General features: G+C 47.2%; 45 protein-coding genes and 2 pseudogenes (1 of these 47 running past the window's edge). 18 read left to right on the top strand and 29 right to left on the bottom strand.

Annotated features, from left to right (window positions below):
* Window positions 1-204: hypothetical protein (locus tag QUB30_RS17130; RefSeq protein ID WP_333335402.1), on the top strand; the 204-nt coding region annotated here is incomplete at its 5' end.
* On the opposite strand, the gene QUB30_RS17125 is transcribed toward QUB30_RS17130, so the two are convergent.
* From QUB30_RS17125 to QUB30_RS17115, 3 genes are all read right to left on the bottom strand, one after another.
* Window positions 157-1,836 (bottom strand): AarF/ABC1/UbiB kinase family protein, encoded by a 1,680-nt coding sequence (locus QUB30_RS17125; protein ID WP_333335429.1) that lies wholly within the window; start codon window positions 1,834-1,836, stop codon window positions 157-159. The two genes, QUB30_RS17130 and QUB30_RS17125, sit on opposite strands and share 48 nt — an antisense overlap.
* 545 nt (window positions 1,837-2,381) lie before the next feature.
* Complete coding sequence (locus QUB30_RS17120; protein ID WP_333335399.1) at window positions 2,382-4,487, bottom strand: ATP-binding protein; 2,106 nt, start codon at window positions 4,485-4,487, stop codon at window positions 2,382-2,384.
* A 653-nt stretch (window positions 4,488-5,140) separates the two neighbouring features.
* The gene (locus QUB30_RS17115) at window positions 5,141-6,016 is read right to left on the bottom strand and encodes a hypothetical protein (protein WP_333335397.1); all 876 of its coding nucleotides are present in this window, start codon (window positions 6,014-6,016) and stop codon (window positions 5,141-5,143) included.
* Between the two features lie 178 nt (window positions 6,017-6,194).
* Between QUB30_RS17115 and QUB30_RS17110 the strand changes: the two genes are divergently transcribed.
* Window positions 6,195-6,740: a LeuD/DmdB family oxidoreductase small subunit gene (locus QUB30_RS17110; RefSeq protein WP_333335394.1), complete on the top strand. Its 546-nt coding sequence runs from the start codon at window positions 6,195-6,197 to the stop codon at window positions 6,738-6,740.
* A gap of 396 nt (window positions 6,741-7,136) precedes the next feature.
* On the opposite strand, the gene QUB30_RS17105 is transcribed toward QUB30_RS17110, so the two are convergent.
* From QUB30_RS17105 to QUB30_RS17080, 6 genes are all read right to left on the bottom strand, one after another.
* A complete protein-coding gene (locus QUB30_RS17105) occupies window positions 7,137-8,543 on the bottom strand; it encodes a family 2B encapsulin nanocompartment shell protein (RefSeq protein ID WP_333335391.1) in 1,407 nt (468 codons plus the stop codon).
* Between the two features lie 148 nt (window positions 8,544-8,691).
* A complete protein-coding gene (locus tag QUB30_RS17100; protein WP_333335388.1) occupies window positions 8,692-10,101 on the bottom strand; it encodes a family 2B encapsulin nanocompartment shell protein in 1,410 nt (469 codons plus the stop codon).
* Between the two features lie 117 nt (window positions 10,102-10,218).
* Window positions 10,219-12,492, bottom strand: coding sequence for a family 2 encapsulin nanocompartment cargo protein terpene cyclase (locus QUB30_RS17095; protein ID WP_333335386.1), 2,274 nt, complete (start codon window positions 12,490-12,492; stop codon window positions 10,219-10,221).
* Window positions 12,493-12,523: 31 nt separating this feature from the next.
* The gene (locus QUB30_RS17090; protein ID WP_333335383.1) at window positions 12,524-14,785 is read right to left on the bottom strand and encodes a terpene synthase family protein; all 2,262 of its coding nucleotides are present in this window, start codon (window positions 14,783-14,785) and stop codon (window positions 12,524-12,526) included.
* A gap of 133 nt (window positions 14,786-14,918) precedes the next feature.
* Window positions 14,919-15,359, bottom strand: a complete 441-nt coding sequence (locus tag QUB30_RS17085) for an NUDIX hydrolase (RefSeq protein ID WP_333335380.1) — start codon at window positions 15,357-15,359, stop codon at window positions 14,919-14,921.
* 94 nt (window positions 15,360-15,453) lie between these two features.
* Window positions 15,454-15,885 (bottom strand): DNA-binding protein, encoded by a 432-nt coding sequence (locus tag QUB30_RS17080; protein ID WP_333335377.1) that lies wholly within the window; start codon window positions 15,883-15,885, stop codon window positions 15,454-15,456.
* A 155-nt stretch (window positions 15,886-16,040) separates the two neighbouring features.
* Here QUB30_RS17080 and folD point away from each other — a divergent pair, with 155 nt between their 5' ends.
* Window positions 16,041-16,919, top strand: coding sequence for a bifunctional methylenetetrahydrofolate dehydrogenase/methenyltetrahydrofolate cyclohydrolase FolD (gene folD, locus QUB30_RS17075; RefSeq protein WP_333335374.1), 879 nt, complete (start codon window positions 16,041-16,043; stop codon window positions 16,917-16,919).
* 73 nt (window positions 16,920-16,992) lie between these two features.
* Complete coding sequence (locus QUB30_RS17070; protein WP_333335371.1) at window positions 16,993-17,796, top strand: calcium-binding protein; 804 nt, start codon at window positions 16,993-16,995, stop codon at window positions 17,794-17,796.
* A 256-nt stretch (window positions 17,797-18,052) separates the two neighbouring features.
* Here the strand turns inward: QUB30_RS17070 and QUB30_RS17065 are convergent, their stop codons facing one another.
* Together QUB30_RS17065 and QUB30_RS17060 are read right to left on the bottom strand one after the other, a co-directional pair.
* Entirely contained in the window at window positions 18,053-18,826 is a 774-nt protein-coding gene (locus QUB30_RS17065; protein ID WP_333335367.1) for a methyltransferase domain-containing protein, read from the bottom strand.
* 83 nt (window positions 18,827-18,909) lie between these two features.
* Entirely contained in the window at window positions 18,910-19,398 is a 489-nt protein-coding gene (locus tag QUB30_RS17060; protein WP_333335364.1) for a GNAT family N-acetyltransferase, read from the bottom strand.
* Between the two features lie 110 nt (window positions 19,399-19,508).
* On the opposite strand from QUB30_RS17060, the gene QUB30_RS17055 reads away from it, so the two are divergent.
* The 3 genes from QUB30_RS17055 (at window position 19,509) to QUB30_RS17045 (ending at window position 21,992) form a co-directional block, all read left to right on the top strand.
* Window positions 19,509-20,396 carry a LysR family transcriptional regulator gene (locus QUB30_RS17055; protein WP_333335361.1) on the top strand — a complete coding sequence of 296 codons (888 nt, stop codon included), beginning with the start codon at window positions 19,509-19,511 and terminating at the stop codon, window positions 20,394-20,396.
* 196 nt (window positions 20,397-20,592) lie between these two features.
* Window positions 20,593-21,519 (top strand): geranylgeranyl diphosphate synthase CrtE, encoded by a 927-nt coding sequence (gene crtE, locus QUB30_RS17050; protein ID WP_333335357.1) that lies wholly within the window; start codon window positions 20,593-20,595, stop codon window positions 21,517-21,519.
* A 14-nt stretch (window positions 21,520-21,533) separates the two neighbouring features.
* On the top strand, window positions 21,534-21,992 hold the full coding sequence (locus QUB30_RS17045) for a divergent PAP2 family protein (RefSeq protein ID WP_333064375.1): 459 nt from the start codon (window positions 21,534-21,536) through the stop codon (window positions 21,990-21,992).
* 60 nt (window positions 21,993-22,052) lie between these two features.
* Here QUB30_RS17045 and QUB30_RS17040 read toward each other — a convergent pair whose 3' ends face one another.
* The 4 genes from QUB30_RS17040 to QUB30_RS17025 form a co-directional block, all read right to left on the bottom strand.
* On the bottom strand, window positions 22,053-22,556 hold the full coding sequence (locus tag QUB30_RS17040; protein WP_333335353.1) for a YbjN domain-containing protein: 504 nt from the start codon (window positions 22,554-22,556) through the stop codon (window positions 22,053-22,055).
* Window positions 22,557-22,732: 176 nt separating this feature from the next.
* Window positions 22,733-23,638 carry a ferritin-like domain-containing protein gene (locus QUB30_RS17035; protein ID WP_333335350.1) on the bottom strand — a complete coding sequence of 302 codons (906 nt, stop codon included), beginning with the start codon at window positions 23,636-23,638 and terminating at the stop codon, window positions 22,733-22,735.
* Window positions 23,639-23,948: 310 nt separating this feature from the next.
* A complete protein-coding gene (locus tag QUB30_RS17030; protein ID WP_333335348.1) occupies window positions 23,949-24,182 on the bottom strand; it encodes a hypothetical protein in 234 nt (77 codons plus the stop codon).
* Window positions 24,179-24,505, bottom strand: coding sequence for a hypothetical protein (locus tag QUB30_RS17025; RefSeq protein WP_333335346.1), 327 nt, complete (start codon window positions 24,503-24,505; stop codon window positions 24,179-24,181). The genes QUB30_RS17030 and QUB30_RS17025 overlap by 4 nt, the downstream gene beginning before the upstream one ends.
* Window positions 24,506-24,581: 76 nt before the next feature.
* Here QUB30_RS17025 and QUB30_RS17020 point away from each other — a divergent pair, with 76 nt between their 5' ends.
* On the top strand, window positions 24,582-25,022 hold the full coding sequence (locus tag QUB30_RS17020; RefSeq protein WP_333335343.1) for a hypothetical protein: 441 nt from the start codon (window positions 24,582-24,584) through the stop codon (window positions 25,020-25,022).
* Window positions 25,023-25,131: 109 nt separating this feature from the next.
* Here the strand turns inward: QUB30_RS17020 and glnA are convergent, their stop codons facing one another.
* Window positions 25,132-26,553 carry a type I glutamate--ammonia ligase gene (gene glnA, locus QUB30_RS17015; RefSeq protein WP_333297292.1) on the bottom strand — a complete coding sequence of 474 codons (1,422 nt, stop codon included), beginning with the start codon at window positions 26,551-26,553 and terminating at the stop codon, window positions 25,132-25,134.
* A 336-nt stretch (window positions 26,554-26,889) separates the two neighbouring features.
* Here glnA and apcB point away from each other — a divergent pair, with 336 nt between their 5' ends.
* Window positions 26,890-27,399 (top strand): allophycocyanin subunit beta, encoded by a 510-nt coding sequence (gene apcB, locus QUB30_RS17010; protein WP_333242076.1) that lies wholly within the window; start codon window positions 26,890-26,892, stop codon window positions 27,397-27,399.
* 252 nt (window positions 27,400-27,651) lie between these two features.
* Here apcB and QUB30_RS17005 read toward each other — a convergent pair whose 3' ends face one another.
* Window positions 27,652-27,891, bottom strand: coding sequence for a hypothetical protein (locus QUB30_RS17005; protein ID WP_333335338.1), 240 nt, complete (start codon window positions 27,889-27,891; stop codon window positions 27,652-27,654).
* A gap of 221 nt (window positions 27,892-28,112) precedes the next feature.
* Between QUB30_RS17005 and QUB30_RS17000 the strand changes: the two genes are divergently transcribed.
* Both QUB30_RS17000 and QUB30_RS16995 read left to right on the top strand, forming a co-directional pair.
* Window positions 28,113-29,009 carry a TlyA family RNA methyltransferase gene (locus QUB30_RS17000; protein WP_333335335.1) on the top strand — a complete coding sequence of 299 codons (897 nt, stop codon included), beginning with the start codon at window positions 28,113-28,115 and terminating at the stop codon, window positions 29,007-29,009.
* A gap of 143 nt (window positions 29,010-29,152) precedes the next feature.
* Window positions 29,153-29,842: a hypothetical protein gene (locus QUB30_RS16995; protein ID WP_333335332.1), complete on the top strand. Its 690-nt coding sequence runs from the start codon at window positions 29,153-29,155 to the stop codon at window positions 29,840-29,842.
* A gap of 206 nt (window positions 29,843-30,048) precedes the next feature.
* On the opposite strand, the gene QUB30_RS16990 is transcribed toward QUB30_RS16995, so the two are convergent.
* The 4 genes from QUB30_RS16990 to QUB30_RS16975 all read right to left on the bottom strand — a co-directional run bounded on the left by QUB30_RS16990 (window position 30,049) and on the right by QUB30_RS16975 (window position 34,677).
* The gene (locus tag QUB30_RS16990) at window positions 30,049-31,569 is read right to left on the bottom strand and encodes a DUF697 domain-containing protein (protein WP_333335329.1); all 1,521 of its coding nucleotides are present in this window, start codon (window positions 31,567-31,569) and stop codon (window positions 30,049-30,051) included.
* A 337-nt stretch (window positions 31,570-31,906) separates the two neighbouring features.
* Window positions 31,907-33,355, bottom strand: coding sequence for a slr1306 family protein (locus QUB30_RS16985; protein ID WP_333335426.1), 1,449 nt, complete (start codon window positions 33,353-33,355; stop codon window positions 31,907-31,909).
* A 372-nt stretch (window positions 33,356-33,727) separates the two neighbouring features.
* A complete protein-coding gene (locus tag QUB30_RS16980; RefSeq protein WP_333335326.1) occupies window positions 33,728-34,162 on the bottom strand; it encodes a thioesterase family protein in 435 nt (144 codons plus the stop codon).
* 272 nt (window positions 34,163-34,434) lie between these two features.
* On the bottom strand, window positions 34,435-34,677 hold the full coding sequence (locus QUB30_RS16975) for a hypothetical protein (RefSeq protein WP_333335423.1): 243 nt from the start codon (window positions 34,675-34,677) through the stop codon (window positions 34,435-34,437).
* Window positions 34,678-34,813: 136 nt separating this feature from the next.
* Between QUB30_RS16975 and QUB30_RS16970 the strand changes: the two genes are divergently transcribed.
* The gene (locus tag QUB30_RS16970; RefSeq protein ID WP_006634121.1) at window positions 34,814-35,320 is read left to right on the top strand and encodes a hypothetical protein; all 507 of its coding nucleotides are present in this window, start codon (window positions 34,814-34,816) and stop codon (window positions 35,318-35,320) included.
* Window positions 35,321-35,424: 104 nt separating this feature from the next.
* On the top strand, window positions 35,425-36,243 hold the full coding sequence (locus QUB30_RS16965) for an FkbM family methyltransferase (RefSeq protein WP_333335323.1): 819 nt from the start codon (window positions 35,425-35,427) through the stop codon (window positions 36,241-36,243).
* Window positions 36,244-36,706: 463 nt separating this feature from the next.
* Here the strand turns inward: QUB30_RS16965 and QUB30_RS16960 are convergent, their stop codons facing one another.
* From QUB30_RS16960 to QUB30_RS16935, 6 genes and pseudogenes are all read right to left on the bottom strand, one after another.
* Entirely contained in the window at window positions 36,707-38,287 is a 1,581-nt protein-coding gene (locus QUB30_RS16960) for a glycosyltransferase (protein ID WP_333335320.1), read from the bottom strand.
* 121 nt (window positions 38,288-38,408) lie between these two features.
* Complete coding sequence (xylB, locus tag QUB30_RS16955; RefSeq protein WP_333335317.1) at window positions 38,409-39,851, bottom strand: xylulokinase; 1,443 nt, start codon at window positions 39,849-39,851, stop codon at window positions 38,409-38,411.
* A gap of 20 nt (window positions 39,852-39,871) precedes the next feature.
* Window positions 39,872-45,805: a PAS domain S-box protein gene (locus tag QUB30_RS16950; RefSeq protein ID WP_333335315.1), complete on the bottom strand. Its 5,934-nt coding sequence runs from the start codon at window positions 45,803-45,805 to the stop codon at window positions 39,872-39,874.
* Window positions 45,806-46,064: 259 nt separating this feature from the next.
* Window positions 46,065-47,561: a mannitol dehydrogenase family protein gene (locus QUB30_RS16945; RefSeq protein ID WP_333335311.1), complete on the bottom strand. Its 1,497-nt coding sequence runs from the start codon at window positions 47,559-47,561 to the stop codon at window positions 46,065-46,067.
* Window positions 47,562-47,612: 51 nt separating this feature from the next.
* Window positions 47,613-47,909, bottom strand: a complete 297-nt coding sequence (locus QUB30_RS16940) for a TOBE domain-containing protein (RefSeq protein WP_333335419.1) — start codon at window positions 47,907-47,909, stop codon at window positions 47,613-47,615.
* A gap of 21 nt (window positions 47,910-47,930) precedes the next feature.
* Window positions 47,931-48,782, bottom strand: a pseudogene (locus tag QUB30_RS16935) (ABC transporter substrate-binding protein); the annotation flags it as partial.
* Between the two features lie 302 nt (window positions 48,783-49,084).
* Between QUB30_RS16935 and QUB30_RS16930 the strand changes: the two are divergent.
* From QUB30_RS16930 to QUB30_RS16915, 4 genes and pseudogenes are all read left to right on the top strand, one after another.
* Complete coding sequence (locus QUB30_RS16930; RefSeq protein WP_333335308.1) at window positions 49,085-49,888, top strand: SDR family NAD(P)-dependent oxidoreductase; 804 nt, start codon at window positions 49,085-49,087, stop codon at window positions 49,886-49,888.
* Between the two features lie 291 nt (window positions 49,889-50,179).
* Window positions 50,180-50,506 carry a hypothetical protein gene (locus QUB30_RS16925; protein ID WP_333335306.1) on the top strand — a complete coding sequence of 109 codons (327 nt, stop codon included), beginning with the start codon at window positions 50,180-50,182 and terminating at the stop codon, window positions 50,504-50,506.
* Between the two features lie 15 nt (window positions 50,507-50,521).
* Window positions 50,522-51,181 (top strand): annotated as a pseudogene (locus QUB30_RS16920) (sugar-binding domain-containing protein); the annotation flags it as partial.
* A 130-nt stretch (window positions 51,182-51,311) separates the two neighbouring features.
* Entirely contained in the window at window positions 51,312-52,601 is a 1,290-nt protein-coding gene (locus QUB30_RS16915; protein WP_333335304.1) for an NAD(P)/FAD-dependent oxidoreductase, read from the top strand.
* A 68-nt stretch (window positions 52,602-52,669) separates the two neighbouring features.
* Here QUB30_RS16915 and QUB30_RS16910 read toward each other — a convergent pair whose 3' ends face one another.
* Both QUB30_RS16910 and QUB30_RS16905 read right to left on the bottom strand, forming a co-directional pair.
* Window positions 52,670-53,416: an HAD family phosphatase gene (locus tag QUB30_RS16910; RefSeq protein WP_333335301.1), complete on the bottom strand. Its 747-nt coding sequence runs from the start codon at window positions 53,414-53,416 to the stop codon at window positions 52,670-52,672.
* Window positions 53,391-54,902: a mannitol dehydrogenase family protein gene (locus tag QUB30_RS16905; RefSeq protein ID WP_333335298.1), complete on the bottom strand. Its 1,512-nt coding sequence runs from the start codon at window positions 54,900-54,902 to the stop codon at window positions 53,391-53,393. Before QUB30_RS16905 ends, QUB30_RS16910 begins: the two co-directional genes overlap by 26 nt.
* A gap of 1,305 nt (window positions 54,903-56,207) precedes the next feature.
* Here QUB30_RS16905 and QUB30_RS16900 point away from each other — a divergent pair.
* On the top strand, window positions 56,208-56,326 hold the start of the coding sequence (locus tag QUB30_RS16900; protein WP_333335295.1) for a hypothetical protein. 127 nt of this gene lie beyond the right edge of the window; 119 of the gene's 246 nt are visible here — the first part of the coding sequence; its start codon is at window positions 56,208-56,210; its stop codon lies beyond the right edge, outside the window.

The following is a 56,326-nucleotide window of genomic DNA, read 5'->3' as shown; positions in this document are numbered from 1 at the left end:
TGGTACCCGCCACGTGATTTATCCGTGGAATCAATCCAAAATCGAAAATCGAAAATCCTCAAGCCCCCGCATTTATCCGTGGGGTCAATCGAAAATCTCAAATCTCAAATCTCAAATCGATTGACTGCGATCGCAATTCCGAATTACCAAGTATATTTATCGATCGACCATTCGATCGAGCTTTTCCCTAACCAACAAATCTAACAGCGATCGCAACACAAACAAGCCGCCGAATCCCGAAACCGCAAAAGCTGCGATCGCCCCCGTTTGATATCCGCCCGCCAGCAGCACAGCACCCGACAGAAACACAAAACCAGTCAGACAAGCAAAAATTAAAGTTTTCAGAGCTAAATTAATCCGTTTCAAGGCTCTTTCGCTCTCGATATTTCGCACTCTAATTTGCAACTCGCCATCTTCTATCCGCTTCTCTAAACGTTTGAAAAAAACTTCCGCTTTACTTGGCTGCTGCAACTTATATGTAATAAAACTTCGCGCTTGCCTTGCCAATTCTCCGATCGCATTTCCCCGCCCCTTGCTCACCGCAATACTCTTGACAAAAGGCTGAGCGGATGCTATGAAATTGTAGTGAGGGTCGAGAGTTCTAGCAATGCCGTCGAGAGTCGTCACCGACTTGACAATAAACATCATTTCTGCTGGCAAGCGAAACGGTTGCTGCTCGAACATAATGTAAAGTTCGTTCTTAATTTCATTAAAAGCTTGAAAGTCGATCGGCTTATCAATAAACTTATCCAACAAAAAAGCAATCAGCCTGCGCACCGGCATCATATCCGGCATTGGCTCAACCAAGCCCATAGTAATTAAAGTATTGAGTACCTCGTCAGTATCCTTTCTCAGGACAGCAAAAAAAGTCTTGACCATTTGGTCTTTAGCCAGAGACTTAACCTCAGCCATCATCCCAAAATCGTAAAAAATCAAGCTGCCATCTTCTGTCACCGCCAAATTTCCCGGATGCGGGTCAGCTTGAAAAAAACCGTCAATTAACAACTGCTTCAAATAACAGCAAATTCCGAGTTGATTGAGCTTCGCAATATCTAGTCCTATCGCCTCTAAACTAATGCGGTCGTCTACCTTAATTCCTGGTGCGTATTCTACAGTCAGCACTTTTTTAGTCGTGTATTGCCAGTAGACTTTCGGGACAATAACCTGAGGATATTCTCGAAAATTATGGCTAAAGCGGTCGGAATTTTTACCTTCTTGCACGTAGTCAATTTCTTGATATAAAATCTTAAAAAACTCGTGATAAATAGATTCGAGATCGTACTTGCGCGTCCCAGGCAAATAGCGATCGCAAAAACGCATCACTTGGCGAACCGCCTTCACATCCAAATCAAATAAACTTTCCAAACCCGGACGCTGCACCTTGACAATCACATCTTCCCCGGTGTGCAGCCTCGCTTTGTGCACCTGTCCCAAACTCGCAGCAGCAATCGGCGAGGGGTCAAAATCGCGGTACAAAGCATAAATATCCTTGCCTAACTCTGATTCTACAAGAGCGATCGCCTCTTCGGAACTAAACTGAGGAACCCGATCCTGCAACTGTTCGAGTTCCTTCACATACTCAAGCGGCAGCAAATCTGCCCGAGTCGAGAGAGACTGCCCGATTTTAATAAAAGTCGGGCCTAAATTCAGCAAAGTATTGACCAACCAATGAGCGCGAATTCTTCTAGTATGAGGAGAATTATTTTGCAGCAGTCCATCCCACCACAAAAAAAACATAAACTTTCCCGCCGCTGCAAAAACGTCTATTTGTCGTGCCAGCGGCGAATATTTAGAACGTTGCCAACGCAGGGTTTTAGGTGCAGCTTTTGTGAGCATAATAAGGGCGATCGAGTTCCATGCACCGCGACAATTTTTATATGACATTCCTGGACGCAAAAACAGGCTTGTACGACAAGACGCGTTGCAGGCTTTTGAAACAGTTAATAAACCCGGTTTCTTTGGTCAATACTGGGTGATATCATCTCCAGTTATACAATCATAATTAAGTTCGTCGTAAGGAATGCAAGTTCTTCGGTCCTGGAGGCGCGCTTCCCAAAAAACCCGGTTTCTCGTTGTCGCGATCGAGCGTATATGACCAAATTACGTCAACAAACCGGGTTTTTGCGTCCAGGACTGTCCTGATTAATTCATAAATAGAGGACGATCGTACTCACTACAAACACGCACTAATTAGGGGCAAATAAGTGGACATCATATAAGTTCTGGGGAGAACTAGCAATGGAGAATCGACAATGTAGACCGGCAACCAGAAAAACAAATCAAAAAGGAGGATTTTATAGCGTTTGCAATATTTCCAAATCTCCCTCTTCTGGCAAGTCTTCGCCTGTTCGCTGCCAATTAAGGGCCGCTTCTCCACCCAACTATTCTTCTAGATTACAAAGTTCCGCTGCAAATTGCGGCAGAGTCAGAGTAAAAGATGTGCGCCACAACTTGTCAGGTTCTGAACTTTCTGCCGGACAGCTAGACACATCAATAGTACCATTCAAGTGCTGCACTAAACACTTTACCAGCGCCAGACCCAAACCCGTACCGGCGATAGCTTGGTCAGTAATGCCAGTACCGCGGCGGAACTTTTCAAAGATGTGGGGCAAATCAGCAGCAGAAATGCCTGGCCCCAAATTAGAAACGCTCAGGACAATACAGTCGGCCGCCTCAGACGCCTCGAAAACTACGGCCGTTCCAGAAGCCGAGTATTTTCCAGCATTTGTCAGCAGTTCCAGCAGCACCCGCTTGAGACTGTCCGGATCGGTTTCCAAGCAAGGGGCAAACTTGGGCAAATCCACCTTCAGAGTCAATTCCTTATCGACCCACTGTTTCTCAAAATCCCCAGCTAAATCTTGAATTAAACGCTTGAGATCGATTTTGAGTAGAGAAATAGGGGCTTGTTGAGGCTCAAACTGCTTGAGGGCCAGCAAATCGTTAACCAGAGAGGTTTGCTTAGAACACTGCTGCTCTAGAATGTCGAGATACTTAGCCCGACTCGCCAACGGCCCTTCAGCTTGTTTGAGCATCAGAATCGCCAGCTTCATGATTGTTAAAGGGGTGCGCAACTCGTGACTCATAGTGCTGAGAAACTCGTCTTTAATTAGCTTCAATTTGCGCAGTTGCTCTAGTTGAATGGCAGATTGTTCGTAAAGTTTCGCCTGCACGTCGAGACTTTGCTGCAACTGAGCGCTTCTGTCTTCGACTAGGGTTTGCGCTTCCTTGAGCGTTTGAGTTTGGATAATCGCCCTGCTCGCTTGAGCGCCGACTAATTCTAGAACTTCCAATTCTTCAGGTATCCAAGCGCGCTGCTGGGAGTGCTGCAAAATCAAGAACCCCAAGACGGTTTCCTGGGAGCGATCGCCCGTGAGGGGAACCAACAGCATGGCGCGAATGCCTTCGAGTTTCAAGATTTCTGCGGTGCTGTGTTGTTCCTTGCCGATTAATTCGCCTGCGTCAGCGAGGGCGAGGGGTTTGGGTGCGCTGTGGAATGCTTTTTCGCACAAATTCGATTCCGACATCCAAAAAGCGGAAAAGTTATTTGGTTTTGAGTTGGGAGTTGTGGATTTAGAATTAGCAGTTTTCTCCTTATTTTTTGTTTTGGCTGTCGAGCTTTGTTTCGCCGCCTCGCTTTGTTCTATTGCTTGTTTTATTTCATTTTTTGTCAAAACAGATTCGCAAACTAATACAATTTTTGCTTTGGGTGTTTGATTGGGGGCGGAAGGCTTTAAGATAGAGTCTGTATATTTCAACAGCAGGATTTGACCTCTATCTACTTCCAGGGTATCGACGGTATTTTCAAGAACTTGTTGCAAAACTCGATCGAGTTCGGAACTCGTATCGAGCGATGTAGCAACTGCTCCGATGAGATTTTTGTATTTAGTTTGTTGCTGTAACTGTTGATTTAAATTTGCAATTTCTTGATTTTTTTGAATCTGATAAATCGCGATGCCGATCGCATCTGATGCTGCTTCAAGACGCTGCCGATCGCCTGCCGACCACTCGTGAGGTTGCGACTTACCCACAATCATCATGCCATTTACAGCCCCTCCAAATCGCGCAGGCCCTGCCAAAATTGCTCGAAAAGGCAGCGGTGTCACAGAGGAATTGGGCGATGAAGGTGCCGGACTATCGAGATAGTCGGCTATCGCCACTATCTCGCCGTCTGCTAGCACGTTTGCCAAGACGGGATGTTCGAGTGATATGCTAGGCGATTTTAATTTTGTGGTTTGGAGGTGTTCCGGTGTTGGAGTTGAATCCGCTGCTGCACCGCCAGCATTTGGGCGATCGCTTCTATTTTGCCAGCAAGCATTCGGATTTACTACTTTCTGGTCAACCACAGCAGCAACCAAACAGAAATCTGCCTGACAAGCAACGCCCAAAGTATTTGCTATTTGCAGCAGCAGGATTTCTCGATCGAAGCTGGTCGCGAGAATTTGGCAAATTTGTCGCCCGAGAAGGGCAGGATCGACCTGGTACTGCATAAGACGATCCAGAAATTTTTGGACTGATAGTGGTTCTGGGATTTGTGGTAGAAGCAAAGTGCAAGACTCTAACGACAATCTGTCGATCGAAGTAAAGTCTTGATTTCCCTGGCGATCGATCATGGCAACCAAGCCTTTATTCTAAGATGTTTGAGGCGGCTCCCGCTGCACATAGAGAACCTATCCATAACTGTCGGCTTGACTGTTATGAGCCTGCTTTCTGTGTTTGCGCAGCCTGTCGGCGGGTCACTAGATACGTGAAAATATACCCAGATCTTACCTAGTTCTATATTTCCTGTTTTCTACCCTTCGATCTGTAGGGGATGAACTTTACCATCCTTTACCGGATGAGGATAAATCATATTCCCGCTAATTTTGACCGTTATTGGTAGTATGAAGCTTTTCTAGAGACCGCTTAGTGACACCCCTCTCCTCACTCTGTGATGTTTCCTATTTAAGTTTGTGAGCCTAACAAATTTTTATTGTGATACAAATCTGCCGATCGAGTGACGCCGATCGCAAAAATTCAAAATCAAAAAATTATCACTCATAAGATATTTGAGAGTTTTCGAGTTTTTGCTCAAAAACTCATTTTTCACAACTCCTACCGCAGCCGAGCCAACTCTCTTGTTAAATTTATCCGACTTACCTGCTTACTTATTTTGTGCTTCCTGTTGGGCTTTATCGCTATTTTGGCGGTAAAGTACCGTCCGGTTCAGAGCCGTTGTGTAGCGTGGATGCTGGGAGGGCACGGCGGCCATCAAATCCGAAGCTTGCTGCCACTTAGCAGCTACGAATAACCAATCCTCGCGAGATTGAGCGGTTTTGCCGTCGGTAGCTGCTTGCGAGGCGACTCGCACTGCTTGTGCAAAAGAGTCAACTGCAGAATTAGCCGTCTCCTGAGAAATTTTCACAGCAGGTTTTGCCTCCGAGGGAGGGGCAGTGGCAACTGCTTGGGTTGTGGCTTGCGTGCTGTTTAGCACTTGGGAATTAAGCCCTTTGTAGATGGCGGCCGCTGCCCCGAGCAACAGCACGGTCAAGCTGATGCCACCGACGATACCGCGCTCAAATTGCCGCGGTTGCTGCATCGAGCGAGGTACAGCTATTCTCGGCAAACCCCGCTTCCCTGCCAGAGCTTGGCGTTCGTGATGGGCGGTGGCCAGACGCTTAAACAAATTGGGCTTTCTGAGTTTAACTTCTTGAGACCACAACAGTTGATTCTCGGGATCGCGGCTAATTTCTTCGAGCCACAGCAGTTGGTGTTCTCGGACAAGCCGACTGTTGATGTTGACTCGGCGAATATTGCGGGGCGAAATGCCCTCCAAAATTTCTCGGACTCGATCGACCAAACTAGACTGTTCGAGCAGTTGGGGTGTTGCAGCTTCGCACAGCAGTTGCAGCACCCCCTCTGCAAACACGGCTCTGGCCCTCACGCCTACCTGTGCGAGTTCGTCATTAAGGATTTGAATAATCGATGCAACCGAGCCCTCGCGAGCTTGTCGAGCAATGTCATCAATTGGATTGGTCATAAAACTATCTTGACGCTTAGCAATCAGTTAATTGTTAACCCAAAGTCTCGGATTTAATTTTTACTCATACAGGTTATCACTGACACTGCCAGGTTAAAATGAACAGATGCAAATCTTGCATACCGATCCACTTAAAATTATCACCACAACATCGAGCGAGGCTAACAGGAAATAAACTATGGGTAAAGTAATTAGCGGTCAAATTTTTGTTGTAGACGACAACATCGATACAGATCAAATTATCCCGGCCGAATACCTGACCCTGGTTCCCTCGAAGCCGGACGAGTACGAGAAACTAGGCAGTTATGCGATGATTGGGTTGCCCGATCGCTACGGTAAGTTTATCGAATCCGGCGAACAGAAAACCCGGTATCCGATTATAATAGCGGGCGAAAATTTTGGCTGCGGTTCTTCGCGGGAGCACGCTCCGATCGCTCTGGGGGCCGCCGGCGTTAAAGCAGTGGTGGCTTTGTCTTACGCACGCATTTTCTTTCGCAATTGCTCGGCTACTGGCGAATTGTACCCGATCGAATCTGTCGATCGACTCTGCGACTTATTTGTAACGGGCCAAGAAGTGACGATCGACTTTGCGAACGATCGAATTATCAACCACACTCAAAATCTAACTTGCTCCCTCAAGCCTTTAGGAGATGTCGGGCCAGTGATTGATGCCGGAGGGCTGTTTGACTACGCGCGCCAAACAGGAATGATTGCGGCTCGGTAAAGACTGCAAAGAAACCCTATGGCAACCACGGGGGGATTGCCTACAAAAACCGGGTTTCTTGATATTGTTTGTATTGATGTCCGCCTACTCTTATTTTGAAATTTGGTAGTGCCTAACAAGTATAAGACTTATGCAACTGGCACACTTCTATTGACTTGTAGAGTGCTCTACTACTTTCGTTATAGGGCGACGATCGAAAGTTTGGGATAGTAGAGCACCTTACTACTTGTTACACTTCCGTAAGTCCTAAAGTAATGATACTGGCTAGAGTAGTGTGGGAGTTCTGGCGTTGCTGAGTGAAGGTTTTCTTGGCTACCGATCGGGATTTAGCGGAAGCCGCGGGGGTGTCCGATCGGACAATTTTTGCAACAGAAACTTCTCAATAAATATACCCTCCTAGCGCCCGATTTCAACATCTTCAAGGATACCGAGGGCGTCGGGAACAAGAACGGCTGCCGAGTAGTAGGCGGTGACGAGGTAGGAAATAAGGGCCTTTTCGTTGATGCCCATGAATCGGACAGACAGGCCAGGTTGGTATTCGTCGGGGATACCAGTTTGGTGCAGGCCGATCACGCCCTGATCTTCCTCACCAGTCCGCAACACCAAGATAGAACTGGTCTGGTTCTTGGTAATTGGGATCTTGTTACAGGGAAGAATGGGTGTATTGCGCCAAGTGATTACCTTGGTTCCATCCATGTCAATGCTTTCTGGGTAGATGCCCCGGCGGTTGCACTCCCGACCGAAGGCGGCAATAGTGCGGGGATGAGCCAGGAAGAACTTCGACTTCCTCCGACGAGTAATCAATTCATCAAGATCGTCGGGGGTGGGAGGACCGCTGCGGGTGTAGATACGCTGTTTCAGGTCAGCATTGTGCAGCAACCCGAATTCCCGGTTGTTGATCAAATCGTGTTCTTGACGTTCCCGCAATGACTCAATAGTCAGCCGCAGTTGTTGTTCCGTCTGATTCATCGGTTCGTTGTACAGATCCGCGACGCGAGTATTCACCCGCAACACAGTCTGGGCAAGGCTCAATTGATATTCGCGGGGTGAGAGTTCGTAATCAACGAAAGTCCCTGGCAACTGGGTTTCCGCAAGATGACCGGCAGACAATGCGATCGAAGCTTCGCCCTGCTTGTTCTGTGGTTGTTCGGCACGAGTCCTAAACTGTTCAACCTGAGCCTGCAACGCCCCCGACTGGTTGAGCAGTTCCCGAAACGCCTGTTGTGGTAGCGCCAATACCGTGCATCGGGTAACAGCCTTGATTGTGAACTTCCAAGTGCTTTCTGACTCCACCACAGTTTCATCGCCGAAATGGTCGCCATCTGCCAGCATATCCAGCAAAGGTTCATCGCCATACTTGCCAACAGCCACCTTGTTGACCTTGCCATGAGCGATCAGGAAAAGCCGATCGGCTGCCTGACCTGACTGCACTATGATGTCACCAGGCACGAACTCCTGTTGCACAAACCTACTTGCCAACGCGCTCAACACCCCAGTGTCGTTAAACCCTCGCAGCAATGGCAACTGACAAAGTTCTTGGGGAATTACCTCCACCACAGATCCGGTGTTGGTGAAACTTAGCTTGCCATCAGCCACCGTATAGGTCAACCGACGGTTCACCCGATAAGTACCACCCTTCGTCTGCACCCACGGCAACATCTTCAACAACCACCGCGATGTAATTTCCTGCATCTGCGGTGCAGATTTGGTTGTTGTTGCCAAATTTCTGGCGGCCGCTGTACCCAAACTCAGGTGGCGCTGGTGACGCTCAACCTCTAAACCGGGATCATTAGAATACGTCATTACCTCATCCTCTAGTTACTCACAAAAATGCCTGCTCAAATAGTTAAGAGGTTAAAGCAATAAGACTTTTGTCAATGAGTAATTACGCTTAAATTCGATCGTAATTACTCATTGACAAAAGCCGTTTACCTTAACTTCTCACGAATGCTTAGCGGCCGATTTCGACATCTTCCAGAATGCCGAGTGCGTCGGGTACTAGGACGGCTGCGGAGTAGTAAGCAGTGACGAGGTAGGAGATGATGGCTTGTTCGCTGATACCCATGAAGCGGACAGAGAGGCTGGGTTGGTATTCGTCGGGGATACCCGTTTGATGTAAGCCGATCACTCCTTGTTTTTCCAGGCCAGTGCGCATCAAGATGATAGAACTGGTGCGGGCCTTGGTGATGGGGATCTTGCTGCAGGGGAATATGGGTACGCCGCGCCAAGCCGTCACTTGAGCGCCGTTCACATCTACGCTTTGTGGATAGATGCCCAGGCGGTTTGCCTCCCGACCGAAGGCTGCGATCGTGCGGGGGTGAGCTAGGAAGAACGATGGCTCCTTCCATACCGTAGCCAGCAGTTCGTCGAGGTCGTCGGGGGTGGGTGTGCCACCGCGGGAGTAGATGCGCTGTCTGAGGTCAGCGTTGTGCAACAACCCAAAATCGGGGTTGTTGATCATTTCGTCTTCTTGACGTTCGCGTAATGCCTCGACGGTCAGCCGCAGTTGTTGTTCCGTCTGGTTCATCGGTTCGTTGTACAGATCCGCTACCCGGGTACTTATCCGCAACACGGTTTGGGCGAGGCTCAATTCATATTCCCGGGGTGCAATCTCGTAATCAACAAAGGTTCCTGCCAATGGAGTCTCTTCAGCATGACCCGTTGCCACCTCAATGGCTGCTTCACCTTGGGCTGTTTGTGGCTGTCTCAGGCGCTCGCGGAACTGCTCAACATGAGTTCGCAAATCCTCGGACTGGTCGATCAACTGCTCAAACACCTGTTCCGACAGCGACAAAACCGTGCATCTGGTAATCGCTTTGAGGGTGTACTGCCAGATGTCCTCGGACTCCACCACAGTTTCATCGCCGAAATGGTCGCCGTCGGCGAGCACATCGAACACGATTTCCTCGCCATACTTGCCAACACCAATCTTGTTCACCTTGCCATGAGCAATCAGGATCACCCGATCGGCAGGCTGACCAATCTCGACGATCGTATCGCCGGCGACGTACTCCCGCTGCACAAACTGGTTTGCCAACGCAGTTAACACGTCAACGTTGTCAAACCCTCGCAGCAATGGCAACTCAGTAAGTTCGCGGGGAATCACCTGCACCGTCGCTCCGGTGTTGGTGAAAGTGACGCGCCCATCACCGACGGTATAACTCAACCGACGGTTGACTCGAAACACACCGCCCTTCGTCTGCACCCACGGCAATAGCTTCAACAACCACCGGGAGGTAATCTCCTGCATTTGCGGTGCAGATTTGGTGGTCGTTGCCAAATTACGGGCGGCGGCTGTCCCCAAACTTAAGTGGCGCTGATGACGTTCAACATCTGTACCGGGATCATTAGAATACGTCACAACTTAATCCTCAAATATCTAGTTAGTCAAATTAGTCCAAAAACAATGCTGGTTTACATGACCGAATGCTGACAAAAGAACTTGCAGCAGCAAGACCTATTCTCTTACAGAAGGGTTTTAATTGCTAGACCCATTACTGACAAAATTCCTCCCGGCACCGATCGACGAAGTGATACGTGCAGCCGAGGTGCCAAGTCCTGTGGGGCCGCCGAGCACTCGCGCTATCGGGGAAGCACTATTACGCAATTCAAATTCCTTATAGCGGTCTACCTTGATATGCCACTTCAGTACCCCGCACATCCAATTTTCTAATTTTTCAACGTATCCGAGCAGTTTCTTGCGGGTACTTTCATCCAGATTGAAATCGTCGAATAGAGCAGGCAATTCAGTGGCAACAATGTGTTGAAACTGTTTTGCCCGATCGGTCATCAGATTGTTCACAATCTCGACAGCCTGGGGTATATCGCAGTTGAGGAAATTCTGCACAACCAGCACGACGTTATGGATTTCGCCCTCGAATTCAATTTCTTTCTGGTAGGAGAAGATATCGTTAGTGAAACAGGCAAAGTCTGCCGCTGAATTTTCCAGCGATCGTATCGGCCGGCTGTAGTAAATCTCCATCGGGATCTCGCCGCCCTGGGCTAGTCGGGACAGGCTCATCGTCAAATCCGAGCCGAACGTCTTACGGCGCATCTCAATATAATCGATCGGGTCAGGAATCCGATTTTGGAGCTGGTTGGCGAGTTCCCACACCCAACTGTCAGTCATGTCCTGAATCGCACGGCGGAACTCAGTCCGCGCGGTGAGGGACATGGGGCCAGCAGTCCGAGACCAAATATCCGCTAAACCCCGTTCCACCGGATTAGTTGGTACGGCTGGAGGGGTGGAGTTGTCGAGAGGCATGAAGACCGACATTCGGGCGTTGAACACTTTCGCACCAACTATGTCTCGGTTGTTTCCGTAGATTGCTGGGAAGTAATCGTCAGCATAGGTTCCCCACACCAGCCAGCACGCTGTCAGATTTAGCTCATCCTCAGACCCTTTGGGATGAATCCACGCGCCGCATAGGGCGACATCGGCAACATCAAACTTGTGGTCATTCCAGATAAAGCCATCAGGAATGCCCGGTAGCTCGTCCAGCATCCCCATCTGGCGCGCCCATTCCTTAGAATGCTTCCGGGCCTTATCCAGATTGGGATTCAAAGTGGTAGAGAAGGGCATATAAAACTTAGGCAATTTCACGGGCCCTACAGCCTGGTAGGGAACGTGAGTAAAGCTATTGAACCTTCCTAAACCCAAGGTGGTGTACAACGATTCCAACCGCAAACCCGAGGTGCCTAATCCTGTGGGCCCTAGATTCAGCGTCGGTGTCGCAGAATTACCCGCTTCCTCGTTCATGTAGCGGCTCGATCTCATGTGCCACTCGTGACCGCCAGACTGCCAATCCTGAAGTCCTTTGATGTAAAGGAGAACGTTCGCACGTTCTACGGGGTCTACTCCGTGCTCCTCAAAGAGGGAGGGCAACTCGGTAACAGCAGTGTTGTCAAACTGATATAACCGCGAGTTCAGCAGCTCGTTGGTGAGATTAGCCGCCTCTTGGGTACTAATATTCAAGAAACGCTCCAAAACCAACACGCAGTTGGAATTTTCACCTTCCTCTTCCACTTCTCTCTGGTAGGAGAACAGGTCGTTGCGAAGATGCACTCCATCGGCAAATGTGTCTTTCAGGACTCGCATCGGTCGAGTGGCGGCAATTTTAGCTGGAACTTCTACAAACGCAGCGTGTTCGACGAGATGGGCTGACCAGGGTGCGCCACCGACTTTGCGCCGCATCTCGATATATTCGATCGGGTTGGCAATCCGATTTTGATTGATATTGGCGAGTTCCCACATCGACTCATCTAAGAGGTGTTTGGTACTCTCAAAGAATCGTCGCCGCCATTCCACAGACTTGGTAAAGGCAGTGCGAGACCAGAGGTTTAACAAACCGCGCTCTACTGGGTTGGTGGGAACGGGAGGGGTTTCGTCAGGGAAAATCGGCATAAATGCCGGTAGTCGATCGAGGTATTCCTTCGCCCCAACCAGATCTTGACTGCGCTTATAGATTTCCAGAAAGTGATCGTCAAAAAAGAATACCCACACATACCAGTCCGTTACTAGGTCAAGTTCCGTCCCTGGTGCGTCTGGATGGGTGTAAGAGCAAAGTAAAGCGTAGTCATGGGCATCGAATTTGCGTTCGTCCCAAATAGGTTGCCCTTGGGCTTCCTCTTTTGAGCCAAGTATGCCCATATCGTAAGCCCACGCCTTGGAATGAACTCGCGCTGCTTCCAGGTTTGGGTTCAGCCGTGCCGGCCAAGGCATATAAAAATCTGGCAGTTTAAATGGTTGCATAATTTGTGTCTAAACTATACTCAAGTCTTGTCTAGCGATTATTGACAAAAGGATTGCTCGTACCGACGAAAGAGCCGATATTGAAAGCTGAATTTCCGAGCCATTTGGGAGTGCTGACTCCTGGCCGTGCCTTCGGAAGATTGGGGGAAGGAAAGTCAATATAGCGGCGAGTTTTTTGAGTCCAAACAAAATTACCCGCCATCCAAATCTTCAATCTTTTGACATAGGCAAGGCATTGCTGGCGGGCATTTGCGTCTAGGTTTAGCTGGTCAAATAGATTTGGTAGTTCGGCGGCGATATGTTCAAACTCATTCAATCGAGCGGTCAAGAGATTGTTAACAATGTTGACCGATTCCTGTAAAGGGCAGTCAAGAAATCGCTTGATGACTAACACGCTATTGTGGATTCCGCCTTCAAACTCCATTTCTTTCCGGTAGGAAACAATGTCGTTTGATAAACCGATCCAATCAATTGTGATGTGGTTTAGCGATTGTATCTGTCGGCTAGAGTGAACTTCCGGCGGGATGTCCTCGCTGAGGTCATATTGAGCCAGGGCGATCGTAATGTCTCCGGCAGCAGTCTGGCGACGCATCTCAACGTAATCAACTGGTTCAGGGACTCGATCTTGGACGACATTGCTAATTTCCCACCATTCCCCATCAACGTAGTTTTGCATATGGTTAGCAAACTTTTGCCGCCATTCCAGCGGCAGGTGGGAGGCGGTGCGCGGCCACAGATCGATCAAAGCCCTTTCCAATGGGTTGGTTGGCACAGGGGGTGGGGTTAAGTCCACTGGCATGAAGGCTGGTATTCGGTTGATAAAATCTTTAGCCCCCACTAGATCCCGAGGGCGTTTATATCTTTCCTGGAAGTAGTCATCCTCGAAGAACATCCAGACACACCAATCGGCCACCAGTTCCAGTTGCAGAACGGTCATATCTGGATTGGTTGCTGCTGCGAAGAAACCGAGATCCATTGAGTCGAACCTGCGTTCGTCCCAGATGCCAAGGTTGAGTGTATCCTCTACGGGGCTTAACATCCCCATGGCACCTGCCCACGCCTTGATATGCACGCGGGCTGCTTCCAGGTGGGGGTTGACCTGGGCTGAGAACGGCATATAAAAGTTGGGAAATTCAAACTCGTATGTAAACTCGTCCTTGACTTTCTCCGGTGTCTTCAATCCTCCTGGACGCTTGGTATCCCTCGGTAAATCGAAAATCCTCGCCAGGGAAGTTCCCAGCCCTGTGGGGCCGATCGCCAATCGCCCTGTGGCTGAAGAATTTTCCGCTTCTTCGTTCATGTAGCGGCTCGATCTCATGTGCCACTCATGGCCGCCCGACTGCCAATCCTGAAGTCCTTTGATATAGAGGAGAACGTTTACCTGCTGTACGGGGTCTATACCTTGCTCTGCAAAGAGTAGGGGAAGTTCAGTGATTGCGGTGTTCTCAAACTGGTGTAACCGCGAGGTGAGCAAATCGTTGGTGATGTTAGCGGCCTCTTGGGCGTCAACGTTGAGGAATTTCTCAAGCACAAGCACACAATTGGAATTTTCACCTTCATCTTCCACTTCTCTCTGGTACGAGAATAGATCGTTGCGAAGGTGCACTCCATCGGAAAATGTGTCTTTCAGGACTCGCATCGGTCGAGTGGCGGCAATTTTAGCCGGAACTTCTACAAACGCAGCGTGTTCGACGAGATGGGCCGACCAAGGTGCGCCGCCGACTTTGCGCCGCATCTCGATATATTCGATCGGGTTGGCAATCCGATTTTGATTGATATTGGCGAGTTCCCACATCGACTCTTCTAAGAGGTGCTTGGTACTATCGAAGAACCGTTGCCGCCATTCCACAGACTTGGTAAAAGCAGTGCGAAACCACAGGTTGACCAAGCCTCGCTCTACTGGGTTGGTGGGAACGGGAGGGGCTTGAGTCGGGTAAACTGGCATAAATGCGGGTAGTCGATCGAGGTATTCCTTCGCCCCAACCAGATCTTGACTGCGCTTATAGATTTCGAGGAAGTGATCGTCAAAAAAGAACACCCACACATACCAGTCGGTTACTAGGTCTAACTCCGTTGCTGGTGCGTCTGGATGGGTATAGGAGCAAAGCAAGGCGTAGTCATGGGCATCGAATGTGCGTTCATCCCAAATAGGTTGCCCTTGGGCTTCCTCTTTTGAACCAAGTATGCCCATCTCATAGGCCCATGCCTTGGAATGCACTCGCGCCGTTTCCAGGTTTGGGTTCAGCCGCGCCGGCCAAGGCATATAAAATTCTGGCAGTTTAAAGGGTTGCATTATCTGCGCGTAACCTTCTGTTGGGTCTTGTTGCTATTTTTTGCCTACTAACGAATGAGCTGTGGGATTTGGCGAGCATTCTCGCCGCCCTAGCCAGGTTTCATATGTGGTTTGTGTGCGATTGTAATGTACGCTATTTCATATTCACGCTTGCGTTCGAGTCAATAAAATTTAACAAAATACGTTGGTGAGCAATGCCAAAAGGTCGCACATCTCCTGACTGCTCAGAAAAGCATTTTCCAGCCAGAATCTGCTCCGGTGTCAACAACTTCATATCCCAACCCTCAAGCAAAACTAAATCCTTGACATCCGCACTAAGTGGTGCGTGAAAAACGTAGCGAATAACATCTTTTTCGACATCGCAACAGAAAAAAGCAACACTTGGAGGAGCATAACTAATTTCTTCTTTCAATTCCCGCAAAACGGCTAATTCCGGCGTTTCTCCAGGTTCCAAGTGTCCGCCAAACAAAGCCCAATGTCCCGGATACCTAATATTAGGAATATCGTCCCGCAACTGGCATAGAAACTTGCCTTCTTGGTACAAAATCGCGATCGCAACGTGAATTTTAGTCATCAATTAGAAGGAAGAACGAAGAACGAAGAACGAATAAGGCAGAAGAAGGAGCAATTAATAAATAACAAATAACAAACAACCAATTACCTTCTGCCTATTTCCCCTTTTCTGAACTGGGAGTGCGCTTTAACTGTTCTATTTCGTCAACATAAACCTCACCTAAATCCTTACCAGCCAATTCCTTCAGCGTAATACTTTTATACCGGACTTCGCCTTTAAGCAACACTTCATCACCAAGTTGCGGCAAATTTTGTTTGGTTAAAATCCAAATACTGCCAGTACCATCCTCAAGTTGATAAGCCGCATTCCCGACAAACGGAGCGCGATTTTCCACCTTTCCTCGGAGATAAACTTCAGCATCGACTTGCCGCTTTTGTTGAACGTCGCCAATGCTAGCGACATTAAAGCCAAGATTAAGTTGAGACAGAGGTAAATTGCCACAACTGAACAAAGCGCTGGCGAATATGAGCGATAAAGAGCCGATGCAGCTTTTTTTAACCCAAACTTGCTTAATTACAGTAGTCATTTAGTCAAATGATAGAAGATTGGAGATACGACTTACTGTAACAGAATTGGAAAAATCGATCGCAACTCAGAAGAGACTGCTGCACGATCCAGGTGAGCGTTTAAGCTAAAATCTAAAATCGTCAGCCGTTTCTTACCCCTAACCCACAGTCTACAATGGAAGCCAAAACTGCTCGCATATTAGATGGTAAAGCTTTAGCCCAAAAGATTCAAAGCGAGCTGAGCGATCGAGTCCGCGCCCTACAACCCCAAAAGGGGCGTCCTCCGGGACTTGCGGTGCTGATGGTGGGCGACAACCCGGCCAGCGCAGCCTATGTTCGCAACAAAGAGCGAGCCTGCGCTAAAGTTGGCATAGCTTCCTTCGGCCAGCATTACCCCGCAAACGCTACTCAAGCCGAACTAGAACTTGCAATTCGTGCACTCAACGAGGACGATCGAGTAGACGGCATTTTAGTTCAATTACCGCTACCAGAACACTTAGATGCAATTGCCCTGCTGTACCAAATTGCCCCCGACAAAGATGCTGACGGACTTCACCCTGTAAATTTAGGCCGCTTGGTGCGCGGGGAAGAAGGTTTGCGGAGTTGTACTCCCGCCGGAGTGATGCGGTTATTGCAGGAATACCAGATTGATTTAAAAGGAAAAAACGCCGTTGTTTTGGGCCGCAGTATTTTGGTGGGTAAACCGATGGCGCTGATGCTATTAGAAGCCGATTGTACTGTTACTGTAGCTCATTCGCGATCGCAAAACTTAGAATCGATTACCAATCAAGCCGATATTTTAATAGCCGCAGTCGGCCGCACAGAAATGATTACACCTAATATGGTCAAACCCGGATCGGTAGTAATTGATGTCGGTATTAACCGCGTCGTCAATCCAGACGGTACGAGTCGTTTGGCCGGAGATGTTGATTTTAATGCTGTTAAAACAGTAGCCGAATTTATCACGCCGGTGCCCGGAGGAATCGGGCCGATGACTGTTGCTATGCTTTTGGAAAATACCGTTTCGAGTTATATTGAATACGGTTCTAATTGAATTATGACCCACTTGTGAGCCAGTATTGGCTCAAGTAGGGTTAGTAATCTACCAACACACAAAGATTTTAACTATGCCTTTAAAACCCGATCCATCAGGGATAGTGCGCTTAATTGGCGACAACACCTCGGAATTTATTCAACTTTTTCCTGGAGATCTAACCAACTTCCCTTTAGGAGCTTGGGCCCTTGATGGCGACGATACAGTAGATGGCTCAGAGGCTAGCGAGTTAATCCTGGGAAATCAAGGTGAAGATATTCTCAGAGCTTTTACAGGCAACGATTCTGTATTTGGGGGAAAAGGAAAAGATGCCTTGTTTGGAGGGGAGGGGAATGACTCCCTCAGTAGCGGTCTAGATGCTGATAGGCTTCTTGGAGGCGCTGGCGATGATATTTTATTGGGGGGGAGAGGCAATGATTTGTTATCCGACGGAGAAGGGAATAACACTCTGGTTGGCGGCTTGGGCAGAGACTTCTTCGAGTGTGGGTTTGACAATAATAATTTATGCGTTCTGGGAATAGATCCTGCCGCTACAGATATCAATTCTAGTGATATAATCGAAAGCTTTGATCCAGATTTAGATCGCATTGGATTAGCGAGTGACTTAACGGTCAATGATATAGTGTTGGAGCCGGTACAGAATGTGGCATTAACATATACGTTCGATGGGCCGCAAGCTTTACAACCATTACTCCCTCCAGGTCCGGCCGACACATTTAGCGGATCTGCTTCAGCAACTCAACCCAGAAGCGGAATTACCGGAGTTTATTCAGGAACTCTAATGAGAGTCAAGAATTCTAACGCGATTTTAGGTTTTGTACAGGATGTAACGCCTAATGAACTTCAAAGCAGGATTGTTTCCGTTCAGGGTTTCTAAGTTCAGGACAATCACTGGTGGCATGACAAACTTATCATATTGTTAGCCACAAATTAACTCCTGATATTTACACGGCTTACGCAGAAACGCTAGTAGTAGGGTGTGAAATACGCACCTTACTACTATGGGTCGTGTAAAAATTGGCTATGCAGCGTAAGTCCTGTAAAATTCTTTACTCTTTGAGTCCGCTTGGAGTGGACGAAAGTGGGTGTAGTAGCGCTTTCAAGATCGGATCGAAATCACTAATCACTATGATTTACCGTGAGGAATTTTTGATAGCAACAACGCGAATTCGGCGATAATCTGCAATCCAATTACCATCGCGGTACAGCGCCGATCGCAAACGCTCTTCAACGGAGTTCATTACCTGCGATCGCACATCATCAGACAACCCCGACAAAAACCCGCCAGCAAACATCTCAATCCAATTTACCATACCCGCGCTGCCACCTTCTAGGGGAGTCGGTCGATCGAACAAAACCGCATAACCCACATCAAATCCCTGCTTTTCCAAAAGCCCAGCATACTCGCCAATACTCGGAAAATACCAAGGATTAAGCGCTTCAGGCTCCTCGCAGCCAATTTCTGACAAAACACTCAAAAGTGCCCGGACGATCGCCCCCACGTTCCCCTTACCGCCAAACTCAGCAACAAAACGGCCTCCCGGCTTCAGCGCTTTTTCCACACAATTAATCACAGCATCCGGCTGTTTAATCCAGTGCAAAACCGCATTAGAAAACACAGCATCTAACGGATATTCTACTTGAAAATTTCTCGCATCTGCAGCAGCTAAATTGATGTGAGGATAATTAACTTTTGCCGTGGAAATCATCGACAAAGATGAATCAATACCTTGCACAAAAGCACCACTTTGAGCAATCTTTTCAGTTAACTGTCCCGTACCGCAGCCCAAATCTAGAACTTGTTCTCCAGCCTGCGGAGCGAGTAACTCCAAAAGCGATTCCCCGTACTCCCAAACAAAAGCATGATTTTGCTCATAAAGAGCTGAATTCCAAGAATTTTCTGACATCTCTTCTCTTCTTTCCTTTTCTCTTTTCTGTTTTCTTCTCTTAGCGTTCTAGCGCTAACGCGCTTTCGCGGTTCGTTATTAACTTATTTGCCAGCAAGCAGATTAATTGCATTCCCATCAATACGGCAAACCCTAATATTTTCCAAAATCCGCGCTCCCTGCTTTTGGTAAAAAGCAATCCCCGGCGCATTGCCAGTATTAACAGTCCATTCAATCCGCCCGCAATGTGTTGACTCAGCAATTTGTGCCAAATACTTTAACAGCGCTGTACCGACTCCGATACCGCGCATAGGAGCTTGCACAAATAAATCATCAAGCCAAAGACACGGCTGCGCCAATAAACTTGAATAGGAGGAATGAAACATAGCAAATCCTACCGCTTTTCCCGCAACTTCCCCCAACAAAACCCGCGCTAGCGGAGGCTGGCAAAACAACGTTTGCAGCAATTTATCTACTGTTGCTGCCAACAAATTTTTAGACCCATCAAAATCGCTTTTTTGTGAAATAAAATCCACAATTAATTCCAAATCTGCCAGATCTGCTTCTCTAATTTTGATATCCAAATTAACCATTGTTTAATTCTCAATTTCGCCTATTAATCACTGTATGAAATATCATCATTAATGTCCAATATATGTTTAACTAACAACTTATACTTTTAAAATATAAATCATGGGGACTTATGGAACTTCGGCATTTGCGTTATTTCATTGCAGTTGCAGAGGAATTGAATTTCACTCGCGCAGCCGAAAAACTGCATATTGCCCAACCTCCGCTGAGCCAACAAATCCAGCATTTAGAGGCAGAGTTGGGGTTTCAACTGTTTCGCCGCACCAAGCGGACGGTGCATTTAACGGCTGCGGGACAGGTTTTTTTCGAGGAAGCCGGGAAAATTCTGCAGCAAGTCGATCGAGCAATTCAACTGGGCCGACAAACCAGTCGGGGCGAACTCGGCCAACTGACGATCGGCTTTGTGAGTTCCGCAGCACACAACGTGGTTCCAGCTATTTTGCAGGCGTTTCGCACTCGCTGTCCCGCCGTCAAGCTGGAACTGCACGAACTGACGACAAACGAACAGTTGCAGCGGCTGCGGTTCGGGCAAATTGATATCGGCTTCGTGCGCCCTCCGGTTGAGGAAGATGGGATAAATTCTGAAATCGTTTTTCGAGAACCGCTGATCGTGGCACTGCCAGAAACGCATCCGGCGGCCGATCGCACGCATCTTGAATTACGCGAACTTTCCACGGAACCGTTCATTTTGTTTCCGCGCTCCCTAGCTCCGGGGTTGTACGATCCGATCGTCAGTCTTTGTCAACAAGCTGGTTTTAGCCCGATCGCAGCTCAAGAAGCAATTCAAATGCAAACCATTGTGAGTCTGGTAGCCGCCGAAATGGGAGTGGCGATCGTCCCGGCGTCGATGCAAAATTTCCAGCGCAGCGGGGTTGTTTACAAAGCGTTACCAGAATCAACCTGCACTGTGGCGATCGCTCTGATTTGGCGCAGCGATCCAACGGCGGCGGTGCAGCGGTTTTTGGAAGTCGCCAGACAAATCAGCGGATTAGAGATTTGAGATTTGAGATTTGAGATTTGAGATTGACGGGTAATTTGACAAAGTTATTAAAACTCAAAGATTTTCTGTGCAACAACACCCGTAGAATGATTAATTGATGCTCGGAGTTCGAGCAACTACCGCCGTAAAAGTCGGCACGATCGACCCGAACGGCTCAGAATATCCCACGTAACTATTAAGTACAAGAGAGCAAGGGATGGTATTGGCAACAGAAATGGGTTCGTCCCAACCGGAATCCTCTTTCGATTTATCTACTTATCTAGTCAAGCGAAAAGAGGCGATCGAGGTAGCTCTCGACAGTGCACTCCCGGTCATCTACCCAGAGAAAATCTACGAAGCAATGCGCTACTCGCTGCTAGCGGGGGGCAAGCGCCTGCGTCCGATCTTGTGTCTGGCTAGCTGCGAACTGGCCGGCGGCACTACATCTATGGCAATTCCGACAGCTTGCGCTTTGGAAATGATCCACACGATGTCGCTGATTCACGACGATTTGCCGGCAATGGACAATGACGACTACCGGCGCGGCAAACTGACGAACCACAAAGTCTACGGTGAAGATATCGCCATTTTGGCTGGCGATGGTTTGCTGACCTATGCTTTTGAATTTATCGCCACTAAAACTGAGAACGTACCCCCCCAGCAGGTGTTGCAGACGATCGCCTATTTGGGTCGCGCTGCCGGGGCTGGTGGACTCATAGGCGGTCAGGTGGTAGACGTGGAATCGGAAGGAAAGACAGATGTTTCTCTGGAAACTTTGAATTACATTCACGCTCACAAAACAGGCGCGCTGTTAGAGGCCTGCGTAGTTTGTGGGGCAATTATCGCTGGGGCCTCGGCTGCGGATTTGCAGCGGCTGTCTCGTTTCGCTCAAAATATTGGGCTGGCTTTCCAGATCGTTGACGACATTCTGGATATTACTGCTACCCAAGAAGAACTGGGCAAAACTGCTGGCAAAGATGTTCAAGCAGGAAAAGTCACTTATCCGAGTTTGTGGGGAATTGAGGAGTCTCGCCGCCAAGCTTCACAGCTTGTTGATGATGCTAAGGCTCAATTGGCAGTATTTGGGAGCAAAGCTCTACCGCTGCTGGCGATCGCCGATTTTATTACCAGCCGCAGTAACTAGAAATACCAAATACTATGCAGGAAATTTGCAGCGGCATCTTAAACAATCATATACTCGTGGTTGCTTTGCTTGCTTGTCTGGCGGCTCAGATCATGAAGCTGCCGATCGAGTTGGTCAAAAATCGCAAGTTTAATCTTCGGTATTTGGTAACAACGGGGGGAATGCCCAGCGCTCACTCGTCTTTTGTGGGCGCTTTGGCTGCTGGAGTGGGACAAACGATGGGATGGGAAAGTCCGGACTTTGCGATCGCTGCGATCTTTGCAATTATTGTGATGTACGACGCAGCAGGCGTCCGGCAAGCAGCAGGCAAGCAAGCTCGCATCCTCAACCAAATTATTGACGAGTTTTTTGAGGAAGATCACAACCTTAATGAGGCTCGCCTGAAAGAGTTGCTGGGACACACTCCTTTTCAAGTGCTTGTCGGTTTGGGGCTGGGAATCACTATTGCTTGGATCGCAGGGCCTGCATATTAGTTAACTGTTAACTGTTAACTTTTAACTGTTAGTTGTTGACTGTTAACTGTTAACTAATGACTACTGACCGAATTCTGCTTGCAGAATATCGTCATTGTCATCGGCGATCGTGGCGACAATAGTAATAACCCGAGAAATTTCCCCGGCCGAGATTTCCGCCATCGTCCGAGTCGATACTACCGCAACTTTATTGTCAACAATGGCAAAATGAGATTCCAAAGTAGACAGCCAATTCATTTCTAGGATTTTCCGCATTAATTGAGCTTCATTCTTCGCTGGCAACTGCAGTACAAAAGCCCAAACAGTCAAAGTATCATCTTCGGTTTCGCCCGTGAGTTGCACGAACACTTCAACACTGCCGTACTTGAACTTCCAAAGATGTCCGCCAGCTTCACTTTGACCGACCATCACTTTTTGGTCTACAGCCATGCTGGCGATGACAGTTTCAATTTCTTCTGCATAGGTGACGGCTGTGGCTTTTTCGACCTGCTCGGAGGCGATCGCACTTTCACTTGAGAGGCTCTCTGCGGAAGCTGTTTGTATGTTCGGCTCGCTGGTAGTCATGATTATATTTAGATGGAAAACTATTCCAATAATCAGTTTACTTGCTAAAGCTTAAAATTATGATTTTAAATAACTGGTTCCGAGGCTATGCCAAGGAACCAGTATATCTCGCTTGTTTGCGGAGGCAGACGCAAGTTTGACTTGCAAAGCGGTTTCAACCAGGTTCGCGATCGTTTTTAAGCCTTGGGCTTAGCCGTCGCCGGCTTCTTCTCAATGGTATTCAAGCCGTTGAGGAACATGGGTACCAATTTCTCCATAAATGCCTGCGGATCGCGGTTCCAGGCGCGCTGAGCTACATCGACTCTAGTCATTTGCAGATCCGGGGCCAGCAGGGTTCTGGGTAAGCGTTCCATCAGGTATTGCGGGCGTTCCCACATCGGCATGGTGTTGGCAATATCCACGAGGCGGGTGACGCGGCGGAGTTCTGCCCCCAGCATGATATCCATTCCTGATTCAAAAGCTGCTTGTTCGATCGCCATATACTTGCGCTTTGCCTGTTCCACCTTTTGGCGGTGTTCCGGGCTTTTGTCGGCGATTTGGGCCAGCCAGCGATTGCCCCAGCGGACGTGACCAGCTTCTTCTGGAAAAATCTTTTCGATTGTTTCGCGGATTTTGATGTTTTCTGCGGTTTGGGGAGCCTGTTTGAGGGCGTGGATGTGCGCGCCGAAATACTCGCATCCTCGCTTCTCGGTGACGTTAATCGCGGCGAGGGAAGAAATTACAAAGTCTTCGCGGTTTTTGGTAGGGTCTTGTTGTTCGCTGTCATACAACCTTTCAAATTCGTCAATGTAGGAGACTCCTGGCGGCGTTCCCACATTTTGGCCGAGGTCTACCAGCAAGTCGGTGAGCCACATGGCGTGCCGCGCTTCGTCGGAAATGTGCCGAGAAAGGTCGCGCACGAGTTCGGCTGGTTCCCCGTTTAGCTGTTCGATCACCTCGGTGAGGTCTTTGCAACTGCGCTGTTCGCTAAATCGGTAGCGGTTGAGGGTGATCAGGTGAATTTCGCGATCGCGCACTACATTAGCTAAAATTTCGCGCGCTCCCATTGCGTTGCGAAGCTTGCGGGGATAGGCAACAGTCATGCTTTTATGTTGTTTTGTAAAGATACTTATATAAGTGTAACGCACTTTTTTCGACAACCAATTACCTCCCAAGGCAGAAAGTTATTGTTTAGCACGGAGATTCAATTTTATAAAGACACTTTTTTTACTAGCTCAACCAATGACAATAGTTTTTAGTTGCGAGTCATACCATTTTAGATTTTAGATTTTAGATTTTAGATGAAAAATGACTGATGACTATCAGGGTTGGGAGCTTTTCTACAGTTAGATTATTTTTTTCAACTGCTATCACGCAAGGGTTGCGCGGATCGCAGACAGCAACCTCATACACTCAAAACTTTTCAGTTTCCGTCGAGTCTGAAGCCTCAACAATAGCAGACTCTTGTTGAAATTTTCGCGCCTCTTCTACTTCTAACCTAGCCAGAGTTGTCGCCACATCGGCTAACTGTAAAGCCAGATTCATCCGACAAACCGGGTTTTTTTCTCTCCAGAGGTCTTTTGCTAAGAAATGTACTCGATAGCGAAACATTTTAATTGAATTTGGCGGAGTAACTTTCACAGTCATAGTCTTTCTTCGGTTGAAGTTTGAATGCGGAGCAGCACCCGTTCTAGCTCCAAGTAAACAAATGTCAGCATGATTACTTTATCTTCATCGGTGATTGTAACACTACAGGTTGCCGATCGAGGTTCAACGCCTTCGTGCCTGACAACTACAGTATATTTTCCGTGCTTGAGGTCATCATAATTCACATCTGCCTCCAACAGGTCAACTGTCTCTTCTGCCACCACTCGTCCTTCTTGAGTTAGTAAAGTGACAAAGGCAATACCGTCAACTGAAGTCATGGCGACGTTACTCTGATTGCGGATCATCACAAAAATATCGGACATCGTTTGGTCATTGTTAATTGCTAATTGCTAATTTAGAATGAGTGCAGCACCTCACAAACAAAGGAGCATAAATACAGTGAATCATTTCAAGCTTTTGCTAACTTTGACGGCTTTTGCAGCGGTTCTCGGTTTGGAAAAAAGTGGGGCGCTAGCTGCTGTCTTGAATATCTCTGATAATGAGCCTGGTTTGCAGTTTCACGGCGTGCGGGTTGCTCAAAGGGACGATCGCAATTTAAGCAACTCAAAAGGTACATTAAAAGAAGGCAGTGCCATCTCTATCGATCCTGATGAAGTTACGGGCATACCAAAAGCTGAGGCGCGACAGCGTTTCATTTTGAATAAGATATATCGGGTTCAGGAAGGCACTACCTCTGACGATTTGTTTATTGTTGATGAGAAAGCAACTAAATGGGCTGTAGAGGATGTCTCTGAGGCTACAAGGGGTGCTACTACTAACAGCGTTGCCCAGATAGTGTCGGGTAACGGGAGAGTGTGGGCGTCGATCCAGAAGTTCTAAACTCGAAAAAAACGCCGCTTTTAAGGGCGGCGTTCTTATTAATTAAAAATCACCGATTAAAAATGGTAATTATACCATTTTTAACTTTTAATTTTTAATTCTTAATTTTCTAACAGTCGTAGTAGAGAGCAAACTCGTAGGGGTGAGGACGCAGCCGCATCGGGTTGACTTCATTGTCGAGCTTGTAGGAAATCCAGGTTTGGATGAAGTCTTCGGTAAATACGCCACTTTCAGTTAAGAAACTGTGGTCTTTTTCTAAAGCTTCTAAAGCGCCTTCCAAGGAACCGGGAGTCGAAGGAATCTTGCTCAATTCTTCAGGGGAAAGGTCGTAGATATCTACGTCCAAAGGTTCGCCCGGATCGATTTGATTCTTGATGCCGTCTATGCCGGCGCACAGCATGGCTGCAAATGCTAAATAGGGGTTGGATGTGGCATCGGGACAGCGGAATTCTAACCGCTTAGCTTTGGGGTTGGTTCCCGACAACGGAATCCGCACTGATGCCGATCGATTTCCTTGAGAGTAAGCTAAGTTTACAGGCGCTTCAAAGCCCGGAACTAAACGCTTGTAGGAATTGGTCGTGGGGTTGGTGATTGCCAAAAGTGCCGGGGCGTGCTTGAGAATGCCGCCGATGTAATGCAGTCCCATTTGACTGAAACCAGCATATTGATCGCCTGCAAATAGAGGTTGGCCGTCTTTCCAAATCGACTGGTGAACGTGCATCCCGGAACCGTTGTCGTTAAACAGCGGTTTGGGCATGAAGGTGATGGTTTTGCCGTATTTTTTGCCGACGTTTTTGATGACGTATTTGTAAGTCAGCAAGTAGTCGGCGGCTTGTACTAAAGTGGCAAAGCGGAAACCGAGTTCGCATTGACCGCCAGTGGCGACTTCGTGGTGGTGTTTTTCGATGGGTACGCCGCATTTTGCCATTGTCAGCAGCATTTCCGTTCTCATGTCTTGTGAGGTATCGGTTGGTGCTACTGGGAAATAACCTTCTTTGTAACGCGGTTTGTAGCCGAGGTTGCCGCCTGCTTCTTCTTTGCCGGAATTCCAGCGACCTTCGATCGAATCTACGTAATAGTAGCCGGAATTTTGGGTTTGGTCGAAGCGAACGTCGTCAAAAATAAAGAATTCTGCTTCCGGGCCAAAGAATGCTGTATCGCCGAGACCGGTCGAAAGCAAGTAGTCTATGGCTTTTTGGGCAATGGTGCGGGGACAGCGACTGTACGGTTCGCCGGTTCGAGGTTCTTTGATGCTGCAAATGAAGCTGATGGTCGGTTCTGCCATGAACGGGTCCATCCAAGCGGTGGTCGGATCGATGACCATCGTCATGTCTGATTCGTTGATCGCTTTCCAGCCCCGAATGCTGGAACCGTCGAAGGGTACGCCGTCTGTGAATGCGGTTTCGTCGATTTGGTCGTGGTACAGGGAAAGGTGCTGCCAGATCCCCGGCATATCGATGAACTTTAGGTCAACGATCTGGATTTTATTTTCTTTTATGTAGTTTAAGGCTTCTTGGGGCGTCTGGAACATGACTTACTCCTGATATTGGTTGTGTCTTGGCGATCGGCCGATTTCAGACTGTTTGGGCGATCGTAGGCCTTCAGTATCCACTATTTTGTATCTATGGCTACAAAATTTTGAAATTGGGCCCAGTGCGGCCGGACAGTTCGTGATTCTTGCCCTGTCGATTTTTCGGCTGAAGATACAAGGCAAACGGCTGAATTTTGCGCCCGTTTGCCGGGGATAGACTACCCTTCGTGAAAATCCCATCTCAAATCTTAATCAAACGCCGATTTGTAGTAGTCTACAATAGGCGGTCTGTCTCAGATAGCAAAGTATTGATAAAGATTTTTGGGAGAGAAACTTATGCGCGATGCAGTGACGAGCCTGATTGAAAATTATGATGTTGCTGGTAGGTATTTAGACCGAGATGGTATCGATCGGTTGAAATCTTATTTTGCAACGGGCACGGCACGGGTACAGGCGGCGGCGGCGATTAACAGCAATGCTGCGACAATTGTCAAGCAAGCTGGTATTCAGCTATTTGCCGAACAGCCTGAATTGATCCGTCCGGGCGGAAATGCCTACACGACTCGCCGCTACGCGGCTTGTCTGCGGGATATGGACTACTACTTGCGCTATGCTACTTACGCCTTGGTGGCTGGAAGTACCGACGTACTAGACGAGCGCGTGCTGCAAGGTTTGCGCGAAACTTACAATTCTCTAAGCGTTCCCATTGGCCCGACGGTGATGGGGATTGGCATTATGAAGGAGATGGTTAAGGCTCAGGTGGAAGCTGCTGGCTTGTCTGTGGGACCTTTTTTGGAGCAGCCTTTTGATTACTTGATTCGCGAATTGAGCGAACAAGATATTTAAGTCAATTTGCTACTTCTTTTAACAGCAAATTGCTTTTGTAGCTTGCAGTTAGCAGCAGTTGGATCGATCGCTTTTTTTGGCTTCGCAGCCTCAAGCGATCTTTTTTTATGGGTTATGCCATTTTATATTAAAGATTTTATATTAAAAATTTTAAATTAAAGATTTTAAATTAAAGATTTGAACAATTGGCAATGACTGATGAATTAAGGGTTTGGAGCTTCCCTACAGTTGCATTCTTTTTGGAAACTGGTGTTAAAAATCGCCAACACATCCCCAGACGAGGCATTTGTCCAGGGGATTTTTGGTTTGGTGCCGCTGGACTTGTTCGGCGGTTCTTGCTTCTACTTCCCCGTTGGGGTAAAGAATGTGGATGATGTCACCGCTGACGAAGGCCAGGGGATTTTCTTGACAATTGGTCTGATTTCTGATAGGAAAGTTAATTGTTTTCATGGTCGATCGCCCTGATGGTATTTGTAGCGCTTTTAGCTGCATCTAAATCATCCGCTAGTCGCCAAAGTTTTTGTGTGATTCTACGGATGTTTATCTGCGATCGAACTACAAAGGCAGAGTGATATCAGTCACATAATGTCAGGTGGGGCGATCGCCCCGCGACGATCGCAAAACCAAAATGCTCGCCAAAAATCAGCAGTCGGGCTTGTGCGTAAGTGCTAATCTGGTACAGTCCTTAACCCTATTCGTACAGATTAAACACCTTGGCTAAACAGCGACTAGACACATTATTGGTCAGCCTAGATTTGTGCAGTTCCCGACAGCAAGCTCAGGCATTGATTCGGACAGGGAAAGTCTCAATCAACCAGCAGGTAGTTGACAAACCTGGCACTGAGGTTGACATTGCAGCAAAAATTCAGATCAAAGAGCGATCGCGCTATGTTTCTAGAGGTGGCGACAAATTAGCCAAAGCTTTAGAAGTTTTTGCTATTCCCGTTGCAGGCAGAATTTGTCTCGACGGCGGCATCTCCACAGGCGGTTTTACCGACTGTCTCCTGCAAGCAGGCGCTGCCCTAGTCTACGGCATAGATGTTGGCTACGGTCAAGCAGATTGGGGCTTACGCAACGATCCGAGAGTAATTTTGAAAGAACGCACCAATTTGCGGTACATGACTCCTGCTGAGCTTTACGGCAATTCACCCCCCCCAGCCCCCCCTTGTCAAGGGGGGGAGCAAGATTCTTTGCCAATAGGGGTTTATGCAGATTTGGCGGTAGTAGATGTGTCGTTTATTTCCCTGGATAAGATTTTACCCTCGCTGTGGGAATTGTTGGCACCGCCGCGAGAAGCGGTGTTGCTGGTAAAGCCGCAGTTTGAGGTAGGGCGCGAGAGAGTCGGGAAAAAAGGCGTAGTGCGAGACTCAGCAACTCAAGCTGATGCGATTTTTCAAGTGTGGAAGGCAGCCACAGCTTTAGGATGGCAGCAACGCGGCTTAACGTGGTCGCCTTTACTTGGCCCGGCGGGTAATATCGAGTATCTTTTATGGTTGGGGATCGATCGCGAACTGGAATCAGACCAGAGGGCGATCGAAGATGGTGTCGTGAAGGAACGGATCGCACAAGTCACAAAAGCGGCCGCCCGGGAACTTGTCGATCAATTGTAGATTTTAGATTGTAGATTTTAGATTGATTTCAAGATGTCAAGCTAATCAATTTTAAAAGTCAAATTTGGAACTCCAGATTGCTCTAAAATTTAAAGTTTTTTTGTCAATCGGACTCCTCAACTTTCACAAGAGTGAATAATTCCATGCAATCATTCAAACAAGCCGGTTCGATTTTACTGTACGTTCTAGGTGCCATCGGGTATGTGGCGATTGTAGCTACTATTGTAGGCGTTTCAATTCTGATCAAGTGGGCAGCTCTGCTACTGGCAGACAAATTATTATATACAATTCTGATTATCGGCGATTTGTTGAGAGGCATCGAAATTATTGAACTGTTAAATATATTGGTATTTGCTTTTATCGGTATGGGAGTGGGTGTGGCGACAAGGCTTCTACACCCTCAATACGGTCGCCAAATTAGTGCGGCTTTGTTGATAGTTCTAGTTCCCTTAGTTTTCATGATTACGCCAGCCATCAGATATAATTCTTGGCTGGAAAAAGTAGAGGAATCGGATAACTTATCCCCTTCAGAAACTGCAACATTAACTAACTCATTTTTGAATAGAAAAGTAGGAGTGCCTGGTTTTATCGGTTATTACGTATATACTGGTCAGTTTCCGGTTATTCCGACGAAACAATCTGAGATGAAAGACCTCGACAGTTTTGAAAAAAAAGTTAATTCCAGATTTGTACAGTTCACAGGTATTGCTCCGACTATTGTTTCTTGGTCAATGCGGGTTTGTTTTTGGCTGATTAGAATATTTTACTTTTCTATAGCGATAATTGCGACGATCGCTCATTTTAGGGAAGGTGTTAGAATCGCGAGACGGTAATACGATTTTCGATTTTCGATTTTCGATTTTCGATTAAAGAATGGGGTATCACTGATGAGTATGGTGGTTTGGAGTTTACCTACAGTTGCATTCTTGTTTGACAATGGTATAAGAGTACAAGTAGTAACGTGCGTCAGCTCCTAGCTCTTCGATTATTAAGAAATAACCCTCTCCTGACGCACCCTACTCAACTACTAGGGCAATTTTTAATTGCCAATTTTAAACTCTTGCTGCAAGCGATCGATAATTGTATTGCGCTCGATGGTGGCGAGAATTTCTTGAATTACCGTATCTTGTCCCAGGGGACCCCAGGTGCAGCCTTTTTCTAAATAAACTTGGGCGGCGCGACCGACAGCGTAGGTTCCGTAAGCTGCTAAACTAGCTTGAGTGACAGCGACTCCGGCAAAAGTAGAAAAGCCGATGTGCGGGGCCGCAGCCGCCGCACTCTTGCCAAATCCCAAGAGAAAACTGCTACCCAATTCTCCCAAAAGTACGCCGCCAGCACTGGAGAAAATAGTCTGCCAAAGTTTCCCCGCTTCGTAACCAGTCATGGGTAAGCCGTAAAGTCTGGATAAAGAGCGAATTAAGGCTAAATCTGCGACACTTGCTCCCATTACATCCAAGAATGCCACTGGATTTAAACCGACAGCCAAAGCTTTATATTTTGCAAATTGCCAGATTAAATCTTCGGCTTCTGTTTGTCGCAATTTGAGAACGTGACGGGCAATGTTTGCTTCGGCATCTCTAGCTTCAACTAAAGCATTTAGAGCGAGGAGCGAGCGACCTTCTCTGTTAAGAATTGTGAGAATTTTATGTTTGAGTTCGTCTATCTGCGGGGGTGGCGACTCCCATTCGTTAGTTACTCTTCCGTCGGACCATTCCACCCGCACTTGCACCGGCGCGGGTTCGGCGGCTACCATGACTATTTCTAATGATTTGGCAATTTTAGGCGGTGATTTTGCGGTAGATTTATCGGAGGAGTTGTTTGGGCGATCGGACAAATTTTCGCTATCTGTTTCCTCTGTTACCGCAGCGGCTGCTAACTCTTCAGAATTTCCCAGCGCTTGCAAACTTTGGTAAATAGCTTTTCTGTCTAATTCTGGATAAAGGTCAATTTTATTAAAAACTAAAATTACCGGTTTTTGAGCTGTTTGCAATTCGCACAGTGCTTGATATTCAGTTCGGGTGATATCGCCCGCAACGACAAACAGAATTAAGTCAGCTTGGCGAGTTACTTGTTTCGCCATTTCGCCGCGCACTTCGCCGCCAACTTCATCAAGTCCGGGAGTATCGATTAATTCAACTTGCACCCCTCCTTTTCCCCCCTTGGCAAGGGGGGGTTCCATAAGCCCCCCCTTAGCAAGGGGGGGTTGGGGGGGTTCCTCGCTGTCAAGGAAGGATAAAGGCACACTCCAGCGCACGGAACGCGGCCACTGAGTCACGCCGTTGAGAGGGCCTGTTTGCAGAATTTTGTGACCTAAAAGCGCGTTTAATACGGCTGACTTGCCGCGGCTGACTAAGCCGAAAGTAGCAATACGGATTATGTTGTGGTCTAGTTTTTCGGAGGTGGAAGTTAAGATATCTAGCTGATATTGCAGCGCCGCTTCTAATTCTGTATTATTCGAGTTTTTTTTGCCTTGGCGCAGGTGGGAATAGCGCGCCAGGGCTTCGCGCAAACTGGCGCGGGCAAGGGATAAGCGATTTTCTTGAAGGGAATTGTCAGCCATTGGCGATCGGCTTTTTTAAGCAGGTATAATTGATCGTCGAATTATAAATCCTATTTCTTATTTTAATACAATTTTTCATAAATTTATAATTTTTTATTGGGGAATTAGGTAGGGACACGGCACTGCCGTGTCCCTACGGATATCGTGGGCAATCGACCGGATTTAATATCAGATATCCTGGGGGATTGACCAGATTTAATATCAGATGCTGGACTAATTTTAATTGACCCCTGAATTAACGGTTTCTTAATGGACCGCGGCTAGGACACGGCAGTGCCGTGTCCCTGCGGAGATGGTGGGCGATCGACCGAATTAAACATCAGATGCTGGACTACTTTTAATTGGCCACCGACTTAACGGTTTCGATCCCAGATACCTGAGGAGAAAGGCGACTCGCCACTTGATTGATGAAAGATTGCAAGAAGGAAACTTGCTGATTTTGCGTAAATACTGCTTGCAAAGTTTTAGTCAACTGGTCGATATTTAAAATGCCTTTTGCAGCATTTTCCAGTTCTCGACTTTGGAAATATTCAATTAAACTCAGTCCCGCTATTCTGGTAAAATATGCTGCACTAATTCCCTGCACCGCGCCTCCTGCTACATAGGTGACAGCATTGCTTTTCAGCAGTCCAGTAATAGTTTGAGTAGACAGTTCTACTAATCCCAGTTTGAACATTTGATTTGCCAAAGTTCCCGCTACAGTTTTAGCTTGGTCTAAGGAAAACTTTTGCTGGTAGATAGCGCCGAGATCGATTACGAGTTGGGTGCTGATCGCGGTTGTTGCTAGCAAGTCTAAAGCGGGAACCGGATTAGCAAACACGGTGGCGGCGGCGATGTACTGATATTGTTCGATAATGGGAATTGCCCGATCGCGCCTGACTCCATTTAATAAGGTTTTCGCTTCTAATTGGATACTTGCAGCTTCGCGTACTGCACTCGCCCAGACTAACTGTTGCCGTTCTTCAGTTAATATTTTAGTCAATCTTGCTGTCAGCGCGTCGAGTTGAGAGACTTGAGTTTCGATCCGTTCTTGAACTGTGCCGTCAGCTTGGTGCTGCCGCACTTTAATAGACTTGGGAGAAGCTGCGATCGCAATTATATCTTCTGTTCCCAATATTCCTTGCATTTTCTGCTGCAAAGAGTGCAAAATTTGCGACTGCTGTGCTGGTAAATGTTGGTCTTGTTTGTTCCAGACTAGCAGCACGCGCTGACCGGCGGAAGCTAGCTGAGATAATGTTTGAAATTCGGAATCCGTGATGTCGCCCGCTGTCACAAACAGCACTAAATCACCGCCGATTTTGGCATCGGTATTTGTATTAGCAAACAGCGGTGCTGTTTCAGGGAAACTCAGCTTTTGCGGGTGTTGAGATGCCCAATTAGAATTTAAAACTTGAATTAAGGCAGTTTTGCCGACAGCTTTGCCGCCCGTGACGGTAATCCGCAAATCTTGTCGGTCTAATTCGGTTCTGAGCCGATCGAGCTTTGCTGTTAGATTAGCAGGATCGGCGGAGTTTTGAGCTTCTGAAGCCAGCAATTTAATTGCGGCTTCGGAAGTCGCGATCGATTTTTCGGCTGCTTCCCGGTTCGCCAGGGGTTGCGGGAGTGCGAGTTCTAGTTTGGGGGATTGTTGCTTCCACCACCAATACCCCGCACCGGCAGCCGCCAAGCCGATGAGTGCCGTTTCGCCCATTTCTGAACCCGAATGCTGTAGAGTTTCCAGCAGCCACAGCGCTGCTGAAAGTCCTATTCCGCCTATTAAAATCGGTCGCCGCAAGTTAAGTGTCATTTTTTCCTTCCTGTGGGTATTGTCACCAAGCTTAACCTTCGCGGGCTTGGCCTCCCTCCCTATATTCCATCGTACCTCTGCGGCATCCAAACTGGCAGGCGGGCGATCCGACTTTTTGCGATCGGAATTTGCGCCTGGTTGCACAAGAAACCGTTTGCACTTCTACAAACGAGGAATATCTCACATCTTGCAGGATTCTCGCTTAACAGCCTTTCGGGCCTGTGAAGCCAAGAGTGAGTTTTCTTCTCAGGTGGGCAGGAGAGGCCGCCCGTAAAAAGCCTATTGACAATGGTGCAAGAGTTGAGTTTTTACTGAGTGAGGATTAAAATCCCGACTGTCAATGGTTTTGACAGAAGTTTGTCAAAAAATATATTAATTATTGACCGAGTTTGGTAATGCTTGAAACTGCGCTTTAAAAACATCCATTATCTGTTGCGGAATTGCTCGCGGCCGCATGGTGGTAACTTCAACCCAAACCCAAAGTGCTTCTGCTTTTAACAAGATTTCGTCACTTCCAGCTAAGGTGATGGAGTAGCGGCGGACGGCACGCGGACCGCGCATTTGTTCTATCCAAGTGGATATTTCAAGTCGATCGCCCGAGGCCGCCGATCGCAAATAGTCAATCTCTATCCGCCGCATGACAAAGACGCCGCCCAATTCCCGGTAGCGATCGAGAGTAAATCCCAAATGTTCTAAATGTTCGATCGCAGCGTGTTCTAAATAATGCTGATAAACAGCATTATTAACGTGACCGAGAGCATCCATTTCGTAATGGCGCACTCTAATTTGTGTAGTAAATGGTTGCAATTTAGAGAGTTTCCAATTGTGACAGTATTTTTCGGGATCTACTCGTAGCGACCGCTGACTAATCCGCACTCAAAACCTCTTTCAATTTACACTCGGCAGTTACAGCTTGACTTGTGCCTGTAGAGTGAGGCGATGCTACGCAAGTTTAGTAGGGTGGGTCAGAACGGGATTATTTGAGACCTAATTGAGCGGCTCATCCGTGACGCACCCCACAAGTTCGATCGCTAACTTGCGTAGCATCGCCCCTCACTGTCTCCCACAAAACATCAATTTTACTTCGGATTGAGGCGTTTAGAAACTTGGTTAATTATACCGCTGAGAATAGCACCGCCCATGAGAATTCCGAGGGCGGGATTAAATACGGGCTGCCACAGACTGTACCACAAATCAAAACCTAGATTTACCCCGGTCGAGCGGCCAGCTACGGCGATCGCAAACCAGCCAAAAATGGCAAACACGAAAAATACATCAGCTACTAGAATAAAGTTGAGCAAGTTGAGAAGTTTATCTTTCATGTCGAGCGTTCCTTTTGAGTGCATATCTGTAAACTTTTGGCAAGCGGTTGGTAATGGAGCGGATTGATAGCTGCAACTGGCGATCGAATAAAGATAAAATATCATTCAATTGTTGTCGCGCACAGGCTGTCAAAATATGGTTCGCTATACACTTCCTCAAAGCCCCGAAATTATTTTAACTGTCAAAGGGAAAGATTCAGCCAAAGCCCGCGAAGAAGCGATGGATCGGCTGATGGATCTCATGGATGAGGGAAAGCTGCCTACGGAACTCGTGGAGGGATTTGGGCCCAAGCAGTTTGTTGAAGTTAAGGATATCGAAGATGCTGCGTCTGAAGGCGAGGACGCGATTACTGAAGCAGTACAGATTTTGAGCAATTTGGCAAGTCTCAAATTGAAAGTCATGGAATCCCGCGAAGAAGCACTTAAAATCCGGGCGGCGATCGACATTTTGTTTACAGATGAGGCTGTGACGGCCGAGGAAATTGGTCGTTTGAAAGATGGTTTCAAAGTTCTCAAAAACTTTGCTCAAGCTAACGTCCGGTATCGAGAAGCTAGAAGTAAAGCCGAAGAAGCGCGGGCAATTCTCGACGAAGCTTTGCAATCTGTGGAACCCGAAAACAAGGCGCAGAAGTCTGCGAAATAAGAACAATAATTACGCACCAATTCTATCTGTAGGGTGCGCATTGCGCACCTTACCTGCACAGGTATCTCAACCACGATCCCCTGATTGAAATCAGGATAAATATCATGAGCCAAGAACAAACAGGAATTGTCAGAAACACCATGTCAGGAAGCTTGTTGCTGGCGAAAAAGTTAGGTTTTGAACCAAAAACTGTGATTGATGTCGGCGCGGCATTGGGAACTTTTAACCTTTACGAAACTTTCCCCAATGCGCGACATTTGCTAATTGAGCCGATCGCCGAAAATGAACCTTATCTCGCCAAAATTTGCCGCAAGCTCAAAAGTGCAGAATACATTATTGCTGCCGCAACCAAAGAATCGGGAGTTTTCACCCTTAACGTCAGTCCCGATATGTTGCACTCTTCGATTTCTGAAAATCGCCTTACTGATAGCAGCAATCCTTATTTGAGAAACATACCAGCCATTACGCTGGATGGAATATGCAGGGAAAGGAATTTGCCAGGGCCGTATTTAATTAAAGTTGATGTAGACGGACAGGAATTAGATGTTTTAGCGGGAGCAACGGAGATTTTGCAGCAAACTGAATATGTAATTGTAGAAGTTACTTTGTTCGGTCAGATGTATGATGTAATTAGTTTTATGAAGTCCCAAGGATTCGCAGCTTACGATATTGTTGATTTGTCATATCGCCCGGGTGATACAGCTTTGTGGCAAGTTGACATGGCTTTTGTTAAGGAATCGGGTCAATTTAGAACAGATAGCAGTTTCGCGACCGGACAGCAGGATATCGAAGCACTTAACTCGCATCTCAAAGCTTATCGAGAAAGTTTCATCAGACACATAGACACTCATTACAGCGACCCAGTAGAGCCGGAACCAGAGGTCAGTCAAGCTGTTGTGGGCGAAGATTATGTCATCATTTAACTCAAGTTGCTTCCATCTGATACTAAATCAGGGTCGCACTTCGCACGCTTATTTAATTAATCCTCAACATCTAAAAAACTAACTGGTTTTCTAAATGCTGCTATTGCCGTCTATAAGCTGGCCATCTGCTGTAAATTGGCTTTCATTGGATATCAGAAAGTGGGAATACCCTAATGCGGGCCTCACCCTGATAGAAACATCAATGCAGCTAAAAAACATTAGAGATCAAGGTTTACGAATTTGAGGTGTAGGGCAACCTTCGTAGCTTCTGGAGGTAGAGTAAGACCAAGTAAAGGCACTGCTTTTACTTGGCATCAAGCTGTGAAAGAAGAATTCCCCGTCAAGCTACGTTGTGACGGGGGAGTGTCAACTACCACAATTAATCCCAAGGCGCTTTTGTTGTGAATGGTTAAGTTGCTGGCGGCCTAAGCTGTCAACCATCAACCAGTGGAGGCGGTCAATTCTATTTCTTTAGCCCAAGGTATTGCTGCCAAAATATAGTAGATGTCATCTCCTGGGAAGCACTTTTCCATTTTTCCCTTACGGATGACCATTCATTACTACCTTCAGCAGCAACTTTAAACCACCTAGTCAAAAGGTTAGTACCAGCTAATTTATCTACCTCATTTTGGTTGTTATAGCTTTTACTAAGCTTTACAATGCTCATGTGAAAGGTTTCTGGGTCAGAGTTTTTGATAAAATCTGGGCCTTTTAGATAGTCTTCAAAAGCTTTTACAACCATCTCTACATGATTATAATCAAATTTTGCTAAAGCCTGAAGTATTACTTTTGTCAAATGCTCAACTGCAGCCATATATTCTGGAGAATAATGGATGGAATAAGCTATTAAATCATTGCGGATATAATAATAATTTTCCCAATTTACATTCTTGGCCGCCGCTGGTTGATGCCACACCGCCATTGATGGAAAAGCTACAATGTTATTGCCCAACTCTTTTATTCTTAAACCAAACTCTACATCATCTATTTTGATAAATAAAGGCAGCGGTAATTTAGTTTGTTCAACAAGTTCCTTAGAAAAAGAGAAAAACCAAAATCCGCCATAATCTACATCTTCTTCCTTGAGCAATCTGTTGAGAGAATTAGAATCTCGTAAATCGATATTATAATTTAAAGCAATTAATGCCCCAGGCCCAAATCCTCTAGTTTTAGAATAGGCGTTGTACGATGCTCCTGCTTCATACAACATATGCTTTTTCTGTAAATTTAGAAGTCCACCCGCTACAGCAAAATCAGAATTGGCGTATTCATACAAAGGAAATAATTTATAAATACATTCACTTTCTAACTCTATATCATCATCCATAAGCAAAAAGTGAGAATATTTTTTTTCCTCTAAAGCTTCGACCAACCCTCTGGTAAAGCCACCGCTTCCACCCGCATTTATATTAGGAACTAGCCTCAGTTTTGGCTTGCCGAAATCAGCTTCATCTAAAGTTCTACCATTATCAACAACGAATACTTTAAAGTCCTTGGTTTCTAGTAATTCATCTTGAAAAATTGCAGTTAATGTATTTTGTATGAAGTCCTCTTTTTTAAAGGTGCAAATTACAATCCCCAAGGATGCTTCTCTAGTTTTACTTTGATCGGTTGCTATCCATGCCCCTTTAAATTCACCCTGTTCACTATAACAAGTTATTTCAAAATATATTCTGCCCGCTTTTTTGCCTTGAAGGAGATTTATTGGTAAGATTTTTACAGGCTCAGAGAATTGACATTTCTCAAAGCTTTCTTCAGAAATTATTTCTTTGTTTTTTTGTCCATCAAATTCTCGGTAGACAGAAACCTTAAAATCGCCTTCCAGTTTCAGCAAGTAGTAGATAGAGCTAAGAGTTGTATATTGAGTATAAAATCTCTCGTAAAACGAGTTAAAGTAAGAATTTGAGGAGACAACACCACCCTTAGATAAAACAACTTTTTTGTCATCTTCCTGGTAGTTTATAGATGCAGATTCATTACACCGTATATATACATCCGCGCTTTCGGCTGATTTTGGGAGCTTAATTCCAGCTAATATGTTCATGTAATATCTACCTCTTATTGTAGTAAACTTAGTTATTTTATTTGACTGATATTAAGCAGTCTTAGCTTAAGAATAATTTGTAAATAGCTTCTAGCACGTCCTCCTTGAGGCATAACTCCTATCAAGTTTTTTTAAGTCGTGGATAAAGGGATTGATATCGCATCCAGGCCTCTTCTAGGATTGGATCGACTGATTGCGGAGTTGCAGCAAGCGTTGGTGTGGCTGCCAGTTCGATCGTGTCATTAGCATCTGCGTATACGCCAATTCCGATACCTGCCAGTAGAGCAGCACCACGCCCGGAAGCTGCAGCAACTGTAGTTGCATAGAGGGGTATTCTCAATACATCGGTCAGTAATTGTTTCCAAGGCATTTCTGCCGTTCCACCGCCTGCTAAACGCAGTTCTGTCGCTTTAAAACCTGTTGCCTCAAGTGCCTCAAAACCTTGTCGCAAAGCAAAAGCTACTCCCTCTAAAGCCGATCGCATCAAGTGCGCCTGTGTGTGATGAAGTCCCAGCCCCACCCATGCCCCGCGTACATAAGGGTCGAGGTGTGGAGTTCGCTCACCCGTGAGGTAGGGCAAAAATGTCAACCCTTCACATCCAGGGGGAACAGAAAACGCTTTAGTATAGACTTCCTGCCAGCTCAAGCCGAGGATACCTCGCACCCACTCAAGCGCTAACCCGGCATTTTGCATTGCTGCAAGGGCGTACCACTGGTTAGGTACGGCGGCTCGATAGAGATGTGTACGACCATGACGATCGATAATTGGTTGCGATCGAGGTGTAATGATTTGAGCGCCTGTGCCGATGGTTAGTTGAACCAAACCAGGCTCTAGTAGTCCGTTGCCAAGTGCCGCCGCTGCGGTATCCGCAGCACCAGCAATAACGGGTAAGCCAACTCTTAAGCCAAGATGCTCTGAAGCAACAGTTGTTAGGTAGCCTGCGATCGCACTAGAGGGGATAATTTTTGGTAAGCAATCACCACGTAGATTCAGGGCTGAGATTGCATCTTCTGCCCAGTTGTCCGAAACAACATCGTAAAGCAAAGTACCGCTAGCATCAGATGGTTCCGTTGCGACTTCTCCAGTCATCCGTAACCGCAGCCAATCTTTTGGCTGGAGTGCCCAACGCGCTTCGGTGTAGACAGTAGCCTCGTGTTCTCGCAGCCACAACAAAGTGGGGCCCGCCATTCCAGCCGTAATCGGGTTGCCCAATCGCTTTCGAATAGCGGCATCGAGCGAATGATAAGTGTTAAGCGTGGCACTAGAGCGAGTATCTGCCCAGAGGATAGCAGGACGCAGAGGCTGACCCGACTCCGAAGCTACGACAACACCGTGCATTTGCCCTGAAAGTGCGATCGCCTGTACCCCATCAGCGTGATCTCCCACTGCCTTCCTAACAGCCGAGGCAACAGCTAACCACCAATCCCCTGGCTCCGACTCAGCCCATCCAGGTTGGGGTGCATGAACAGGATAGGAGCTTGATGCTTCACCTATAGTGGTTCCGTCTGTCGCTATGAGCAATGCCTTAGCAGAGCCTGTTCCTAAATCTATTCCAAGCAGCATTAGGCTAATCCTCAAATCATTTAGTGTCTTAGCAAACGGGCGATCGCTTTTACCAATTCATCAGGTTCAACAGGCTTGGAGATATGGATCTGAAATCCGGCAGCTAAGGCTTGCTGCTGATTGATTTCTCCAGCATAGGCAGTAAGTGCGATCGCAGGAATTGTGCCTCCCTGTTGGGGTGACCACTTTCTAATTTGCCGAATCAGAGCATAACCATCGAGCTCTGGCATCCCAATGTCACATAACAGCAGATCGGGGATAGATTGATTCAGGAGGGTCAACGCCTGTGCACCGGAAGCGGCTGTCGTAACTTGTGCGCCAGATTGCATCAGGGTGAATGCTGCCAACTCCCGCATATCTGCATCGTCGTCCACAACCAAGACCTGAATACCTGCTAAGTCTGCCGCAGTTTCTGGGTGCGTGTCATCAGAAGAGGGTTCCGGCTCTACGATGTTTAACGGTAGCCGGATGGTAAATGTAGCCCCTAAGTTCAGTCCTAAGCTGTCTGCTTGAACGGTTCCTCCATGCAGTTCGGTAAGATGGCGGACGATTGCCAGTCCCAATCCCAATCCGCCGAATTGTCGGGTTATTGTGCCATCTTCTTGACGGAAGTAGTCAAACACATGAGGTAAGAAGTCTCGTGTGATGCCTTTTCCAGTATCTTTGACTTGAATCTGAGCATACATACCAACCTGGTCTAGTTGCACCTCGACTCGTCCTCCGGTTGGGGTGAATTTCACGGCATTGGAAAGGAGGTTCCAGACTACTTGTTGGAGGCGATTGGTATCGCCTGAAACCTTTCCTGAAATAGGATTAAATGTGGTCTGGATTTGAATGTGTTTGGCTTCGGCTGCCAGTCGTACCGTTTCCAGGGCGGCTTCAATCATTGCTGCTAGATTCACACTCGCGACGTTTAACGTCATTTTTCCTTGCAGAATGCGGGAAACATCCAACAAGTCCTCAATTAATTGCGCTTGCAGCTTGGCGTTGCGTTCGATCGTTTCTAGGGCTTGCTGGGTTTTTGTGGCATCGAGCCGCCCACCTCGTAGCAATTTTGTCCAGCCCAAAATCGGATTGAGGGGCGATCGCAACTCGTGGGACAACACCGCCAAGAATTCGTCTTTAATCCGGTTAGCGGCTTCTGCTTTTGCGCGATCGCGTTGAGCCACCCGGTACAACTGAGCATTGTCGATCGCCAAAGAAGCACGACGCGCCAATTCCTCTGCCAGTTGCAAATCTGTTGAAGTGTAATGTCGTCCAGATTCGGCTGAGATAAAGGAGATGACCCCTAGAATTCGTGCCTGAGTTCGTAGTGGCACCGTCATTGCAGAGCTGAATCCAACCTGCCGCAGCATCTCTAAATGCTCTGAGTCACGCGCTGCCTGTACCAATAGTTCATCGGGAATATGTGGCAGCAAGTCGGATTGCCCAGTTCGCAGTGTGAAGGCACCACCGCGAGGGTCATCCGGGTTCAGCGGATACTTGTCTCTAATCTGATATGCCCATTCCAGCTTGGCAGGGTCGATGTGAGCAACTGCAATCTGCTCGATCGAACCATCCTCTTCTATCATGTGAACCGTGCACCAGTCCGCTAATTCCGGCACTGTAAGGTGTGCGACCCGCTCTAGAGTAGTTTGATAATCAAGTGAGGATGCAAGCACCGCACTTGCCTCAGAGAGAAAACGTTGTGCACGTTCTAACTGCACCCGTTCCGTCACATCTACCACATAGACTAAAACCCCTTCGACCTGACCCTTTGAGTTAACAGTTGGAAGATAATAAACGTTGTAATAGCCGGGACGGCGATCGCTGCGCCCGGGAACATTCACCGCAAAGTTCGGTGAAATGAAGGGATTCCCTGTGGCGTAAATCTGATCGAAGACTTCAACTAATTTGGGCTCGGATTGACCAAAAAGTTCTGGAATTGAATAGCCTAAGTGTTGCTCGCGGGTTAATCCATTAATTTCTGCTAATGCTTCGTTGATGGCAATAAATCGCTGCTCGGAATCTAACAGAGCAAGTCCAATGGGTGATGTTTCAAAGATGGTTTCCAGTTGGCGCTGTGCGGCTTCGGCTTCGGCCCGTGCAATGCGCTCGCGTTCTAACAGTTGTTCTCGTTCTTGTTCTGCTTGCTTGCGCTCCGTCACATCCAGCACCAGCGATAACACCGAAATCATCCTTCCCGATTCGTCCCTGAGGCTGGAATTATACCACTCGCAATGCACAAGGTTGCGATCTTTCGTGTAATTGCGGTTGTATGAAAAAATATGGGGTTCTTTACCAGAGACAAGCCGTTGGCAGGCTTTAGCAACCGATTCCAGGTCTTCCTCCAAGACAAAAGGTATCTCTGTTAAAGATTTGCCTAGAATTTCTTCGGCTTTCCAGCCCAAAATCCGCTCTGCACCAGCAGACCACCGAATGATTTGAAAGTCTCGATTCCATTCAACGACTGCCATTGGAGAGTTTTCAACATGGAAGTTGAGCTTTTGTAGGGTTTGACGCAATGCCTCTTCTGCTTGCTTGCGTTTTGTGATATCAATGACAACTCCGATCGAGTGCTTGGGATTTCCCTGAGAATCATAATTAAACTGTCCTCTCGCTTCAACCCAGTGAATCGAGCCATCTGACCAACGCAGGCGATATTCATGTTGATACTCCGTCTTGTCAGCTATGGCTTGCTGAAGTTTTGCTTCGGTTTGTGCTAGGTCATCGGGATGAACCCGACTTGCCCAAACGTCATAGCAGGGTTGGCACTGATGGGGTTGCAGACCCAGCAAGGTGAAATGCCCTTTTGACCACTGAAGTGCGTCTGTTTGCATATCCCAGTCCCACGTTCCCATGCGTCCGATCTTCAGCGCGAGTTGCAGACGAGCTTCACTTTCGCGCAATTCCTCTTCCGCCCGCGATCGCTCCACGGCTAGCCAGGTTTTTTGAGCAATTCGCTCCATCACTGCCACATCTTCCTCCGTCCAGTCGCGAACAGAGACATGGTGCAACACCAACAATGCGACAAATTTCCCCTCTTTCACCAATGGAACACATAGCAGAGACTTGGTTTGGATGGCATCAAAGCCAGCCGCCCCAACTCCGGTAGTTCGAGGATCGCGATCGACATCATCCACGACGATTGTTCTGCCTTGCTTTAATTCCGCAATGAGTGTAGGGCCAAACGAATCCAGGTGATGTCTACCCACCACGCTGACTACACCATTGCAGAAATCGCGATCGACAATGACGTATTCCTGCGTTGGATCAATTTCGCCGTAGGTACAGCGAGTGACACTAAAGTGTTGTCCTGTAGCACAAACCACCTGCCACATAATTTCTTTTGGGTCTTGAATGGCACGAATCGCATCATTCAATTCGATTAGGAATTGCTGAATTTCTTCTTTCTGCTGAAGCTCTTCGAGCAGTTGTTCAATTTGTTGCCTTGCTCGCACCTGGGCTGTCACTTCAATGTTATAAATTAACACGCCCTGAATGGTTCCCTCAGCATCCCGCCAAGCTGCAAAGATGCAGTCGAAAAATGCTTCTTCCAACACTCCATCGCCGTTCCGATCCCAGTAAGTAGGTGACTCCTCCCGAATAAATGTTTCTCCTGTCCGGTAAACCTGTTCAAACGCTTCAAAGTAAATTTGCCCCTCTATCTCTGGGAAAACCTGCCGAATAGATTTCCCGATAATGTCTGGAGTGCGCCCAGTCCCTTGCAGATAGGTGGGATTGGCAAATTCATACACAAGATCGGGACCTTTAACAATGCCAATCATGGCAGGCAATTGCATCAGGATGTCATGCAACCGCTTGCGTTCGGTTTCTGCTTCGAGTCGGGCAGATTGTTCTCGTTTTAAAAGGCGATCGCGCTCTGCTTCGATCTGTTTGCGTTCCGTGATGTCAACCGAAACGCCAATCATACGAACTCCTCGCCCCGTTGCATCCAGATAGACTTGTCCCTGACTGTTGAGCCAGCGCACAACGCCGTCCGGACTAATTACCCGGTACTCCTGCACGTAGGACTGTTCTGCTGCAATTGCCCCTTGAGTCGCTTGGATCACCCGTTGTCGATCGTCTGCATGAATGATCGCAAAAAAGTCTTCTCCCGTGCCTTCTTGAATACCCCAAATTTCTAGAGCATTAGCAGAACACACGACCTGGTTGGTCGGCAAATCGATATCCCAGACAATCATCTGAGTCGCCGTTAATGCCAATCGCAGGCGTTCTTCGCTCTCTCGTAATGCCTGTTCAACTTGTTTGTAATCCGTCACATCACGAGCAATACTCATTACTGATGCAACAGAATCATCACTGGCAAATTCGGGGACAATACGCGCCTGATACCATCGAATACCATTTAGAGTCGGAAACTTAAATTCAATCGTCTGTTCCTGCCCGGTTGCAAAGGCTTGCCCTAAACTATCATGCCAAACACGATAGAGGTCTTCTGGCATTCCTAGTTCAACATTGGTCTTGCCAACAAATTGCTCTGATGGAATACCTGTTGCCATTTCTACAGAAGGGCTGACATAAATATGGCGAAATTCTGCATCAATTCGGCTAATAATGTCAGGGGCATTTTCAGCCACCATTTTGAACTGTTGCTCTCGCTGCCACAGTTCTGATTCCAAGCGTTTGCGCTCTGTTAAGTCGATCGAGAAGCCTACACCTAAATCGTTAGATCCTCCTAAATAGGCAGTCCCAATTAAAACGGGAACCCGGCTACCATCTTTACGAATGTATTCCTTCTCAAACGGCGCATGGCGGCCAACTTGTTTCATCTGTGCCATTGCTTGTTGGTCTAAATGCCGAAACTCCGGTGGAGTAATCTCAATGAAGTTTACCTCTCCCAATAAAACTTCTTCTCGCGTGTAACCTAAAGTAGCAAGCCAAGCGTCGTTGACTTCTAAAATATTGCCTTGAAAATCACCAATAATAATGCCAATAAGATTTGCATCAAATAAACCTCGCAGCCGCGATTCGCTTTCGCGTAAGGCTTGCTCTACAACTTTGCGCTCGCTCACGTCTTGGAAGATAGCAACTGCTGCAACAATCTGCCCTTGGTTATCTAAAATCGGTGCTGAGTTGACGTTAATGAAAATGCGGCTACCATCATTTCGATGAATTTCTATCTCTTCGTTGGTGACGACCTCACCTGTTTTTAGCGATCGCACCAATGGATACTCATGGGGGGGATATAGCTGACCATCTAAGCGAAAGAATTCACATGGAATGAGGGGTGCATATTCCTGAAGCTCAAGTAACTGTTCGTAGCCATACCCAAGCAGTTGCTTGGTTTGTTCGTTCGCCAGAGCTAACTTACCGGATGCCGCATCAGCAATCATTACTCCAGCAGGCATTTGTCGTAAAACGGCTTCAAATCGGGCACGTTCAATTTCAAGCTCGTGCAACAAGCGTTCTCGTTCTGCCTCCGCTTGCTTGCGATCGGTCACATCTCGAAAATAAACGGCTACCCCTGCGGTTGAGGGATAGGCATTCACCTCTAACCAACACTGGATAGGTTCCCCAAATTCTTCCCAGGAAACAGGAACCTGTTGTGCCACTGCCCGATGTAGTTCGCGATAGGCAATTCCACCGACCAACTCAGGAAAAACCTCATTCCAAACGTGTTTTCCCAGTAGCTCTTCTGGCGTTTTGTGCAGGATTTTAGCCGCCGCCCAATTCACGTAGGTGTAGCGCCAGTCGCGATCGAAGGCGACAAAAGCATCCGTAATGCTTTCCAGAATCGTTGCCACCTTGTGCTGAGTTTCTTGGGCACAGAACAACTGTTCGCCTTCAAGAGTGCGAGCAAAGCGTTCAATGACTTCAGAGCGAGAAATTCCTCGCCTGTGAGCCTCTTTATCGAGCGATCGCCATGCTGTATTAGTCAGAGATACGCTGACTCGTTGTTTCATCTCCGAGTTCCAATTGCTAACAAACTTGCCTGTGGCGTCGCGCTTCATCAAGATTCATCCGTATGCATACACGGTCTTCTCCATTGAACCTGAGTTACTCACTGAGGAGAATCCACCTTAAGATAGATGCTTTGGCGTGAGGGAAGATAGGAAAGAATGGCCTAAATAAATATTGCGCTGTACTGGCTGCTGAATTTCCCTTTGCACTCGTAGACATAGAGCTGGGCTAGACGGGAGAATCCCACGGCTTTAACGTAGTGCATCCGTGGCAGTGTCAAATAACTTTCCTCACGGATGCGGATGATGCCTACGACAATCGGGCTAGCGTTCCTTTAGCACCGAACTCATGCAAACTACGCAACTGGTCAGCAACAGTCTCGACGAAACGTGGCGACTGTACTAAATCTCCAAAAATTTCAGATAGGCTGAGTAATGGTCTGGGATCTAATTCACTCAAACTGGCGCGTTGAGTAAGGATGTCTGCTAATGGGTCATCAATGGGAATAGGTTGCCCTTGTCGATCGTGACTCTTGATGTATCGACACCAAGCAGCGATCGTCAAACTTAGGCAATCGATCGCACCTCCAAGTTGTAATTTATCGCGGATCGATCCCAAAACAAACTTAGGAATTTTGGCCGATCCATTCAGGCACAGGCGCGGAAGCTGATCGCGAATTTTGGGATTGGAAAACCGTTCAATTAGAGTCTTTTTATAATCGTCTAAATCAATCCCAGGAACGGGTTGGAGCGTGGGTGTCACCTCGTCCATCAGGTTAGCAACTGCTTGCTGAAACAAGGGATCGGCCATGACTTCATAAACGTAGGTATAACCTGCCAGAGAGCCGAGATAGCCAATCAGCATATGACTGGCGTTGAGCAGCCGAATTTTCATCATTTCATAGGGATGAACATCCTTAGTCATCTGTACGCCAACGGATTCCCAATCGGGTCGGCCGGCACAAAAGGTATCTTCGATTACCCACTGGATGAAAGGCTCCGCGACGCATGGAAACGCATCATCAATACCAAACTGTTGGGCCACCATTTTGATATCTGCTGGGGTTGTCAGCGGAGTAATGCGATCGACCATGCAGTTGGGAAACGCAACGTGTTCAGCAATCCAACGTCCTAACTCTCGATCGCGTATTTCGGCAAATGTTGTTAGCATTTTCCGCACCATGTTGCCGTTGCCCTGGATATTGTCGCAGGACAAGACCGTAAAGGGTGCCAACCCCTGTTTACGCCGCTTTTCGAGTGCGGCTATCAAAAAACCGTATGTCCCAAGTGGTTGTTCAGGATGTTGCAAATCGTGCTGCATCGTCGGGTGGTTTACATCGAAATTGCCACTTCCTTCAATGTAGTAGTAGCCGCTTTCAGTGACCGTTAGAGTAACAATTCGGCATTCGGGGGCTGCTAATGCTTCAATAACTGCTTGACGATTGTCAGGTGCAAAAAGGTATTGAGTGATTGAACCGATGACTCTAGCGCGATCTCCTTCTAGCGATCGCTCAACTAAGGTATACAAACAATCTTGGGATTGAAGCGCATCCCGCATCCGCCTGTCAAAGTCATAGTCAAGCAATCCAACACCACAGATTCCCCAATCACTACCAGGATTCTGATGGAAATAATTATCGAGATAAAGCGCTTGGTGCGATCGATGAAATCCACCAACCCCAATATGCACAATTCCATTAGTAATTTGATGGCGATCGTAATTGGGTACGCGCACGTTTCCAGGTAAAAGAGACAGAGATGCTTCATTCAGCTTCATTGTTGAGCCTGTGCTGGTATTGCTGTTCATTTATTTACTAACGGCTAGGTGGTGACGACGAGTTTTTGAAACAGCTTCGCCCTATAAGTCAAAAAGATGACAAAGATCGCCGCTAATGTGGACAGGAACAAGATTGCGCAACTGGCTGGAATTATCTCCGTCTGTTTGGACGATTAGGGTGTCTCCACCTGCAATCTTGACATAGAGATAGGTTTGTCCGCCCAGTCGTTCCACAACTAGCACTTCGCCGTTCACTGTTGCGCTATTGCGATCGAGTCGTAGGTGTTCGGACGGTGCGGCTTTTTTATAGTTGGGATTGTTATAGGTGGAAGTCCGCGTACCTGGTGGTACAGCAACCCAGCCATTTTGATCTGCCACTAATTGGATGTATTCTTTTGAGGTTGCCCAGGCAACTAACCTTTGAGCCGCTTCGGGTGATTTTGAGGTTTTTGGAACCGCTAATGCCCAAGCCCAGATCCAATTCGAGCCGTTTGGATATTTTTCAATTGGTGCACGGGCAAAGCTAACTTTGTCATAAACTTGAGATTTTTTTGGATTGGATAAGAGTCCTGCTGCAACGGTTGCATCTACCCACATCCCGCACTTACCTGTCTAGAATAGCGCTAGATTCTCATTGAATCCATTGGAACTGGCACCCGGTGGGCCATATTTGTTGAGTAAATCGACATAGAAGGCGATCGCTTCTTTCCAGGCTGGAGTATCTATAGTGGGTTGCCACTTCATGTCAAACCACTGTCCGCCAAACCTGTTGACCAATGTGGACAAAAATCCCATGTTTTCGCCCCAACCGGGTTTTCCACGCAGACAAACACCGTAGACTCCATTAGCTGGAGCGTGAACCTTACTCGCCCATTCTGTGAGTTGGGAATAGGTTGGCTGTTCCGGAACCGTAATCCCTGCTTTTTCAAACAAGTCTTTTCGGTAATACAGCATGGAACTTTCCCCATAGAACGGCACAGCATAAAGTTTGCCGTTGTTGGAAAGACCTTCTCTGATGGGTTTTATCAGGTCATTTACGTCGTAGCTGGCGGGTAGATCTAATGGTCTTAACCAATCTCGTCTCGCCCAAATCGGCGTTTCATAAGACCCGATTGTCAGGACATCGAATTGTCCGCCCTGGCTAGCAACGTCTGTGGTGGTGCGTTGGCGCAACACGTTTTCTTCCAGGACAACCCACCTCAGTTGAATGTCTGGGTTGGCTTGTTCAAACTTGCTTGAAAGCCCTTGCATGACGACCATATCGCCATTATTGACAGTAGCGATCGTCAGTCTGGTTTTCCCTGCTGCTTGGGAAGTGGCACAAGCATGCAGCAGTTGCACCAGCATCACTCCAGCAAGGAATGCAACCAGCGCTTTAGCGAAGCGGGGGATACGCATCGCATAACTCCTTTGATATTAAAAAAATCCGATCTAAATTGTTGAGTTTATGCCTAATATTGAGCGATTGCTCAATATTAGAATTATACTAAGTAACCTTAAATAATGAACACTTAAAGAGTATTTGCAACATATATTCACAAGGGGTAAAAAATATGACAGGTAGAGCAAGCTATGACTTTGCTGGTAAAACGATTCTGATTACGGGCGGTGCTGGTGATATTGGTCGGGCTACTGCACAGCGTTTTGCCGCAGATGGTGCAGGTGTAGTAATCCTAGACTTAAACGAAGCTAAGATGGCAGAGGTTGCTCGCGAATTGGAAGCCTATAAAATTCGAGTTGCTACCTTTGGCTGCAATGTCACCGATCCTGATGACGTTGCTCAAGCCTTTTCTGGTGCTGTAGAGCAATTTGGGCGGCTCGACTATGTTTTCAACAATGCGGGTTATCAAGGAGTGTTTGCCAAAACCGACGAGTATCCCGAGGAGGATTTTCAAAAGGTCATTGACATCAATGTTGTCGGAGTTTTTCACGTCCTCAAAGCGGCGGCACAACACCTACGCAAATCGGGTGGAGGAGCGATCGTCAATATGGCAAGCCATGCAGGAGTGGCTGGTCCTCCAAATATGCTCGCCTACTCAGCCTCGAAGTTTGCCGTAATAGGGATAACTCAGACAGCAGCAAAAGACTTGGCTGCCTACCGCATTCGGGTGAATGCGGTCTCGCCTGCGCTGATTGGGCCGGGCGTGATGTGGACGCGGCAGACAGAATTGCAGGCGGGTGTAGGGTCACAATACTTTGATGCCGATCCTAAAGTGGTAGAGCAGCAAATGATTAATTCAGTACCGATGCGGCGTTTGGGGAGCCTTGAAGAAGTTGCCAACGGTGTAGCATTTCTCATGAGCGAGGAGGCAAGCTACATTACGGGGTTTAACTTGGATCTGACTGGCGGACTATAGGGAAAAGGGTAAGTTGTTGTGCATCTAAGTTACAGATTGAACTAATCTTTTTCCCATGAGTGCATATTGCTTTCTTAAATGTGTGACAGCTTATTGCTAAGTTAGCAATTTTGTCAGCCTCCAGGATTGGTGCTGCAATGTTTTGCTGCCTGGGAGTTTTGTAATACCACTTTCATTAACTTAGAGCGTGATAACCTATGTTTAATAGTTTGAGCAAAAAATCTATCTTTGAGCAGATACTCAAATAACCCATCTACTGTTGTGGGGAAGCATACTGTCTATACGTGGAATATGAGAGAACCCTTCTTAGAGCGGCGCGATGCCAGCAAAACTGGCTTGCCCCTTCGGACTCGCAAGTTAGACCAGGCAGCTCACGCTGCTTGGCTCTACTACATTGCTGGGAACACACAGGAAGAGATTGCGGCAAAGCTGAACGTGTCGCGGCAGGCTGCACAGCGTTTAGTTGCACTAGCGGTGAGTGAAAAACCGATCGAATTTCGGCTCGATCATCCCCTGCGTGAGTGTATTGCTCTAGCTGAATCGCTCAGAGACAAATTTGAACTATCGCTTTGTGAAGTGGTTCCAAGCGATGCAGGGAGTGGCGATACCTTGAACTGACTTGGTGTATGTGCTGCCAATCACTTAGAGACGTATCTTGTTGCTAAAACTCCAACAATCCTGGCATTTTCCACGGGTCGTACTTTGCGATCGATGGTGGAACAGATCCCATCCATGCAGCAACCTCAGCATAAGATTGTCTCAATTGTTGGGAATATGACTCAATATGGGCGTGCGGGTCGTTATGAAGTGGTGATGCACTTGTCCGATCGCATTGGTTCGCAGGCCTATCCAGTGCCTACTCGGGTTGTAGCGACCAGTATTGAAGAACGAGAACTATTGCAGGCTCAGCGATCGTTTATCACCGTAAAAACCCTTGCAGAGCAAGCAAAAGCAACGTTTGTCGGGATTAGCCAAATTGACTCGAATGCACCGTTACATCAAGACGGGTTCATTAATGACGGTGAAGTGACCCAATTAATTGAACTGGGGGCAGTTGGGGAGATTGCAGGTTGGGCATACGATCGTCAAGGAGTCTTGATTCAATGTGTAACTAACAGCCGAGTTGCTGGTGTACCGCTCGAACAACCTGCTCAACGGCTGATTATTGGTATTGCAGGAGGTATGAAAAAAGTAGAGTCGATTTTGGCGGCTCTGCATGGGAAATTGATCGCAGGACCGATCGCCGAGGAAGTTGTCGCCCAAGCAATTCTTTCCCAAATGAGGGGGGGCTAGCAAAACAGTTACCAGAGGCAAACTAAACTGTTTATGTTACTAAAAAAACCCGTGCTTCTAGCACGGGGTCTTACACCCAATCTTTGTGATAAAGTTCGGTGCATCAACTCATAGTGTTGGGTAAACCCCTATGGTTCAAAACGTTGTGATTATTGGAGCGGGTCCGGCTGGACTGCTACTGGCACATTATTTATTGCGTCGGGGCAACTACCATATTGGTATCTATGAACGTCGTCCCGATCCTCGGTTGACTGATGTTTCTGGAAACCGCACATTTCCGCTCTCGCTTCAGGAACGGGGCAGAAAAGCAATTCGAGCAATTGTTGGGTTAGAGGAGGCGATCGCCGCTCAAAGTGTGTTCTGTCACGGGACGATTATTTATCGGAAAAATGGCAAATCCCGGCCGGTTCCTCGCGAAAATCCGGTTCTCACAATCGATCGCAATCGCCTCGTGACGATTCTGTTGAAGCAATTAACCGAAACCTCTAGTCCGAATCAGGTTAAAGTACATTTCAACTGTGAATGTACGGCTGTGGATGGAACGGCTAAAACCGTGATGTTCAAACCTTCAGAAGGAGATAGCTTTATCGTTCACTACGATCTACTGGTGGGTGCCGATGGGGCGCGATCGCAAATTCGAGAGTATTTAGTCGAGAATGCAGGCTTGCCGTGTTCGCAAAACTATGTTCCGGATGCCTATAAATCTGTGTTTTTAAGTCGGCTCAATCAGAGTGCAGGAGTGGAGTTAGAACCAAATAAAATCCATGCCTGGAATTTGAATAATAAAACCCGGATGTTAATGGTACCCCAGCCAGGAGACCAGTTGAATGGCGTGATTATTTTTGATGCTCAAACTAATCCCCTAGAAGGATTATCAACGAAAGAAGAAGTCAAGACATTTTTTGAGGAAAATTTCCCGCTGTTTGGTCAGTTGATGTCGCTGGAAGAAGCGGAGGCGTTGTTGAAGCGTCCGGTGGCGAGGGTGTTAACGGTACGCTGCGATCGCTTTCATGAGGGCGATAGTGTGTTGCTGATTGGCGATGCTGCTCATGCGGTATCTCCCTCGATTGGCCAGGGGTGTAATTCTTCGTTAGAGGATGTCCTGATTTTGGGACAATTGTTGGAGCAGTATGGGGATGATTGGGGGAAGGTTTTGTCGCAGTTTTCAGAGCAGCGAGTCCCCGATGCCCATGCCTTGCAAGAGTTATCAAATTATTCGTTTCCTCGCACGAAGTTGTTGGTAGTTGAGTTTTTCTTGCGGTTGACGATGGGAAGGCTATTTCATCGATGGTTTCCCCGTTTATTTAAGCCGTTTGTGTTTGATTTGGTGTTAGATACGGACTTGTCTTATTCGCAGGTGTTGAGTCTGAGCCAAGGGTGGATTCATAAGGTGAAGCGTTCGATGGCCCAGAATTCTTGATATTCAGCAACGCCATTTTTCACCATCCTAACTAAGGGCATCAAGCGATCGCCTGATGCCCGGTGTCCTTACAGTGGAGTTGCTGATAATAGGTCGATAAGATCGTCCATCCGCTCGATAACTTGCTGGGCACCAGCCGACACAAGAGCATCTGCACGGCTTTTTCGTTCATCCTCGCTGATATGAGTTCCCCCTACATAACCGATAATCTGCCCAATTCCAGCGGCAACGGCAGCCCTTACCCCACTGAGAGAATCTTCAACTGCCACGCAACCCGAAACTTCAGCGTCCAGACACTTGACTGCATAGAGGTAGATGTCAGGAAGCGGCTTGGGTCGCGGAACGGGGAGAGAGTCGTGAGCGCTAAATATCTGCTCGCTGGGGAAATAGTCGGTCAGGGCTGCAGAAGTAAGGCAAGCACTTAGGCGCTGTAAGCTGCTGTTACTTACAAGTGCATATTCAAATCCGTCGTCGCGCAGGTAAGACAGGACTTGGGGCGTTCCTTCTGTCGCTTTTGCCTCTATAGTAAGCTGTTGAATCGCTCTCTTTTCTTCTTCAGCCACTAGCCTGTCAATATCGCGCTCATTAAGACTGGTTAATGAATCTGGGTAGAGCTTTTTGAGTATTTCCCTGTATGGTTTCCCGGCGAAGCTTTTAACAAAGTCCTCAAGCTCATAGTGTTGAGCGCCAGGGAACTCACGAGCTACTTCATTTGTCAGCCTCCATGCGCTCTTAAGTGCTATGGTTTCACTGTCAACGACAGTTCCGTCATGATCGAAAAGCACCATCTTAGGATGCTGATAAAGTGGTTTCATTCAAAAGACCTCCCTCACTGTAATTCTTAAGCGTAGTCAATAGTCCGTGGGTCTGAAGATTTCGCAAAGCCTGGTGGCATTCATTATCTACGGCCTCTGTCTGTTGGCAATTCTCCAATCCCAGAATCCCGCTAATTACTGCGCCTTCTTGAATCGCTGTAATTGCGCTTTGAGTATCCTTGGCATGATAGGGTTGACCAGACTCGCACGCCTCTTCTCTAACTGCAAGCAGCCACGCCGCAACAGGAAGTATAATCCGCTTCATGCTGACCTTTAGGCTATAAGCATCCTGAAGTATAGGAAATATATACTTGCCTACTTTCCTACAGGTTTCTGAAGAGATTCTCTCAGTAGTATCGGGAAGAGCCTCGTTACTCAGCCTTAGTAACACCTGCTCCATATATTGTTCGCACATCTGGCGAGGCACTGGTGTTGCTGCTGCGATATCGTCCATGAGAAGCCGAGTAAACAACTGGAATTCCGGTAGCGCGATCGCCTCGTGCATATACTCTATACCTGCTCTTACAGCTAAACAGGCTATGAAGGAGTGTACTGCATTCAAGAATCTCGACTTCATATACAGGAACGGAGTGATGTCGCTAGTCACAATCACCCCTGTATCTTCCCACTTGGGGCGATCGCCTGTGAATTTGTCTTCCACGACAAACTGCCAAAATGGTTCGGTTACAATGGGTGCGCGATCGCGCACCTGCAACAGTCGGCTGGGGTAGTTATAGTCGGATTCCTGTTCTTGAGGCACAATCCTGTCTACAACCGAATTAGGGAACGTGGCGTTATCCCTGATGTATTCTGCAAGTTGAGGATCGATCAGGTCAGCGTAAGCTAGCACTGCTTTTCGCAGGATATCCCCGTTTCTTGGGAGGTTATCGCAAGAAAGGGTGGTGAAGGGGGTCATTGAGCGATCGCGTCGTCGGCGTAGCGCCTCTACGATAAAGCCAATTGCAGTTGTTGGAGTGGAAGGATTTTGCAAATCGTGCGCGATGTCTTCATTCGCTGTGTCGAGGTTAAAATTCTTGTCTAGATGGTAGCCTCCTTGAGTAATTGTCAGAGTCACCAAATGCACAGAGGGAGACGCCATCTTTTCAAGCACATACTCGCACTTCTCTCTACCATTAACTATTTCCCTGATAGAACCGATAACTTCCGCTTCCTCACGATTTTGAGCGCAACTAGAGTGTTTGGTCAAAGTGTAAAGGAATCTCTGCGGTTTCAACCTAGTAATGGTCTGTTGACTCTTGAGGCTAACCCCACAAATCCCCCATCTCTGCTCTTGGAACCCCTTCTGTGCAAGATAGTTATGTATTATGCAGGCAAGGTGACCCCTAAAAAAACGACCAGGCCCGAAATGGACGATACCAGTTTTAAGTGCCCTCCTGTCGTAAAGAGACTGTTGCCTCCACAAACCAGTTACAGTACCGAAGCGAGAAATTGAAGAAACACTGGGCGGTCTGAGTAAGTTAACCATGAGACTTCTTAAATAAGTTTGATAAGGTAAAATGAAAATTGGTCAGTCTGGGTATACCCAATGACCTACAAGCAACACAAATGTCTCAAACTGCGAAAATTTCGGGTATCCTTTGCGCCATCTACAAAGAAGCGTATTACCAGATGGTAATTAGGGTGTGACACATAGAGTAGAGAAAGAAAAAATTAGGTAAACCTAATTAAGAATCAAAGCTCAATTGGTCATTAACCTGAAGTAAGGCACAAGAGTACGCGACCTACTGCAACTTTGTTCAACATTGGCAAGTGCGTAAGCCGAATGTATGTCCTGTAAGGCGCAAAGAGAGTGCTTTTAATTCAGGCTTTAGATTCCCCAATAACTCTGTAGACTTTGATGTTATTTCCCTTGGTCGCTGCTATCTTCCATCTTCAGGAGAAGCTACAAACAATTCTTTAGAGGGACTTATAACAACAGGGTAATTAGAGTCTGACAGGTAGAACAGAGAAACAAGAAATTAGGTAAACTTAATTAATTAAGTATCAAAGAGCAAGCAGTCATTAACCTGAAGGAAGGCACAAGGTTACGTCACATACTGCCACTTTGTTTAGCTTGGGCAAGTGGGTAAGTCGAATGTCTTTCCTATAAGGCGCAAATAGACTGCTTTTAAATTATGCCTTTAGATTACCTAATAGCTCTGTACACTTTGTATGTTATTTAGCTTGGTCGCTACTATCATCTGTCTTCAGGAGAATATACAAATAATTCTTTAGAGGGACTTTTAACCACAATCAAGTTTATACTTCGGTACAAGCAGTTAAGTTAGAGTTTGGCGTTTGTGTAGCAAGCGTCCAAAAAACAAGGCTTGCCTTGAAAAGTCCTGTCTGTAGCGGATGGCTGATACAGCATTGCAAGTCCGTTTCAGTCTGTCCATAAATTTTTAAAGTTTCCTCACTCACAACAGGGCTCTGCACTCCTCCTGAGCAAATCCTCCACAGACACAAGAGTAAGTAAAAGCGATCGCCCCGCCTCTAGAATCGAGGTGGTAGCCTCACATCTCTCCTTGACCATTGGAACCATCAGACCTGAACGAGCGAGCGCAGAATCTTTATCTGCTTTTATACAATCTTTACAATCTTTATCTTGACTGGCCCCTATCAACTAATACAGTATCTCTTTCACTACAGCAAACTCTCAAATAAACAAGGAAGGTAATATCTGTGACAACTGTCAATTTTGACGATTTAGCTTTTAATACAGTTGTAAGCAATCAGTATTCAGGAGTAACGTTTTCAACTGAGCCTGGGAATTTGGTCAAAACATATTCTGGTGAGAACTTCGGAAACTCTCCACCAAACGCAATCGGTACATACACTTCAAGCGGGGGGGTTAAATGGCAACCTAAATCTTAATGTTGATTTTGCTCAACCCGTTAGTAATTTATCGTT

It is taken from the genome of Microcoleus sp. BROC3 (assembly GCF_036702515.1).
Lineage (GTDB): Bacteria > Cyanobacteriota > Cyanobacteriia > Cyanobacteriales > Microcoleaceae > Microcoleus.
Note: the sequence above shows the minus strand (reverse complement) of the source record. Positions and strands in the feature narration are given on the sequence as shown.

What these genes read in the sequence shown, in the direction of transcription:
- crtE (WP_333335357.1), top strand. Translation starts at nt 20,593, where the DNA reads ATGGTATTGGCAACAGAAATGGGTTCGTCCCAACCGGAATCCTCTTTC.
- QUB30_RS17110 (WP_333335394.1), top strand. Translation starts at nt 6,195, where the DNA reads ATGGGTAAAGTAATTAGCGGTCAAATTTTTGTTGTAGACGACAACATC.
- QUB30_RS17030 (WP_333335348.1), bottom strand. Translation starts at nt 24,182, where the DNA reads ATGACTGTGAAAGTTACTCCGCCAAATTCAATTAAAATGTTTCGCTAT.
- QUB30_RS16930 (WP_333335308.1), top strand. Translation starts at nt 49,085, where the DNA reads ATGACAGGTAGAGCAAGCTATGACTTTGCTGGTAAAACGATTCTGATT.
- QUB30_RS17085 (WP_333335380.1), bottom strand. Translation starts at nt 15,359, where the DNA reads ATGACTAAAATTCACGTTGCGATCGCGATTTTGTACCAAGAAGGCAAG.
- folD (WP_333335374.1), top strand. Translation starts at nt 16,041, where the DNA reads ATGGAAGCCAAAACTGCTCGCATATTAGATGGTAAAGCTTTAGCCCAA.
- QUB30_RS17125 (WP_333335429.1), bottom strand. Translation starts at nt 1,836, where the DNA reads ATGCTCACAAAAGCTGCACCTAAAACCCTGCGTTGGCAACGTTCTAAA.
- QUB30_RS17065 (WP_333335367.1), bottom strand. Translation starts at nt 18,826, where the DNA reads ATGTCAGAAAATTCTTGGAATTCAGCTCTTTATGAGCAAAATCATGCT.
- QUB30_RS17080 (WP_333335377.1), bottom strand. Translation starts at nt 15,885, where the DNA reads ATGACTACTGTAATTAAGCAAGTTTGGGTTAAAAAAAGCTGCATCGGC.
- QUB30_RS17045 (WP_333064375.1), top strand. Translation starts at nt 21,534, where the DNA reads ATGCAGGAAATTTGCAGCGGCATCTTAAACAATCATATACTCGTGGTT.
- QUB30_RS17105 (WP_333335391.1), bottom strand. Translation starts at nt 8,543, where the DNA reads ATGACGTATTCTAATGATCCCGGTTTAGAGGTTGAGCGTCACCAGCGC.
- QUB30_RS17070 (WP_333335371.1), top strand. Translation starts at nt 16,993, where the DNA reads ATGCCTTTAAAACCCGATCCATCAGGGATAGTGCGCTTAATTGGCGAC.
- QUB30_RS16970 (WP_006634121.1), top strand. Translation starts at nt 34,814, where the DNA reads ATGGTTCGCTATACACTTCCTCAAAGCCCCGAAATTATTTTAACTGTC.
- QUB30_RS17120 (WP_333335399.1), bottom strand. Translation starts at nt 4,487, where the DNA reads ATGCAGTACCAGGTCGATCCTGCCCTTCTCGGGCGACAAATTTGCCAA.
- QUB30_RS17115 (WP_333335397.1), bottom strand. Translation starts at nt 6,016, where the DNA reads ATGACCAATCCAATTGATGACATTGCTCGACAAGCTCGCGAGGGCTCG.
- QUB30_RS16950 (WP_333335315.1), bottom strand. Translation starts at nt 45,805, where the DNA reads ATGAAGCGCGACGCCACAGGCAAGTTTGTTAGCAATTGGAACTCGGAG.
- QUB30_RS16925 (WP_333335306.1), top strand. Translation starts at nt 50,180, where the DNA reads ATGAGAGAACCCTTCTTAGAGCGGCGCGATGCCAGCAAAACTGGCTTG.
- QUB30_RS16905 (WP_333335298.1), bottom strand. Translation starts at nt 54,902, where the DNA reads ATGGTTAACTTACTCAGACCGCCCAGTGTTTCTTCAATTTCTCGCTTC.
- QUB30_RS17005 (WP_333335338.1), bottom strand. Translation starts at nt 27,891, where the DNA reads ATGCAGCTAAAAGCGCTACAAATACCATCAGGGCGATCGACCATGAAA.
- apcB (WP_333242076.1), top strand. Translation starts at nt 26,890, where the DNA reads ATGCGCGATGCAGTGACGAGCCTGATTGAAAATTATGATGTTGCTGGT.
- QUB30_RS17035 (WP_333335350.1), bottom strand. Translation starts at nt 23,638, where the DNA reads ATGACTGTTGCCTATCCCCGCAAGCTTCGCAACGCAATGGGAGCGCGC.
- QUB30_RS17025 (WP_333335346.1), bottom strand. Translation starts at nt 24,505, where the DNA reads ATGTCCGATATTTTTGTGATGATCCGCAATCAGAGTAACGTCGCCATG.
- QUB30_RS16965 (WP_333335323.1), top strand. Translation starts at nt 35,425, where the DNA reads ATGAGCCAAGAACAAACAGGAATTGTCAGAAACACCATGTCAGGAAGC.
- QUB30_RS16975 (WP_333335423.1), bottom strand. Translation starts at nt 34,677, where the DNA reads ATGAAAGATAAACTTCTCAACTTGCTCAACTTTATTCTAGTAGCTGAT.
- QUB30_RS16990 (WP_333335329.1), bottom strand. Translation starts at nt 31,569, where the DNA reads ATGGCTGACAATTCCCTTCAAGAAAATCGCTTATCCCTTGCCCGCGCC.
- glnA (WP_333297292.1), bottom strand. Translation starts at nt 26,553, where the DNA reads ATGTTCCAGACGCCCCAAGAAGCCTTAAACTACATAAAAGAAAATAAA.
- QUB30_RS17090 (WP_333335383.1), bottom strand. Translation starts at nt 14,785, where the DNA reads ATGCAACCCTTTAAACTGCCAGAATTTTATATGCCTTGGCCGGCGCGG.
- QUB30_RS16945 (WP_333335311.1), bottom strand. Translation starts at nt 47,561, where the DNA reads ATGAACAGCAATACCAGCACAGGCTCAACAATGAAGCTGAATGAAGCA.
- QUB30_RS16960 (WP_333335320.1), bottom strand. Translation starts at nt 38,287, where the DNA reads ATGAACATATTAGCTGGAATTAAGCTCCCAAAATCAGCCGAAAGCGCG.
- QUB30_RS17055 (WP_333335361.1), top strand. Translation starts at nt 19,509, where the DNA reads ATGGAACTTCGGCATTTGCGTTATTTCATTGCAGTTGCAGAGGAATTG.
- QUB30_RS17040 (WP_333335353.1), bottom strand. Translation starts at nt 22,556, where the DNA reads ATGACTACCAGCGAGCCGAACATACAAACAGCTTCCGCAGAGAGCCTC.
- QUB30_RS16995 (WP_333335332.1), top strand. Translation starts at nt 29,153, where the DNA reads ATGCAATCATTCAAACAAGCCGGTTCGATTTTACTGTACGTTCTAGGT.
- QUB30_RS17095 (WP_333335386.1), bottom strand. Translation starts at nt 12,492, where the DNA reads ATGCAACCATTTAAACTGCCAGATTTTTATATGCCTTGGCCGGCACGG.
- QUB30_RS17060 (WP_333335364.1), bottom strand. Translation starts at nt 19,398, where the DNA reads ATGGTTAATTTGGATATCAAAATTAGAGAAGCAGATCTGGCAGATTTG.
- QUB30_RS16915 (WP_333335304.1), top strand. Translation starts at nt 51,312, where the DNA reads ATGGTTCAAAACGTTGTGATTATTGGAGCGGGTCCGGCTGGACTGCTA.
- xylB (WP_333335317.1), bottom strand. Translation starts at nt 39,851, where the DNA reads ATGCTGCTTGGAATAGATTTAGGAACAGGCTCTGCTAAGGCATTGCTC.
- QUB30_RS16910 (WP_333335301.1), bottom strand. Translation starts at nt 53,416, where the DNA reads ATGAAACCACTTTATCAGCATCCTAAGATGGTGCTTTTCGATCATGAC.
- QUB30_RS16985 (WP_333335426.1), bottom strand. Translation starts at nt 33,355, where the DNA reads ATGACACTTAACTTGCGGCGACCGATTTTAATAGGCGGAATAGGACTT.